The organism is Rhizobacter sp. OV335 (assembly GCF_900142965.1).
Taxonomy (GTDB): Bacteria; Pseudomonadota; Gammaproteobacteria; order Burkholderiales; family Burkholderiaceae_C; genus Rhizobacter.
Genome location: NZ_FRCQ01000041.1, coordinates 1 through 47,941 on the forward strand (window position 1 = coordinate 1; position 47,941 = coordinate 47,941).

Below are 47,941 nucleotides of genomic sequence, written 5' to 3' on the forward strand. Positions count from 1 at the left end.
GGCACCGCGCTTGGCCGCGATCAGCCAGACGATGTCATCGCGGATGCGCCCTTCAGCCTGCGCCTCGACGATCTCTTCTCGCTTGGCCACGCCCGTGTAGCCCGAGTCGCCGTGCACGCGGCGCTCCTGGCCGTGCAGCAGCGCATGCGCGTTGGCCACGTCGCTCTCGTTGGCAGAGGTCACGCGCACGCTGTGCACGAGGCCCGAGTCGGCATCCACGCCGATGTGCGCCTTCATGCCGAAGTAGTACTGCTGGCCCTTCTTGGCTTGGTGCATCTCAGGGTCGCGCTCACCGTCCTGGTTCTTCGTCGAGCTCGGCGCCGCGATGATCGTCGCGTCCACCAGCGTCCCCTCTCGCATCAGCAACCCGCGCTCGCCCAAGTGCACGTTGACCTTGTCGAAGATCGCCTTCGTCAGCGCGTGCTGCTCCAGCAGCCGGCGGAACTTCAGCAGCGTGGTCGCGTCAGGCGCCTGCTCGCGTGCCAAGTCCACGCCCACGAACTCGCGCATCGCCTGGCTGTCGTACAGCGCGTCCTCCAGGCCCTCGTCGCTCAGGCTGTACCACTGCTGCAGGAAGTACATCCTCAGCATCCGCTCCACGCCGATCGGCGGGCGACCGACGCGGCCGCTGCGCGGATAGTGCGGCTCGATCAAGCCGCACAACGCCGACCATGGCACCACGCGCTCCATCTCGCCCAGGAACTTCTCGCGCCTCGTCTGGCGTTTCTTGCCTGCGTACTCCAGGCTCGCAAAGCTCGTCTGCTTCATGCAACCATCCTCGCTGTCCACGGCTCGTTCGGCCATCGAGATCTGCCCGAATAAATCAGCGGTTCCCTAGGGAGCGAATACGTGGTCTATGCCCCCGAGCTAGACGACTCTGAGGGCCGAAGCTGGGGACGCGCTACTTGGACTCTATTTGCCATCGTCAATAGCCAGTTGGAGAACTCCTCGGTGCGGCTTTACGCCATCAACGGCGGAAACGATCTTGGAGGAATGTTTCTCACGGCGAGCCAGGCTGGGCGGGCAAAGGCCTCTCTGAAGAACAAGACGGACTGGCCTTACCTGCCGACCGATCGGCACCCGTGGTATGGACAACATCATTGAAGTCCGGTGACGAAGCGCGACCAGAGACAGAACGTATGGTCGACGAGAGTCTTTCGGCCATTGGCGGACGGCCGTGGAGGACGGCTCTGAGGCACCGAGCTTGCTGCCGTAAGGGGGAATTCGTTGAGCAAGAGAACGATAGAAATCGCGCCATACAACCCGTTGTGGGCGACCATGTTCGAACACGAGCAGCAAGCGCTGGAGAATGTTCTTGGCCCGCATGCCCGAATCCACCACATTGGCAGCACATCAGTACCCGGGCTTGCTGCGAAGGTCGTCATTGACATCCTCGTTGAGGTGCCTCGCGTCGAGCAACTCGACTCGCTGACTACCGGCTTCCGCGGGCTCGGATACGAACCGCGGGGAGAGAATGGAATTCCCGAGCGCCGTTACTTCGTCAAGGGGTCCTCGAAGCGAACGCATCAAGTCCATGCGTTTCGCACTGGATCTCACGATGTTCGTCGCCATCTCGCTCTGCGAGACTTCTTGCGAACGAACAGCGAAGCGCGCGACGCGTACGCTGCGGTCAAGCGCCACGCTGTCGCTGAATGCGGCAACGATGTCTATGCCTACACCACACTAAAGATTGATTTTGCCAGGCTGCTTGAAGCCCGCTCTTTGACCGCTCTCGATAGCGCTCAGGGGAGGCGCCGGACTTGAACCTTGGCCAGATCATCGCGAGCCTGTCTGCCGACGACACACGCACTATCGTCGCAAAACGCCCTTGGATGGAAAATTCCGAGGCGCGATTGATATCGCTTACCGATGGATTCCGAGTGCCGAGCGACGTGTTGAGTGAAGGCTTCGAGTACTTCCTAGAGGTCGACATCGTGGTCAACGATGTGCTCGGCGACCTTGCGAACCGCCTGTCGCCTGCCCAACGGATAGCAGCAGTTGTCTTCTACGCGGAGAACGACGCCTACCCGGATTGGCTCAACGCGATGAGCAGGGGGCTTTCCTGAATGGCAGCTTTGCGGCTTTGAAAGAGCGACGTCGAAGGACGGCAACGGGTCGTACTCGGTCCTTCGATCTGCGCGCGGTTCTTGCGGGATCGCACCCCGCCAGTTCGTTGAAGCGCCTGGGGGAGTTTTGGGGAAGTGGCCATCGAGCGCGCTGCTTCCTGCTCCATCCGCAGCGTGGCGAGACTCTCGACTTCGTGCGCCGTCTAACCGCGAAAAACCGGGATCGAGCCGCTGGCGTTGCGACGATCGCCGGCCGCGACCAGAAGTCGCCGGAGGCGCTCGATGTTCGCCTCTCCCCGCGCCAAGGAGTCAGCCGAGGTATGGACCGAATAGTTTCCCAGGTGCAGATCATGTAGGTGCGGCGCCGCTGAGCCAATGACGAAGATCGCGTCGCTGCTCTGGCTTGCCTGCAGGGTGATTGGCTGCTGTGATTGTTCGAAGATGACCATTTCGCCTTCGTCCGCAGGCGTGTCTCCAACAAGCTGGCCGCTTGCGACGGCGAGCCAGGAGACTGGCTGGGCTTCGGGCGGTGTGAATGTCCAGGCTGTCCCGGCGGCCAGGCGCAGCAGGAGGTAGGTCATGCCATCAGGCGAGCGGGCGGGGCTGCGAGCCCCGTCGTAGCTGCCGAGGATCACGCGGGCCGGACCGGCGGCCGGAACGTGCTGCGCTTCCACGTACTGGCTGTCGACCGTCGAGTGCTCGAGCTCGGGCTGCAGAGCGATCCATAGCTGGAAGCCCTTGGCTTTTGGAGCGACGCCACCCGAGAGCTCCTTCCCGTGCCACACACCGTTTCCAGAACGCATCCATTCAAAGCCGCCGAACCCGATGTGACCCACGCCGTCGGCTGGATCGTCGAAGCGCAAATCCCCCTCGGCAATGACCGTGATCGTCGCAAGTCCGGAATGGGGATGAACGGACATTCCTCCGCGTGGATCGTGGAGGTCCAGGTTGAACAGGTCCAGGAACACGAAGGGCTTGAGCGTATGCCCAAGATCGGACGGGCTCATCAGGCGGGTGATGGGACCGTGAGTGAGGCCGCGTGTCCGAAAGGTCACGCGGCGAGCGCCAGCGTCAGAAGGGACTGGATATTTGCTGATTGAGTTCATGGTTCAGTGCCAGGGGAAACTGATGCGACTTCCCCGCGTCGCTTTGCGAAAGCGAGTGTCGTCAAACAGGGGCGGCAAGGCACTGTCTGAACGTGCTTCCTGCAGTCTGAAAGTGCGAGAAGGGTGCGGCGAGAAGCCGTTCTGGTTCACAACTGATTGAATACGTGGGCGGCCCGCACGGGATCACCGACATCCACAAGGACCGGCTGAACAATGACTTGCTGGCCTTCGTGAAGAAGTAACCCACGAAGCCGGGATGCGCTGCGTCCCGGCTGCCGACAGAGCCGAGCGCTCACGGTTGAGGTTTGCCAAGATCGAAGTCGGGAGACCTGCTGAAGTACTCCGTCAGCATTTCCGTCAACACCCTGATCTTCCGCGTGGGATGCTGGCCCGGCGGGCGCACAACGTATGCGCCTGCCGGCTTGGATGGATGCTGCGGCATGACAGTCACCAGCGCGCCCGAAGCCAGATGGGGGCGTGTGAGTGCAACGGGCAGGTAGCCGATGCCCAGGCCTGCCAACGCCGCCGCGACCAGGGCAATGCCGTTGTCTGCCTTGAAGCGGCCCTGCGGCCGAATGGCAACGACCTCGTTCCCATCCATCAATTGCCAGGTCTCCGTGCCCTGCATCAGCGCTTCGTGGTCAATGAGTTCGTCCAGCGTCTGAGGTGCACCGTGCGTTGCAATGTAGGTGGGACTTGCGACCAAGCTCCCATGCACGGGGCCAACACGTCGAGCGACCAGATTGGAATCCGCAAGGTGGCCCAGGCGAATTGCGCAGTCGTAGCCTCCGGCGATCAGATCGACGAACTGATCGCTGTAGCAAGTCTGGATGTGAAGCTTTGGATGCCGACTCGCCATCTCGGCGAGTACGGGTGCGAAGTGGGTTGGTCCAAAGGACAACGGCGCGGCAACGCGCATGCGGCCGCGAAGCTCTCCCGCGGGCAGCAGCGTCTCTCGGGCAATATCCATCTCATTGCACACTCTGTCGGCATAGTCACGAAACGTCGCGCCAGCCTCGGTGAGATTCGCACCTCGCGTGGTACGGGCGAGCAACTGAACGCCCAACTCCGCCTCAAGCTTGATCAGCCGCCGGCTGACAATGGATTTGGCAACGCCGAGACGAGCGGCTGCCGCGGTGATGCCTCCCGCATCGGCAACCTCGACGAAGGTCCGCAGTTCCTCGATATCCACTTTGTGTTCCTGTTTCTGCGACACAGCTGAGCAAAAGTCGTCCCACCGTACCACGAGGATGGATGTGAAGATGCGTGCAGGAGTAGCCAGGGTGACTCCTCCGCCATTCATCCGCATGTCAAACGCAATAGAACTTTCTGAAAACTTGGGGTCGCTGAACATTTCCAGTCGTTGCTGGAACGGCGTCAATGTGGATCTGAGTGAGTACGCCTGCGCGGGCAGAGTCTTGCTGCCGATCAACAGGCGCGAACAGTTGACTCGATTCAGCGCGCAGCTCGAAGAGGTGGGACGGGAACGCGCCGAGCCCAGGTCGGCGCCCAATACCCCGAACCCACATGCGTACAAGCCTCGGCCCATGTACTTCGCGCCGGCGCAGATGAAGGTGTGGGGATATGCCGCAGATTCCCGCTATCTGAAGTGTGGAACGATCAGCTTCGACGTCGACGTGCTCCAGAAGCGTCTCGGAATCCATGTATCGCCGGAGCAGGCCGGCGTCCCTCGTCTGCGCATGAACGATGACCGGTTGTGGACATTGATGAGGTTGCTGACGGACGCGATTGATGATTTCGACCCCACCGCGCAACTCTACGGTGACTCGCTGACTGCAGCGATCGCGGCAAGGCTCTTCGAGCCACCCAAAGAGACGAAAGGGAGCCAGTGTCGGCTCTCAGCCCTCCAGATGAAGGATGCGATGAGCTATCTCGAGGCGAAGATGCCGGCCAGGGTGGAACTCGCCACGCTCGCGGAACTGGCGGGTCTGTCGCAGTCGCACTACAGCCGCGCCTTCAAGGCGTCGACCGGCATGGCGCCGTATCAGTGGCAGTTGCAGGCGCGTGTCGAACGGGCAAAGGACCTGCTCTTGAACACCAATGGCTGCCTGCAGGACGTTGCCGAAGCCACTGGCTTTGCAGACGCGGTGCACTTCGGGCGGACCTTCCGCAAGCTGACTGGCGCGAGCCCCGTTGCATGGCGGACGGACCGGCTCACTTAGAGCGTCGGGTCGTTCGCAAAGGCGAACAGCAAACGCATTCTGCGGATGGTGCTGAACGCTCGGTCTCATGAGCGAATCGTGCTGCCGCCAGCAACAACGGTCAGTGACTGCGCCAAACCGCGCAGGCAACATCTTTTCCCATTCAGCGCACGCCTCTGCGGGATCCGGCTGGTTGATCGGGTCGTGGCAGCGTCGTGTTCTCTTGACGCAATCGAAAAAGGAATCGAAGTGAAGTTGACAGTACTGATCGCATTGATGGTGGTGAATGGCTTGACCAGCGCCCATGCACAAACCAAGCAAGAAGCGACAGGCGCAGACCTGATCGTGCACAACGCGAAGATCTACACCGGGAATGCCGCACAGCCGGAGGCATCCGCCGTGGCCGTCAAGGGCGGCCGCATCTACTCAGTCGGCACCGATGCCGAAGTGCTGGCTTTGAAGAAGACCAACACCCGCGTCATCGACTCCCGAGGCCGACGTCTCATCCCGGGCATCATCGACGCGCACACCCATGTGCTCAACGAGGGGGGATACAACTACACCCTGCGATGGGACGGCGTTCCCACGCTGCGCCGGGCCCTGGCGATGCTCAGTGAGCAAGCCAGGCGAACCCCGGAAGGCCAGTGGGTCAAGGTGATTGGCGGCTGGTCTCCCTACCAGTTCGAGGAGAACCGCTTCCCCACCATGGACGAACTCCGCAAGGCCGTCCCCAATCGCCCGTTGATCGTGCAGTACGCCTACAACCGCGCCTTCCTGAACCAGCAGGCGATGGACGCCTTTGGCGTTGGCACCGACAAGTTCCCCCAGTTGCCGGGCACCGAGTTGGAGAAGGACGCGCAGGGCAGGTACACCGGTGTGGTCCATGGCTACACGTTCACGTTCATCGCCATGGAGACCATGGTCCCCCAGCTTTCTTTCGATGAGGAGGTGAGCTCGCTGGTTCAGACGATCCATAGTCTCAACCGCGTCGGGATCACGTCCGTCATCGATGCGGGCACGGGCTTCCGCGGCTATCCCAAGGCCGTGCCCACCGTGGATGCCCTCGCCCGCGACAACCGCCTCAACATCCGCATGCCCTTCATGGACATCCAGTTTGGAGAAGGCGCCGACTTCAACGTGGTGGACGCGCAGATCACGGCGATCACGAAGACGGCGCCGATCAGTCCCGGGCACAACCTGCACCCGCACCTGGCCCACGGTCATGCCTACCAGGGCGCCGGCGAGTTGCTGTCGGTGGAGGTGCACGATCACGAGAACTTCGACCGTCCGGCGGTCATCGTCCAGCCGGACAAGATGCGAGAACTGGTGGAGCGGGACATTTCCAAGCTGGTCCTACGGCGCATTCCTTTCCGCGAGCACATCACCTACGACGAGAACATCACGCCTTTCCTCGATGCGCTTGAGAAGCTCAACGAGAAGATGCCGCTCGACGGTCTGCGCTGGAGTCTCGAACACGCCGAGACCATCAGTCCCGCGAACATCGCCAGGGTCAAGGTGCTGGGCGGCGGCATCGCCCTGGACACCAAGATGGCGTTGCACGGCGACAGTTTCATCAAGACCCACGGTCGCGACAAGGCGTTGTTGACTCCCCGCCTGCGCCAACTCGTCGACAGCGGCATCCCGCTGGCCATGACCACTGATGCCTTCCGGGCGTCCTCGTTCAATCCGTGGATTGGTATCAGCTGGATGGTGTCGGGGAAGTCGGTCTCCGGAACCGAAGTGCTGGCCAAGGACAACCGCCTGTCACGCGCCGAAGCGCTGGGACTGTTCACTCGCAAGGCGGCGTGGTTCATGAACACCGAGTCCGAGATGGGCATGATCGCCCCCGGCCATCTCGCCGACTTCGCGGTGCTCGACAGGGACTACTTCTCGATTGCGGAAGCCCAGATCAAATCCATTTCCTCGGTCTTGACAGTCATGGATGGCCGGGTGGTGTATGGCGCGCAGGACTACCAATCGCTTTCGCCGGTACTGCCCGAGATCCTGCCCGCCTGGTCACCAATCAAACACTTCGGCGGCTACTACCAAGCCCGATGAGGTTGGCCGGATCTCGGCACCGGCGGCTGACAGGCCAGGCGAGGGTGCGCACGGCGTGGCTCGGCATGTTTCTTCTGATGGCCGCCGATGCCGCGCTGGCGCAGTTCCGTCCCTTGCGGTTCGACGACGAATTCAGCGTCCAGCGCCAATCCTGCGCCGAGGGCAGCAACCCAGGCGCATGCTGGAAAGACCGACCGATTGCAGATCACATTGCAGATCACATGCGGCTGAGCTTGGGCGGCGATCTTCGCTTGCGTTACGAGCACACCGGCAATCCTCGCTATGGGCTCGACCCCCAGGATCGCCGGGGCGTTGCGATGGTGCGAGGTTCCGTCTTCACCGATCTGCGACTGGACGAACACTGGCGAGGTTTCGCGCAACTGGCCAGCTCGCGCACCAACGGCCGCACTGCAGGCCCGTCCCCGGTGGACGAGGATCGACTCGATCCCACCAATCTGTTCGTCGAATGGCGATCAGCGACGCAGGGCGATGACGGCATTGGAATGCGTGTCGGCATTCAGGAGCTGCAGTTCGGATCCGGGCGTGCCATCGACGCGCGCGAGGGACCGAACGTGCGGCGCAGCTTCGATGCGGTCCGCGCCTATTCGACCAGCGGCCCCTGGCGTGTCGATGCATTCGCCGCGAAACCGCGGCTGAACCGCCTGGGCAGCTTCGACGATGCCCGTTCGCAGACTCAGTCGCTGCGTGGCGTTTACGCGACTCGCAGCGCAGGCGTCACGTCCTTGGACGTCTACGCGCTGCATTTCGAAGACACCGCCGCTCGCTATGTCCAGGGTGTGGCGCACGAGCGCCGCTGGTCGCTCGGCACGCGTGTGTTCGGCAGCCACGATGCCTGGAACTGGAACTGGGAATTCGCAGCGCAGGGAGGGAAATTCGGCGATGCCGACATTCGCGCCTGGTCGCTCGCCACCGATACCGGCTACTCCTTCGGCGACGTGCCTGGCAAGCTGCGAGCGGCGCTGCTCGTCGCGATTGCCAGCGGCGACAAGGATCCCGGAGACGACCGGCTCGAGACACTCAATCCCATCTACCCGCGCGGAAACTACTTCGGCGACGAAGCGACGCTGGGGCCGCGCAACTTCTTCAACATCCATCCGGCGCTGACCCTGCAGCCATCACCTGCGGTCCAGTTGACCGCCGGCGTCGACTTCTTCTGGCGCTACAGCACCCGCGACGGCGTCTACGCGCCCAACGGAATGTTGATCCGGCCCGCTGGCGACAGTCGCGCCCGCCATGTGGCGACCATCGCATCGATAGCAACCACTCGCACCTTGGCTCCGCGCTGGTCTTCAAGCGCGGTCGTCGCGTACGCGCGACCCGGCGCGTTCCTGCGTGAGACCGGTGCCACCGATGCGCTGAGCTTTCTCAGCCTCAGTTTGCAGTACCGGTTCTAGGTAGCCGGGTGAAGAGAGCGGCAAGCCCAGTGAAGTCCGCAGGCGAGACCGCAGGTCCTCGGCGCTGGCGGTGCTCGCCTACAACCTCAAGCGCGTGCTGCGCATCCTGGATTCGGGTAGCTCCCAAGTACATCCAGAGGATCAACGAGAACCGGGCAGCAGCATGTTCGAATCGACACGGCCCGTCCAGCGGGCGAAGGCCTCGGCGACAGCATCTGGTTGCTCCAGTGGCGACATGTGCCCGCATCGATCGATCACAGCAAGCTCGACGCTTCCTGTCAGCAGATTCGCCATCTCTTCACTGAGCGCCGGCGGCGCGACCTGGTCATCACGGCCGCAGAGAACCAATGCGGGACATCGCAGCGTCCTCAGCACATCGCGGCTATCAGATCGATTCATTGCCGCCGTCTGCTGTCGAACGAATCCTTCGCTCCCAACGGTTCGCGCCATGTCGGCGAGCAAGTCGATCAGTTGACTGTCACGGGCGTGCGATTCATGCAAGAGCCTGGGCGCGAAGGTGCTGGCGATCTGCGCGAAGCTCGCGCTGCCCGACGCGAGAGCCGCCACCATGCGTTTGCGGTTCTGCACGGCTTCGACCGAATCGGCACGCGCGCCGGTGTCCAGCAGCGCAAGGCCTGCGATCCGTCCCGATGCCTGCCGGCATACTTCAAGTGCCACATACCCGCCAAGCGAGAAGCCGGCGACGCCAAACATGCCGGGCGGCATGGCCTGAACTGCAGCCGCCGCCGATGCTTCGATCGTGTCCGCCATGTGCGTTGCAGCCACGATGAAGTTTCGCCCTGCAGGCATCGACCGTCGAATCGGCTCCCACACCCGCCCATCATTCATCAGGCCGGGCAGGAGCAGGAGAGGTATCGGCGTTGTCATTTCTCGGTCCTTTCGATGGATAGACTGCGCCTGTGCAGCCGGTCCACCGGTTGTAGGTGTGAAGTCCGGTGCATGGTCAAGCCCAGTGGAGCATTCGATGTGGATCGGAGAGTTTTCGGAAAGGGCCGGCCTCAACGTGGCGACCGTCCGCTTCTACGTTCGGTCGGGTCTGCTGCATCCCAGGCAAGGTTCGGTCGGTGGCGCCAGGCCCTACATGGAGTTCTCGGAAAAAGACCTCCGAAATCTGGGCGCCATTCGTGCTGGACAGGCCATGGGCATGTCGCTCTCAGAGATCAAGTTGCTGGTGAGCGAGCGCCGTGCCGGCGGAAGGGATCGGATGCTTCAGGCCATGCTCGCTCAGCAAGAAAAGCTCAACGAGCGAGCCGAGGAACTTTCAGCCATGCAGAAGTTTGTCGACGCGAAGATCAGTTGGCTGCGCGGCGGCGCGATCGGAGCGCCTCCCGAACTCTCGAACTTCCGGCATCACGCAGGCTTCCAGGTGTCGTGTTCCAGGAGGTTGTTCATGGTCGGGCGCAGGCGAAGCTGGCTTCGCACTTAGCCCTGGGCTGAGCGCTGCACCATCCCGTCCCATCCGCCCATCGCAATCTCGGCAACCGCCTGCAGTTCCTCTCTCGCGGCGCCATCGCGTGCCCGGACGGCCATGCCGCTCTGGACTGTTTGCAGGAACCTCGCGAGCTTGTGGACATCGAGAGTCTTCGGCAACTCGCCTTCAACGACCGCCTTTGCGATGCGCAGCACGAGCACATCGAAGGCGCCGCCTCGCGTGGTCCTCATCAGATCCGCGAGTTCGGTATGGCCGTCGCTTCCAACAGTGCCGAGCGTGACCAGGCAACCATGTGGCAAATCGCAATCGGAGCCTGTCATCGCCGCGGCCGAGTCCCACAGGTAGGCGAACGCGGCGTCGCGGGCCGTAGGCGCCTGGCGGAAGCGCCCCAGAACCAGGTCCTCATACGTCACGGAATACAGGCGCAGCGCCTCAGCGTACAGCGCGTCCTTCGAGCCGAACGCGGCATAGAGGCTGGTCGAACCGATGCCTAAAGCCGTGGTCAGATCGGCAATCGACGTGGCCTCGTAACCCTTGATCCAGAAGAGCCGCATGGCTCGCATCAATGCCGCCTCGCGGTCGAACTCGCGCGGTCGGCCACGAGCAGGAGGTACGCGGGCGGCGGACTTTGAAGGGATGACTTTTTTTTGCATCGATCACTGCATAAATAGCTTGACCAGCCGATGTCGCAATCCTACCATTTGTGCATCGATCACTGCACAAAGGATGATTCTTTGAAAACCCTTGCTGGAAAACGCGCCCTGGTCACAGGGGGATCCCGAGGCATCGGAGCCGCCATTGCGATGGCGTTGGTCGAGAACGGCGCCGACGTTGCGCTGACATTTCAGAACTCGGCCGATAGGGCAAACGCCGTGGTGTCTTCCATCGAGAAGCTGGGCCAGCGTGGCGCGGCGATTCAGGCTGACAGCGCGGATCCGACCGCCATCAAGCGGTCGGTGGAGGAAGCCGTGGCCGCGTTGGGAGGCCTGGACATCCTGGTCAACAACGCCGGAATCGCGCTCTACAACACCATCGCCGACTTCAGCGTAAGCGATATTGATGCGCTGCTTGCGGTCAACGTGCGCGGCCCGGTGCTGACGACCCAGGCTGCCATCCCGCACCTGGGCGCGGGCGGTCGCGTCATCACCATCGGTTCCGCCGGTGCGGAGCGCATCGTCGGAGCCCCGGGAACGATTTACTACATGACCAAGTCGGCGCTGCAATCCTTCACGCGCGGCCTTGCGCAGGAACTTGGGCCGAAGGACATCACCGCCAACCTCGTCCAGCCAGGCTCCACCAACACAGACATGAACCCGTCCAACGGGGAGAGCTCCGACTGGCAGCGCAGCCTGACGCCGCTGGGTCGCTACGCCGAACCGGCGGATATCGCCGCCGCCGTGAGCTTCCTGGCGAGTCCTGCGGCGCGACATCTGACGGGAACCATCATCAACGTCGATGGCGGCTTGCTCGCCTGAGTCGACGGCATCCAAGCCTCTCGATGGGGAAAGCCTGTGCCTGGCGTTGGCCGCCACGAACAAGCCATTCGAGGACCCCTGGGCCTTCGGCATCACGATCCAGGACGGCAAGCTGGCGACGATACGCGAGTACATCGACACACAGGCCCATGGCCGTGGGCCGCGCTGATGGACGCGTCGGGGCCGGTATAGCGAAGCCTCACCGCCCGGGCTTGGCAGGTTGCTTCGCGACACCGTGACTCGGCAGATTCGGCAGGATGGCGCTGGCGACGATGTGGGATAGATGATCGGCCCGCGGCGCGAACGCCGGCAGGTCGACAAGCCAACCGAGCGCCGACATCAGGCCGAACAAGTCGTCCCCGTTCATGTCGGTGCGCGCCTGCCCGCCGGCCTGTGCGCGAAGCAGCAGGCGCGCGCTCGCTGAGTGCACCGCTGCACACGCGGCATAGAGAGCGGACTCCGGGTTCGCGTGGGCGGCCGCCATCATGGCGACAACGCCTCGATAGCTCTGCGCGAACGCCATCCATTCGCGGAACCATGAAACGAGCGCCTCACCGGGCGCATCCGACTTCTCGAGTCCGCCTGCCGTCTGTACCAATGCGTCCAGGTGTGTGCACAACAGCGCTTCGAACAAGGCTTCCCGCGTCGGGAAATGACGAAGCAGCGTGGCCAATCCGACCTCGGCCCGGCGCGCTATGTCGCGCATGGACGCGTTGACACCGTGCTCGGCGACGACGTCTCGCGCGACCGCAAGGAGATGGGTTCGATTCTTCTGGGCGTCGGCTCGCATAGGTTCCTTGACAAATGGATCATCGATCCGTATATTTGGATCACTGGTCCGGATGCTGTGAATTTGAATCTGGATCGGTGATCCAAATGGTACAGCGCCTTTGTACGAATCGGAACAGTGGCGCTGCGTCACACCACAAACGAAAGGTTGAAGATTGTGAAGAAACTAGAAGGCAAGGTTGCAGTCATCACGGGCGGGAGCAGCGGTATTGGCTTGGCTACAGCCAAGCGCTTCGTGGAAGAAGGTGCGCACGTTGTGATCACTGGGCGACGAGAGAAGGAGCTGATGGAGGCTGCCGCCTCCATCAAGAGAAACGTGACGACGGTCGTGGGCGATGTGTCGCGCCTGGAAGATCTGGACCGGCTCTATGCCGTCGTGAAAGAGAAACACGGTCACATCGACGTCCTCTTCGCGAACGCGGGCGCGGGGACAATCGCGCCGCTCGCGGTAGCTACCGAGGCGCATTTCGACCAGACCTTTGACGTGAACGTGAAGGGGCTGTTCTTTACGGTGCAGAAGGCCCTTCCCCTCTTCAAGGACGGCGGTTCGATCATCCTGAACTCGTCGGTCTCCAACGTGCTCGGGCTTCCGGGATTTACTGCTTACGCCGCGAGCAAGGCGGCTGTGCGCAACTTCTCGCGCGGTTGGACTTTGGAATTGAAGGACCGCCACATCCGCGTGAATTGTGTGAGCCCCGGAGCCATCGATACCCCGGCCCTGGCGACGACGACGGGCCTGACCGCTGAGCAGGCCGAGCAGGCGGTCGCACAGTTCACCACGCAGATCCCGATGGGTCGCAGAGGCTTCCCGGAGGAAATCGCGGCTGCAGTTGCGTTCCTCGCCTCTGATGAGAGTTCTTACATCACCGGTGTGGATCTCGCCGTCGATGGAGGCATGGCGCAGGTCTAGTACGAGAGTGCCAACCGCAAAGGAGATTCCGATGTACGACCAAGCCAAGCGATCCGAGTTGATCCAGTTCGCACGAGTCGATGCGGGCTCCACCGTCATCGACGTTTACCCGGGCGATGGCGACTGGACCCGTCTCTTCTCCGACATCGTGGGGCCCGCAGGACGGGTCTTCAGCTTTGTGCCGGCCGAAGTCGCCCACTTCAAGAACGATCCGGTCGGCCGGATGCGAACGCTTGCGACGGAGCCGGGCCGAGAGAACGTGGAAGCCGTCTCGGCGGACCTCGTGGCGATGCCGGAGGTCACGCAACAAGCGGATGTTCTTTGGATGCATCTGTTCTATCACGATCTCCACACCGCGCTGATGCAGGCCAAGGGCGCGACGGCGGCCCACTTCAATCGAGCCGTCTGCGAACGGCTCAAGCCCGGTGGGTACTACGTCATCGTGGACCACGCTGCCACCGCCGGACGGGGCACGAGCGCCGCGCAGTCGCTGCATCGGATCGAGCCTGCGGCCGTTCGCGCGGAGGTGGAGGCGGCCGGCTTCGTACTGGACGCGCAAAGCTCCATGCTCGCCAGAAGTGACGATCCGCACTCGGTCAAGGTGTTCGATCCTTCGATCAAGGGCGAGACGGATCGTTTCGCCTATCGGTTCGTGAAGCGCTGACAGGTCGCCGTTCCCTGCGGGGAAAGTGAACGATGGCGCGCGCTCAGGTGCCGAGCTCGATCAGGTTCTGCAGAACGAGCGGACCGCGGAACCGCAGCAGGGTTCCGCCTTCGGCAATCTTGCCGAGGATGATGGGAGCGAACCCAAGAGACGCGACCAAAGACGCAACCTCCGTGTTCGCCTCGTCATGGTTGCCGGCCACAAACATCACGCGTCGTCCGCCGCCCTCGGCCGGATTGCTCGCGAGGAGAGCTGCCGGGAGCTGATTGAAAGTCTTGACGACTTTCGCGCCGGGAAGACCCTTGGCCACGAAATCACTTGATTGCAACCCGCCAAGCGGCGTGAGGTCCGTTTCGCGGAAATTCGTGACATCGATGACCGTCTTGCCCTTCCAGTCCTTCCTGGCCTTCGCGATCTCCGCATGTGCTGCGAAGTGCACGGCGAGAAGGATGATGTCGGCCTCGAGGGCGTCCTGGAGGCTGGCAGCAGCCGATGATGGCGCAAGTCATGGTGGAACTTCTCGTCGACTCAGGCCGTGATGGCCGCGATGTCCTCCAGCGCGCTCGCGACGGCTGCTTCCTTGGCTTCCGGGCCGAACGCAAGGCCCTCTGCGCGCACGACCATCACGTCCGTCAGGCCGAGGAATGACAGCAAGCCGATGAGGTAGCTCTCCTGATGCTCGTTCGCCGCCGCTGGGGTTCCCACCGGATACACACTGCCTCGCGCCGACGCGATGAAAGCTTTCTTGCCCTTCAGCAGGCCCACGGGGCCGGTCGCGGTGTATCGAAACGTCTTGCCCGCCACGGCGATGCGATCGACCCAGGACTTGAGTGGCGTCGGAATCGAGAAGTTGTACATGGGCGCGCCGATGACCACGATATCTGCTGCGAGGAGATCGTCCAGGTAGGCGTTGCCTTTGACCAGATCAGCGGCGATGGTCGCATCCGCGTTGGATGCGCCGGCACGAATGGCCATGTGGGCGCCCATCAGGTGCAGGGCCGGATCGGCCGCCAGGTCCCGGTAGGTGACGCGAATGTCCGGGTGCAGCGCGCGCTGGCGCGCGACGATTTCGGCTGAGAGCCGGCGGCTCACCGATGCGGCGCCGAGAGCGCTGGAGTCGAGATGGAGAAGTTGCATGATGAAACCTCGATGGATGTGAAGGTGCACAACGCAAATATGCCGATGGGCCCGGCCGCCGCGAAGCCGGTATATTGAGATGCGAACGATCTGTTTTAGAGATGGCCTCTTCCAATGCTTGATGGTGTCTCCCTGGATCAGCTCCGAACTTTCATCGCGGCGGTGGACGAGGGAAGCTTCTCGGCTGCGGCTCGCAAGCTCAACCGCGTTCAGTCGGCAGTAAGCGGTTGGATTGGCAGTCTCGAGGACCAGATCGGGGTTGTGCTCTTTGACCGCTCCGGTCGATTCCCGAAGCTCACGCCAGAGGGGGTGCTTTTGCTTGCGGACGCGCGCAACATCGTGTCCGGGGTGGACACTCTCAAGGCCCGCGCCAGGTTGATGGCATCGGGTCTCGAGAGCGAGCTTTCGGTGGTGGTCGATGTGTTCTTCCCCACCGCTGTTGTCAGCGCTGCCGCCAAGGCCTTCGCGATCCAGTTTCCGCTGACGCCGCTTCGACTTTTCGTTGAAGGCCTGGGGGCGGCCTATCAGCCCGTGCTGGATGGTCGATGCACGATGGGCATCCTGGCTACGTTGCCGTTGACGTTCCCGTCGCTGGTCAGCGAGCGACTGGGCGAAGTGCCCTTGGTTTTCGTTGCCGCAGCCAGCCACCCCCTCGCGAGTCTTGGATCTCGGATAACAAGACGCGCGGCGGCGAAGTATGTGCAGCTCGTGCTCACCGACAGATCCGACCTCATGGCCGGACGCGACTACGGCGTCGTGTCGCCGTCGACCTGGCGTCTGGCCGACCTGTCGACGAAGCACGCATTCATCAAGGACTGCGTGGGGTGGGGCGGGATGCCCTTGCACATGGTCGAGGAGGACATTGCCGCCGGCACCTTGGTCGTCCTGGATTTGCACGACATCCCGCAGACAGGCTTTGCGTTGACGATGTCCGCATACCACCGGCCGTCCGAACCGCCCGGGCCCGCCGGCAGATGGTTCATCGACCACTTGAAGGCCTCTTGGGAGCAGCAGGCAAACTCTCCGCGAAAGCGCGGGCGAGGGCCCTCTTCCTAGCCCTCACTGCCTCAGGCTCCTGGTGTGGGAGCGGAAGCAACTGGCCGTCGAAGTACTGCTGATCGAGGCGCTTCGGTCCACGACCGGGGCGACGGCGTCATCCGGTTTGCTGCGAGGCCTGGCCGATGCGCGATTGGCGCGCTCCATCCGGCAGATGCATGAGAGCCCGTCCAGGCCATGGACGGTGGAGCAGTTGGCGGAGCAGCCGTTGCTCTCTCACCGTCAGCACGGCGTTCAGCCGCCACGTCGGCCAACCACCGGGCAGATTTTGCGCAGACCCCCTGAGCAGCGCGAGACGCGACGCGCCCGGCCTCGTTTTCTCCCTCACACATTCGCATACGGCTCGAGCGGCCGCTGGTTCTCGTTGATGCTCAACCGCCGCCCCAGCGCCGGGAAGGCGCGCTGGGCGCAGCCCTTGCGCTCGCACACCTTGCAGCCGGGGCCGATCGGCGTCACGGCGCCCGGATCGTCGAGCGCCAGCCCACGCGCATACACCAGCCGCGCGGCATGGCGGCGGTCGCAGCCGAGCGCGACGGCGAACTCGCGCGGCGGCGTGCCGAAGCCGCCGCTGTCGTGGCGGATGCAGCGGGCGATCCACAGGTAGGTCCGGCCGTCCGGCATCGAGGCCAGCTGGGTCAGCACCTTGCCCGGTTGCGAGAAGGCTTCGTAGACGTTCCACAGCGGGCAGGTGCCGCCGGTGCGCGAGAAATGAAAGTCGGTCGCCGACTGGCGCTTCGAGATGTTGCCGGCCCGGTCCACGCGCACGAAGAAGAACGGCACGCCGCGCGCGTCCGGACGCTGCAGCGTCGAGAGCCGGTGGCACACCGTCTCGAAGCTCACGCCGAAGCGGCGCGCCAGCAGGTCGATGTCGTAGTGCAGCGCTTCCGCTGCCGCCAGGAACGGCGCGTACGGCAGCACCAGCGCTCCGGCGAAGTAGCTGGCCAGGCCGATGCGCGCAAGGGCACGCGATTCGTCGCTGCGGAACTCGTCGCTGGCGACCAGCGCAGCGAGCACCGCATCGGCTTCCAGGAAGGCCAGCTGGGTCGCCAGTTGAAAGGCGCGCTGGCCCGGTTCGAGGTCGGCATGCAGGCTCAGCAGCCGTGACGTGGGGTCGTACCGGCGCAGCCCGGGCAACGCATCGGCCGGTGCGGTCTGCGTCGTCACGCGGTGCTGCGCCAGCAGGTGGTCCTCGAGCCGCGCCGCGACATCGCGTGCGAGGACCGACGGCGCCTGCAGCGCGCGATGCGCCGCCTCGGCCAGCGCATCCAGCTCGGCGATGTGGTTGTGGCGCGCATAGAAGAAGTCGCGCACTTCCTCGTGCGCCTGGGTCGGGCCGACGCCCGGCCGCAGGTCGCGCTCGCCCAGGCCGGCCGCCATCGCCTCCAACCGTTCCTGCGCGTCGCGCGCCACCTTGTGCAGCTGGATCATGCGGCGCGCCAGCGCCGGCATCTGTTGCGCGAGGGCCTGCACCTCGGCCTGCGGGATCGCGGCACCCGGGCCGGCATCGGCGACCACGTCGTGCAGCTGCGCCATCAGCCGCTCCTCTTCATTCTCGGAAAAGAACTGCAGGTCGACGCCCAACGCCGCTTGCAGCTTCAGCAGCACCGGGACCGAGAGCGGCCGCTGGTTGTTCTCCAGCTGGTTGACGTAGCTGGCCGACAGCGCCAGCGCTTCGGCCAGGGCCGCCTGCGTCAGGCCGCGTTGCTCACGCAGCGTGCGCAGGCGTACACCGAGGAAGGTCTTGCGCATGGGTTTTCCCGGCAGATGTGATTTGCAAACATTGCAGAATTGCAAAATCAAGTTCGCAGATGTCCGCAACATCAGTGTTGCCCTCAGCTTAGCGCATTGCGAAGATTGCAATCCCGCCGGAGCACCGAGAGAATCCCATGAGCGACACCCCGTCTGCCACCTTCAAGCCGAAGAAGTCGGTCGCGCTGTCCGGCGTCACCGCCGGCAACACCGCGCTGTGCTCCGTCGGCCGCAACGGCCGCGACCTGCACTACCGCGGCTACGACATCCTCGACCTCGCCGAGGTCTGCGAGTTCGAGGAGGTCGCGCATCTGCTCGTGCACGGCAAGCTGCCCGGTGCCGCCGAGCTGCGCGCCTACAAGGCCCGGCTGAAGGCGATGCGCGGGCTGCCGGCCGCCGTGAAGGCCGCGCTTGAGACCGTGCCGGCGGCAGCCCACCCGATGGACGTGATGCGCACCGGCGTCTCGGCACTCGGCTGCGCCTTGCCCGAGAAGGACGACCACGGCCTGCCCGGCGCGCGCGACATCGCCGACCGCCTGCTGGCCTCGCTCGGCTCGATGCTGCTGTATTGGTACCACTGGTCGACGCAGGGCAAGCGCATCGACGTGGAGACCGACGACGACTCCATCGGCGGCCACTTCCTGCACCTGCTGCATGGCGAGCGCCCGTCGGCCGCGTGGGTGCGTGCGATGCACACCTCGCTGAACCTCTACGCCGAGCACGAGTTCAACGCGTCGACCTTCACCGCGCGCGTGATCGCCGGCACCGGCAGCGACCTGTATTCGGCGGTGGCCGGCGCGATCGGCGCGCTGCGCGGCCCGAAGCACGGCGGCGCCAACGAGGTCGCGTTCGAGATCCAGAAGCGCTACGACACGCCCGACGAGGCCGAGGCCGACATCCGCCGGCGCGTCGAGGCCCGCGAGGTGGTCATCGGCTTCGGACACCCGGTCTACACTGTCAGCGACCCGCGCAACGTGGTCATCAAGCGCGTGGCCCGGCAGCTCTCGCAAGAGGCCGGCACCACGAAGATGTTCGACATCGCCGACCGGCTGGAACAGGTGATGTGGGACGCGAAGAAGATGTTCCCCAACCTCGACTGGTTCAGTGCCGTGAGTTATCACCTGATGGGCGTGCCGACGGCGATGTTCACCCCGCTGTTCGTCATCTCGCGCACCAGCGGCTGGGCGGCGCACGTGATCGAGCAGCGCATCGACAACAAGATCATCCGCCCGAGCGCAAACTACACCGGGCCGGAAGACCAGGCGTTCGTGCCGATCGCCGAGCGCGGCTGAAGCGAGGCTCCCGCGCATGACCTCTTCCTTCCGCAAGCGCCTGCCCGGCACCGCGCTCGACTACATCGATGCCCGTGCCGCCGTCGACGGCCTGCGCCCCGGCGCCTGGGACGGGCTGCCGTACACCGCGCGCGTGCATGCCGAGAACCTGGTGCGCCGCTGCGATCCGGCGCTGCTGGAAGACAGCCTGCTGCAGGTCATCGAGCGCCGCCGCGACCGCGACTTCCCGTGGTACCCGGTGCGTGTGGTCTGCCACGACATCCTGGGCCAGACTGCACTGGTCGACCTGGCCGGACTGCGCGATGCCATCGCCGCGCAGGGCGGCGACCCCGCCGCGGTGAGCCCGGTCGTGCCGGTGCAGCTGATCGTGGACCACTCGCTCGCGGTGGAGTGCGGCGGCGACGACCCGCAGGCCTTCGCGAAGAACCGGGCCATCGAGGACCACCGCAACGAAGACCGCTTCCATTTCATCGACTGGACGAAACGGGCCTTCCGCAACGTCGACGTGATCCCGCCGGGGAACGGGATCATGCATCAGATCAACCTGGAGAAGATGTCGCCGGTGGTCTGGGTGCAGGACGGCCTGGCCTACCCCGACACCTGCGTCGGCACCGACAGCCACACGCCGCACGTCGATGCGCTGGGCGTGATCGCGGTCGGCGTCGGCGGGCTGGAGGCCGAGAACGTGATGCTCGGTCGCGCGTCGTGGATGCGCCTGCCCGACATCGTCGGCGTCGAGCTGAGCGGCCGCCGGCAGCCCGGCATCACCGCCACCGACATCGTGCTGGCGCTCACCGAGTTCCTGCGCCAGCAGAAGGTGGTCGGCGCCTACCTGGAATTCTTCGGCGACGGCACGAAGGGCTTGACGATCGGCGACCGCGCGACGATCTCGAACATGTGCCCCGAGTACGGCGCCACCGCGGCGCTGTTCTACATCGACGGCCAGACGCTCGACTACCTGCGGCTCACCGGCCGCGAGAGCGAGCAGGTGAAGCTGGTCGAGACCTACGCGAAGACAGCGGGCTTCTGGGCCGGCACGCTGGCCGGCGCACGCTACGAGCGCGTGCTGCGCTTCGATCTGTCGAGCGTCGTGCGCAGCATGGCCGGGCCGTCGAATCCGCACCGTCGCTTGCCGACCAGCGCACTCGCCGAGCGCGGCATCGCGGCCCACCTCGACCAGGCCCGCGCGCAGGAAGCGCAAGGCCTGATGCCCGACGGCGCGGTCGTCATCGCCGCGATCACCAGCTGCACGAACACCAGCAACCCACGCAACGTGATCGCGGCCGGACTGCTGGCGCGCAACGCGAACCGGCTGGGCCTGGTGCGCAAGCCGTGGGTCAAGACCTCGCTCGCGCCGGGTTCGAAGACGGTGGAGCTGTACCTGAAGCAGGCCGGCCTGCTGCCCGAGCTGGAGGCGCTGGGCTTCGGCATCGTCGGGTTCGCCTGCACCACCTGCAACGGCATGAGCGGCGCGCTCGATCCTGCCATCCAGCACGAGATCGTCGAGCGCGACCTGTACACCACGGCCGTGCTGTCGGGCAACCGCAACTTCGACGGCCGCATCCACCCGCAGGCGAAGCAGGCCTTCCTCGCGTCGCCGCCACTGGTGGTGGCCTATGCGATCGCCGGCACGATCCGCTTCGACATCGAGCGCGACGTGCTCGCGGTCGTGAACGGCCGCGAGATCCGGCTGCAGGACCTGTGGCCCGACGATGCGGAGATCGATGCGCTGGTGCAGTCGTCGGTGCAGCCGGCGATGTTCCGGCAGGTCTACGAGCCGATGTTCGCCATCGCGGCCGCAAGCGCTGAGCGCGTGAATCCGCAGTACGACTGGCGGCCGCAGTCCACCTACATCCGCCGACCGCCGTACTGGGATCGCGAAGGCATGGGCGCTTTGGCCGCGAGCCCGCGCACGCTCACGGCGATGCGGCCGCTCGCGATCCTGCCCGACAACATCACGACCGACCACCTGTCGCCGTCGAACGCGATTCTGGCCGACTCGGCGGCTGGCGAATACCTCGCGCGGATGGGCCTGCCGGAGGAAGACTTCAACTCGTATGCCACGCACCGTGGCGACCACCTGACCGCGATGCGCGCGACCTTCGCGAACCCGACCTTGAAGAACGAGATGGTGCGGAACGACGACGGCACGGTGCGCGCCGGCTCGCTGGCACGCATCGAGCCCGAGGGCCGCGTGGTGCGCATGTGGGAGGCCATCGAGACCTACCTCGCGCGCCAGCAGCCGCTGATCATCGTCGCCGGCGCCGACTACGGCCAGGGCAGCTCGCGCGACTGGGCCGCCAAGGGCGTGCGCCTGGCGGGCGTCGAGGTGGTGGTGGCCGAAGGCTTCGAGCGCATCCACCGCACCAACCTGATCGGCATGGGCGTGTTGCCGCTGGAGTTTCAAGCAGGCACCAGCCGGCTGACGCTCGGGCTCGATGGCACCGAGACCTACGACGTGCTGGGGGAGCGCACGCCTCGCGCCGAGCTGCGGCTGCGCGTGCGAAGGCGTGACGGCACGACGCTGGAGGCGCCGGTCACTTGTCGGCTCGATACCGCCGAGGAGGTGTCGGTCTACGAGGCGGGCGGTGTGTTGCAACGGTTTGCGCAGGACTTTCTCGCGGGCCTCCATTGATCCCGGATTGGCATCCGGGCTACGACCTCATGGCATTCGTTCCACAGATCCGCATTCCCGCCGTCTACCTGCGTGGCGGCACCAGCAAGGGTGTCTTCTTCCGCCTGCAGGACCTGCCTGCGCGCTGCCAGGTGCCGGGGGAGGCTCGCGACCGGCTGCTGCGGCGCGTGGTCGGCAGCCCCGATCCCTACGGCAAGCAGATCGACGGCATGGGCGGCGCGACCTCGTCGACCTCGAAGGTGGTGATCCTGTCGGCATCCACGCGGCCCGGCCATGACGTCGACTACCTGTTCGGGCAGGTGTCGATCGACCAGGCCTTCATCGACTGGTCGGGCAACTGCGGCAACCTGTCGGCGGCCGTCGGCCCGTTCGCGATCGCACAAGGCCTGCTGCCGGCCGGGCGCGTGCCGCAGAGCGGCCTGTGCAGCGTGCGCATCTGGCAGGCGAACATCGGCAAGACCATCGTCGCGCACGTGCCCGTCGCGGGCGGGCAGGTGCAGGAGACCGGCGACTTCGAGCTCGATGGCGTCACCTTTCCCGCGGCCGAGGTGCAGCTCGAGTTCCTCGACCCGGCCGCCGAAGGACAGGACGAGGGCGGCGGTGGCGCGATGTTCCCGACCGGGCGGCTCGTCGACGAGCTCGAGGTGCCCGGCGTCGGCACGCTGAAGGCGACGCTGATCAACGCCGGCATCCCGACCATCTTCGTCAACGCGAGCGACATCGGCTGCACCGGCACCGAGCTGCAGGAGGCCATCAATGGCGATGCGCAGGCGCTGGTGCGCTTCGAGACCCTTCGTGCCTGGGGGGCCGTGAAGATGGGATTGATCCGCGACGTGGCCGAGGCGTCGACGCGCCAGCACACGCCCAAGATCGCCTTCGTCGCGCCGCCGGCCGACTACGTGGCGTCGAGCGGCAAGGCGGTGCGTGCCGCCGAGATCGACCTGCTGGTGCGGGCGCTGTCGATGGGCAAGCTGCACCACGCGATGATGGGCACGGCGGCCGTCGCGATCGGCACCGCGGCGGCGATTCCCGGCACGCTGGTCAACCTCGCCGCGGGCGGCGGCACGCGCGCTGCGGTGCGCTTCGGCCATCCGTCGGGCACGCTGCGCGTCGGCGCCGAGGCCCGCCAGGCCGACGACGGCCAGTGGTCCGTCACGAAGGCCCTGATGAGCCGCAGCGCACGCGTGCTGATGGAAGGCTGGGTGCGCGTGCCCGGCGACAGTTTCTGAATCTGAACGAGAGAAGCGCATGTCCACCCGTCAACAACTCAAGGCCCTTGCCGCCGCCCGCCGCGGCGTGATCGTTCCCGGCGCGTTCAACGCGTTGTCGGCCCGGGTCATCGCCGACGCGGGCTTCGAGGCGATCTACATCACCGGCGCCGGCGTCACCAACATGTGGTTCGGCATGCCGGACCAGGGCTTCATGGGCCTGGCCGAGATCGCCGACCACACGGCGCGCATCCGCGATGCGGTCGAGCTGCCGCTGATCGTCGACGCCGACACCGGCTTCGGCAACGCGTTGAACGTCTATCACACGGTGCGCACGCTGGAGCGTGCCGGTGCCGACTGCATCCAGCTCGAAGACCAGGTGGCGCCGAAGCGCTGCGGCCACTTCGCCGGCAAGGACGTGATCGCGCTCGACGAAGCGGTGGGCAAGATCAAGGCCGCGGTCGACGCGCGGCGTGACCCCGACCTGTTGATCATGGCGCGCACCGATGCCGCGGCGACGCAGGGCTTCGACGCGGCGGTCGAGCGCGCGCAGCGCTTCGCCGAGGCCGGTGCCGACATCCTGTTCGTCGAGGCGGTGACGACGGCCGACGAGGTGCGTGCGCTGCCGCGGCGGCTGGCGGCGCCGCAACTGGTCAACATGGTGATCGGCGGCAAGACGCCCATCGTCGGCGCCGAAGAATTGAAGGACCTGGGCTACGGCTTCGTGCTGTATGCCAACGCCGCGCTGCAAGGCGCCGTGGCCGGCATGCAGCGCGTGCTGGGCGCGCTGCAGCAGGCCGGCCGCGTCGACGAAGACCCGACGCTTGTCGTGCCGTTCGCGGAACGGCAGCGGCTGGTCGACAAGCCGCGGTGGGATGAGCTGGAGGGGCGGTACGCGCGCTAGGGTCGGCCGCGCGGGGTGTGGGCACGCGAACGCAAGCACGGATTCATGACGGCGTTGTGACCATTCCACCTATCGATGAAAAGAGGCGAGGGAGTGCCCTCGGTCACGATGGGTCCTCATCGCCGCCGATTCCACGCCGTCCGACCGGCTTGGTCATGACTCCGTCAGTTTTTGTCCGACCTCCAGCCCTCCCATTCGTCATCTGACGAGATTGGTCAGCGGCCGATCGAATTAGCGTGAAGCTGGTAACGGTTCCAGGCGGTTCGAAACGGGCACGTAACCTGCGCTGCAATGCAGGTGTGGTGGCAGGCGTGCCGCCACCAGATCACGCACCCCCTGAAAAGCCGATCGGACCTATGAGGATTGCCGCACTGTGGACCCTGCGCGCGGAGAGCCTTCGCGCGACGACTGCCTTTGCTTCCCGCGCCATCGACGTCGAACAGTTCAGTGAACCCGAGTCCTTGCTGGAGGCCTGGAAGGAGACGGATTTCGACGCGATCCTCGTGCAAGGGGACACCGCGCTGAGCCGCGACTGGCTCGATGTGCTGCGCACGCGCGGCGCATCGCGCGCGCCGATCGTCGCGGTCGGGGCCGGCGACACCTACTCGATCGCCCAGGCGCTGATGCGCGGCGCCGATGACTACGCCACCGAGGCCGAGGGCGCGACCGGCCTGGTCCAGCGCGTGCTGGCCCGCGTGCGTGCCGGTGCTTCGCCCTCGCAGGGGCCGACGCTGCGGGTCGGCCTTTATTCGCTCGACACCGCGCAGGCCCTGCTCGCGTCGCCCAACCACCGCGTGCGCCTGACGGCCCGCGAATGCAGCCTCGCGCAGGTCCTGTTCGAACACCCTGGCCGGCTCGCGACGGTGGAGATGTTGTCGGCCGCGCTGTTCGGCAACACCGAGGTCGCCAACAAGCGGTCCATCGAGCAGCACCTCTACAAGCTGCGGCAGAAATGCGTGCTCGTCTCGAAGCAGCAAGGCACGCCCTTGCACATCGAGTCGGTCTACGCGTCGGGCTACCGGCTGCGCGCCTGATCCGCGCGCGCGGGCCATCGGAAAGCGGTGCAGCGGGCCCTCGCTGCGGCCGATGCCAATCCGCTGCGCAAGGTCTCCAAAGTGCTCCGATCCACAGGGCATCGCGCGACCCGTGACGGGATGTGTCGACGCATCCGGTCCGTCGCGGCGCAGGAGTGTCGACCTCGAAACGGAGCGAAAACCTGCTGGGCGCAGATGGCGATTCTGTGGACCATCCGCGCTTTCGAGGAGAACCCATGACAAAGCAAGCATCGATGCCCGCCGACCTCCTGCACCGCAGGCGCCTGCTGACGGTGGCGCTGTCGTCGGTCGCGGCCGCGAGCCTCGCGGCCTGCGGCGGCAGCAGCGACAGCAGCCCGCCGGCACCAGCGGCCGCGACACCGCCTTCGCCTGCACCCGCACCCGCACCCGCGCCCGCGCCCGCGCCTGCTCCGGCACCGGCACCGGCACCGGCTCCGGCTCCGCCCGCGCCGACGGCCTGCACCGAGACGATCGCCGGCAACCATGGCCACGTGCTGAACGTCCCGGCGGCCGACCTCGATTCCACGGTCGACAGGGTCTACGACATCCAGGGTTCGTCCGGGCACACGCACACGGTGCTGCTGACGGTCGCGAACCTGCGCCAGCTGAAGGACGGGGTGGCCGTCACGATCGAGTCGTCGATCGGGTCATCGCACAGCCACACGGTGACCACGCGCTGCGCGTAGTCATTCGAGGCCTCGGGGCGGGTTGTTGATCGGGGGCTGCGACCGGTGTCGCAGAATGTCGGCTTTTCTCCATTTCCCGATCAGGAACCCTGCCCATGACCGAGGTCCACGCCACGCCCGCCCCCGTTCCTGCCGACCGGCCCGCCTTGCCCGACCGCTTGTCGGTCGACCCGCGCAGCCCGTTCCATGTCGCCGCGATCTTCGAGCACGAGATCGGCATCCGCTTCAACGGCAAGGAGCGCGGCGACGTCGAGGAATACTGCATCAGCGAAGGCTGGATCAAGGTGCCCGCCGGCCGCTCGGTCGACCGCAAGGGCCAGCCGCTGATGCTCAAGCTGAAGGGGCAGGTCGAGTCGTTCTACCGCTGATCAGCTCGACGGGTCCTTGGTGCGGGTGCGCGACACCGCCATCATGACGCCGATGCCCAGCACGATCAGGCAGGTGATGCCGACGTAGACCGGTGCGAGCCCGGCCGTCACCAGGCCCCAGGCGACACCGCCGACGAGCAGCACGAGGCCGACGAGATAGAGCGCGAACGACATGGTGTTGCTCCTTGCGGGCAACCGCTGCCCGTGTCGAGCGACTCTAGTCACCCGCGCGCCTGCTGCCGATCAGCGGACCACGCCGTTGCGCGTAGTCCCGTTCCTACCGGATCAGGCGGGTCGCTTCGGAATCCCCAGCCCGCGCTGCACCGCCGGCCGCGCCTTGAAGGCCGCCAGCACCCGCGTCACGTTCGGGAAGTCGGCCATGCCGACCAGCTCGCCCGCTTCGTAGAAGCCGAACAGGTTGTTGATCCACGGAAAAATCGCGATGTCGGCGATCGAGTAGGCGTTGCCCAGGATCCAGTCGCGGCCCTTCAGCCGCTCGTCGACCACCTTCAGCAGCCGCTTCGATTCGGCCACGTAGCGGTCGCGCGGGCGCTTGTCCTCGTACTCGCGGCCGGCGAACTTGTGGAAGAAGCCGAGCTGGCCGAACATCGGACCGATCCCGCCCATCTGGAACATCACCCACTGCAGCGTCTCGAAGCGGCCGGCGGTGTCGGTGGGCATCAGCTGCCCGGTCTTGCTCGCCAGGTAGACGAGGATCGCGCCCGATTCGAACAGCGCGAGCGGCTTGCCGTCGGGGCCGTTCGGGTCGAGGATCGCCGGGATCTTGTTGTTCGGGTTCAGCGACAGGAACTCGGGCGACAACTGGTCGTTGGCGTCGAAGCGCACCAGGTGCGGCTCGTACGGCAGCCCGGTCTCCTCCAGCATGATCGACACCTTCACGCCGTTGGGCGTCGGCAGCGAATAGAGCTGCAGCAGCTCGGGGTGCTGCGCGGGCCACTTGGTGGTGATCGGGAAGGCAGACAGGTCGGACATGGCGGGGTGCGAAGAGTGCGTAGTGGGAAGCAGCCGGCGATTCTGCCCCTGTCCGACTTTCCGTGCGCCGGTGGGTGAACTATCTTGGTCACAGTGCTGTCACCCGCCCCGCCGAACATCGGCGGCTCATCAGTCCCGATGAACTTCAGACAAGCCATGCCCAACACCGCAGTTCGACCCACCCGTGCCCGCCTCCTCGCCTTGACGCTGCTCGCCGGCGCCGCGCTGTCCGCCTGTGGCGGCAGCGACGACGATCCCGCCCCGGCTCCGGCGGCCAAGCCGTTCGCGACGCTCGACGGGAAGGCGCCGCTGGTGATCGGCCACCGCGGCCTGCCGGGCCTGCACCCCGAGGAAACGCAGGCCGCCTACGAGGCCGCGGCCGACGTCGGTGCCGATTCGCTCGAGGAAGACCTGCACCTCAGCAAGGACTGCGTGCTGGTCGCGCGCCACAACCCCTGGCTGAGCGACAACACCAACGTGGCCACGGTGCCCGAGGTCGCTGCCCGCAAGCGCACGGTGCCGGGCCGGCTGGTCAACGTGGCGTACACCGTGTCGCCGCCGACCAACGCGAACGAGCCGAAGCAGTACCTGAGCGACCTGACCGATCCGGCCGACCCGAAGTCGGTGCTGAAGTCGCTGATCGTCGACGGCGAGGACCACACCAACGACTGGTCGATCACCGATTTCACGGTGGCCGAGCTGAAGCAGTGGATCAAGGGCACGACGTATGACGCGCGCGCCGATCGCCCGACCGCCGAGAACGGCACGCAGCCGGTGCTGACCATGCAGGAGGTGCTGGCCATCGCGAAGGCGAAGAGCGCGTCAACCGGCCGCACGCTGACGGTGTACCCCGAGGTCAAGAACCCGTACTGGAACAACCAGCAGGCGATCGCCAACGGCTGCGACACCGCGAAGACCGGCCACCCGTTCGAGGACGCGGTGCTGAAGTTCGTCGTCGACAACAACCTCAACACGCTGGCCTCGCCGATCTTCGTGCAGAGCTTCGACCCGGCCAGCCTGAAGTACCTGCGCAGCATCGGCCTGAAGGCGCGCGTGGTGCAGCTGATCGACGGCAACGACACGCACCTCGACACCGGCGTCGTCACCTACTCGACCTCCGACGTCTACACCTTCGTCGACGGCCGCCCGTACAGCTGGACGATCAACGGCGACGGCCGCTACTTCGACGCGATGCTGACGCCCGCCGGCCTGGCCGAGATCAAGACGTATGCCGACGCCATCGGCCCGTGGAAGCCGCAGGTGATGGCCTGGAAGCAGGTGCCCTACGCCGGCGGCACGAAGATGGCCGACATCAACAGCGTGACGCCGACCTCGCTGATCGCCGATGCGCACAAGGCCGGCCTGGCCGTGCACAGCTACACCTTCCGCAATGAAAAGCAGTACCTGCCGGGCCTCTACAACGGCGACCCGGTCGCGGAGTACCTGCCGTATTTCCGTGCCGGCATCGACGGCGTGTTCACCGACTTCGCCAATACCGGCGTTGCGGCGCGTGCGGCGTACCTGAAGGAACTGGGGCGCTGATCGTTCAGTTGCGCAGCGGTCGGGGCTGCAAGGCCTTCAGCCGCTTGCGCAGCAGCGCCTCGGGAACGCATTGCATGCCCAGGGCGCTCATGCAGCGTTCCAGCCACCGCTCGCGCGTGAGCGCGGCGGTCAGTGATTTCGCCAGCGCTTCCTGCACGCTGTCGCCGTAGGCGGTTGCCGCCTTCGCCAGCGCACGGTTCAACAGCGCACGCGGCGCGACCATCATCGCGAGGTCGATCAGGTCGCGGCTGTGCGTGTTGGTGTCGGCCCAGCGGTCTGCATTGGCGAGCAGCTTGCCCGCCGCCATGTCCAGCGGCGTGAGCGTTGAAATGCCCGCGATGCGGTCCGACGGGCCGGGGGGGGCGAACTGGATGCGGCCCTCGAGCACGATCTCGAACTTGATGGCCACGCCGTCGACGCGCAGCTGGGTGCGCAGGCCGTACTGGTCGGCGCGCAGCGGGCGCACCGGGTCGAGCAGATGGCCCGGTGCCGCCAGTGCGCCGACGCCGTCGGCGCCACCGGTCAGCTGGCGCAGCGCGCGATAGCCGTCGATGCCCGAAACGAGGAAGTCGACGTCGATCGATTCGCGGTACTCGCCATAGCGCAGCGCCATGGCCGTGCCGCCGCCGAAATAGCAGCCCTTGTCGTGCAGCAGCGGCGCATTGAGCGAGCGCAGCAACTGCTCGATGCGGCGGTGGTGCTCTCGTTCAAACAAGCAGGCGCCCTCCGCCGAGCGTGTGCGTCAAGCGCTCGATCAGCTCGCGCTCGTCCGGCCCGAGCGCACTCTGGTCGACGTGGCGCCAGTTGCGCTCGTACAGGTCGAGCGCTTCCTGCGGCGTGAGCCGGTCGATGTCGTGCAGCTGCCAGGCCAGCGCGGCCAGTTGCGGAAAGTCGGACAGGCGCAGGGTCTCGGGCAGTACGCTCGCAGGCTTGTCGACGCTATGCGGATCGACCATGTCGAGCCGCAGTCCCAGCGCCGTCACGGCATTCATCCACGCGCCGATCGATACCGACGCCTCGCCTTGCTCGATGCGGTGCAGCGTGACGCGCGACATGCCCGCGGCCTCGGCGGCGGTCGTGGCGCTGATGCGCAATTGCTTGCGCTGCGCGCGGATGCGCTGGCCGAGCTCGGCCAGCGCGATGCCGCTGGCATCCCGGAGTGGCGGTGAAGTGGCAGGCATGATGTTTCTCATTCTAGTCATTCATCAGCTAATGTCCAGGATGAGAAACATTTTTTTCTGACATCGAGCGTCACGCTCGCGTCACCATCCGACATCACCATCGGCAGCTTCGCAACCGACGAGCTGTCCCCCATGACGCATTCCCTGCGCCGCACCCTGATCCCCTCCGCGTTCGCGACCATCGCCATCCTCGCCGCCGTCACGGCCTGCGGCGGTGGCGACAGCGGCGGTAGCCCCGCCCCGGCACCGGCGCCGGCAGCGTTCTCGCCGTCGGTCGCGCTGATGACCGACGTGCACTTCGAAGACGTGTACGGCGACTTCAAGAGCAGCAGCTTCAGCGGCATCCCGACCACCAGCGGCAAGAACGCGACCATCCGCACGATGTACGCGCAGCTCACGTCGACGCGCCTGTTCAACGAGAACTACTTCGCCTTCCGCGCCGCACTCGACGATGCCTTCGCGAAGGGCATCAAGTACGTCGCGCTGCCGGGTGACTACACCGACGACGCGCAGCCGGTCAACGTCGACGGCATCGCCGCGATCCTGCAGGAGTACCGTGCCAAGGGCATGCGCTTCTTCATCGCGCCGGGCAACCACGATCCGAACGAGCCGTTCGACGACAACGAGGCCGGCAAGAACGACTTCCTGACGCAGGCCGGCAGGGAGCAGAAGGTGTTCGCCACCGGCAACGCCGCCTGCAAGGCCGCCGACCCGACCGTGGTCTGCACCGACCAGCTGAAGGAACTGGGCTACGAGAACATCATCGCCCGCCTCGGCGACTTCGGCTTCATGCCGACCTCGACCGACGTGCTGTGGGAGACGCCGTTCAGCCAGTACACCAGCTACAACTACACCGATGCGAAGACGCAGTCGGCGCTGTCGAACCGCCAGTTCGAGATCTGCCTGGAAGGCGAAGGCGGTGCCTACAAGGCGGCCGGCGAAGCGGCACTCGGCAAGGCCTACACGAGGTGCGGCAGCCTGGTCGACGCGAGCTACCTGGTCGAGCCGACCAAGGGCCTGTGGCTGCTGTCGATCGACGCCAACGTCTACATCCCGAACGCGAACTTCGACCCCGCCAACCCGAAGGTCTTCAAGGGCTATGACGGTGCCGGCAACGCGGGCTGGAACAAGGTGCTGACGCACAAGAAGCACCTGGTCGAGTGGATCAAGAACGTGAGCGCGCGCGCCAAGGCCGAAGGCAAGCAGCTGATCGCGTTCTCGCACTACCCGACGATGGACTTCTACGCGAACCAGACCGACGCGATGAAGGCGGTGTTCAAGTCGGGTGCCTTCCAGACTGCGCGCGTGCCCGAGCTGGCGACCACCCAGGCGCTCGTCGCCACCGGGCTGCAGCTGCACGTCGGCGGCCACATGCACTTCAACGGCAGCAACGAGTACACCGACAGCACCGGCCGCTACCTGGCCAACGTGCAGTCGCCGTCGCTCGCGGTGTATGGCGCGGCGTACAAGATCGTCACGTACAAGAGCGCCGACGTGGCCGATGTGCAGACGGTCGCGCTGAACGACGTGCCGCGCTTCAAGGAGCTGTTCCCGCACTACCAGGCGGAGTACGACTACCTGCAGGCGAGCACCGTGCCGGCCGACATCGCCAAGCGCTGGAACCACGGCGTGCTCGACACCAAGAGCTACGGCGAGTTCACCCGCTACTACTTCGGCGAGCTGTCGCGCCTGCGCTTCATGGACGAGTACTGGCCCTGCGAGATGAAGGAAGCCGCCACCGGCCTGACGCTGCAGCAGATGCTGGTGCTGTCGCAGCTGAACACGGCCGTCACGCTGGCGCAGCTGAAGGATGCGCCGGGCATCGTGCCGCTGAGCGCCACCTGCGCTGCGGCCGGCACGCCGCCGGCCAGCCCGGTGGCCGCACCGGCCACGCAACTGGCGGCCGACTGGGTCGCCGCGACCACCAAGGCCCGCGCGCTGGCCACGGCCGCGGGGCTGGACTTCGACGCGCTCGCCGCCGTCACGCCGTACGAGTTCTACGGCGACTTCCACCGCACGGTGTACGCCGGCGAACTGGCGCTGCGCGACATGGGCGAGCTGCGCGTGAAGCAGTACAAGCTGCTGATGTCGGCGTTCCCGGCCGCGCCTGCGGCGATCGTGAAGGTGGGCGACAAGCCGTCGGACCAGAACGCGGTGCAGGTGGCCTTCCAGAGCCAGTTCAAGCAGGTGTTCGCGATCTTCAAGGGGCTGGGTTCGGGCAAGCCGAGCGGCCACTTCACGATCGACTTCAAGAACAAGAAGCTGGTGAACGCGGACACCGCCGGGGTCAGTTTCAACTGATTTGATGGCAAGCTCCGGGGTCCTTCCCCAGACTCCGGAGACTGACATGCCCAAGGGCTACTGGATCGTGCGCGCCGACATCACCGATCCCGAGGTCTACAAGACCTACCAGGCGGCCAATGCCGCGCCGTTCAAGCGCTTCGGCGCGCGCTTCCTGGTGCGCGCCGGCGGCTTCGAGGTGGTCGAGGGCAGCAGCCGGGCGCGCCACGTCGTGCTGGAATTCCCGTCCTACGAGGCGGCACTCGCCTGCTGGAAGTCGGACGACTACCAGGCCGCGATCCGGCTGCGCGAGAAGGTGTCGACGCTTGACATCGTCGTGATCGAAGGCTACGACGGCCCGCAGCCCTGAGCCTGCAGCGGCCGCCGAACCGCGACTTTGCACACGGCATGCGGCGTCGGCCGCGGGTCCGGCCGTCTCAAGCCGGTTGCCGGCAGGGCCGATAAAACCGTGTGCTCTCCTTCGCCTGCTTCAACAAAGCCCCCTGGCAACGCCGTGTCGCTGCCGGGTGCCTGTTGCTGCTGGTGGGCGGCGCGCTGGCGCTGGCCCGCCCGGCGCAGGCTGGCGAGATCGGCGCATCCGTCTTCGCGATCGAAGCCCGCCATGGCAATGAACCCGCCTCGGTCATCACCGAATTGCGCCCGATCGAGGCGCTGGCGCGGGCAAGCGGTGGCGACGACCTGCGCATCTTCCTGGCCGCCTGGGGCTATGCCCATGCCGCCATCGACAAGCCGGCCGTGGCCGAGGCGGCGATCGAGGAACTCACCGAGATCGGCCGGCGCACCGAAGACGCCGCGGCACTCGCCTCGGCCTACACGCTGAAGGCCTGCGTGCTGCAGTTCTCCGGCCAGGTGCGCGCGGCCTTCGGCTGGATCGAGAGCGCGGTGCCGCTGGCCGAGAAGGTGAACAGCCCCGACCTCAGTTACTGGGTCGACATGACCGCCGGCGACCTGGCCACCTTGAACGGGCAGATCGACGAAGGCATCCGCCTGCTCGAAGCCGCGGCGCAGGCCGCGCGCACAGGCCGCAATCCGCGCCGTGAGGCCCAGGCCTACCAGGCGCTGGCGCCGCTGCGCATCGTCAAGGGCGACACCGCCTCGGCGCTGGTGGAATCGCGCAGGGTGCGCGAGCTGGCCAGCCGCGCCGGCGACGTGGCGCTGATCACCTCGGGCTGGATCATGGAGGCGCTGGCCTCCGAAGCGTCGCACCAGCCCGACCGCGCCGACCACGCGCGCCAGCAGGCCGCGCTCACGGGCAGCGTGGTGCGGCCGGCGTCCGGCGTCAATTCGCAGATGGGCGGTACCAGTTGGCTCAGCACCGAGCTCGACACCCTGCTGACGATGTCGACGCTGTACCTCGGCCACCGCGACTACCCGGCGGCGCGCGAGTTCGCGCTGCGCGCGCAGCGCCTGGCCGACCTGCGCCAGGACCGCGGCACCGCCGCGCGCGCCCTCGTCAACCAGGGCCTGGCCGAACTGGGCGCCGGCCATGTGCTGACCGGCCGGCAGCTCGCCGACCAGGGCCTCTCGACGCTCGGCAATGCCGGTCGCAATGCCGAATACCTGATCCAGCTGAACCGCTATGCCACCGCGCTGGAGCGCGCCGGGCAGGCTGCGCAGGCCCTCGACCGGCTGCGCGAGGCCCTGCTGCTCGAGACCGACCTCGAACGCCGCGACCGCCACAGCACCGTCGTCGCACTGCAGCGCGAGTCGAGCTTCCAGCAGCGCCAGCGCCAGCTGGAGCAGCTGCAGCACGACAACGAGCTGCAGGCGGTCGAGATCTCGCGCCGCAAGAACGAGCGCGCGCTCGGCTTCCTGCTGGTGGTGGCGATGGCGATCGGCATCGTCGCGGCCTGGCGGCTCTACCTGCGCTCGCTCGATGCGAACCGCCGGCTCGCCCTCAACAACGACGCGCTGGAGTTCGCGAGCACGCACGACAAGGTCACCGGCCTGCTGAACCGCCGTGCGATGGAAGCCGACATCGCCTCGCTGGGCGGGCAGCCGTACTGCGCGGTGACGCTGTCGGTCAAGCAGTTCGGCCTGATCGTCGGCAGCGTCGGCCACCAGCTGGGCGACACGCTGCTGTGCCAGATCGCGACCCGGCTGGACGACGCGGCGACCCGCCACGACGGCCGCCTGTACCGCATCGACGGCGTGACCTTCGCCGCGATCTACCGTTTCGGCGCCGACGTGCCGCGGCTGCACCGTGGACTCGAAGCGCTGACCGAGGCGATGGAGATGCCGTTCGAGATCGGCCACCAGGACCTGATGGTCTCGATCGGCATCGGCGCCTCCGAGTACCCGAAGGACGCGAGCAGCCACGACGAGGTGGCACGCCTGGCCGAGCTGGCCAAGCTGCAGGCGCAGGCCGAGCCTGGCAACAGCCACGTGGTCTACGACGCGCGCATCGGCGAAGGCCAGCGCGACAAGCTGCGCATGGAATCGCGCATGAACAAGGCGCTGGAATCCGGCGACTTCGAGGTCTTCTACCAGGGCCAGCGCGCACGTGGCGGCGGCATCAAGGGCTTCGAGGCGCTGCTGCGCTGGCACGACGACGGCAAGATGGTGTCGCCGGCGCATTTCATTCCGCTGGCCGAGGAGACCGGGCTGATCGTGCGCATCGGCGCCTGGGTGCTGCGCCAGTCGTGCCTGCAGGCGCGTGCGTGGGCCGATGCGGGCCTGGGCGCGCCGGTGGTCGCGGTCAACATCTCGCCGCGCCAGTTCAACCACCCGGAGTTCATGACCACGGTGCGCGAGACGCTGGCCGAGACCGGGGTCGACCCGGCGCAGATCGAGCTCGAGATCACCGAAGGCAGCGTGATGGACGACGCCGAGGCCAGCGTCGCGCGGCTGCATGCGCTGCGCGCGCTCGGGCTGCAGCTCGCGATCGACGACTTCGGCACCGGCTACGCCAGCCTGTCCTACCTGCGCCGCTTCCCGCTGAACCGGCTGAAGATCGACCGCTCGTTCATCAGCCAGCTCGGCGCGAGCGAGCAGGACGACACCATCGTGCGCACCGTCATCGAGCTGGCGCACAGCCTCGGGCTGTCGGTCACGGCCGAAGGCGTCGAGACGCCGGCCCAGCAGAACCTGCTCGACGGCTGGGGCTGCGACATCGTGCAGGGCTTCCTGCACTCGCGGCCGGCACCGGCCGCCACCGCGACCATGCTGCTGGTCGGCGACCGGCAGCCTGCGCTCGCCGCGGCCTGAAGGTTTCCGCCGGCGCGAGTTCGACGCACCCCGATTTCAGGGGGATGCGGTGCTTCCCTGGTTCAGAGTCGGCACGCACAATCGCTGCGTGATGAACCGATTTTTTCTGGCCATGGTTGGGATGCTCTTGATCGGCAGCGCGGGAGCGCAGCCGGCCGCCGCCGAGCTGCGCCCCGAGCAGATCGCCACCTACCGGCAGAAGCTCGAGGCCGGCTGCGTCACCGACGCGAAGGCGGGCGGGCTGACCCCGTCGAATGCCCAGGCGATGTGCGGCTGCTGGAGCAAGAGCCTCGCGCAGAGCGTCACCGAAGCCGAATGGCAGGCGGCCGCGTCGCATGCGCTGAAGCGTGACGAGGCGGCCGAGACCCAAGTGCTCGCGCCGCATGTGCGGCAGGCCGCTCGGCTGTGCGCCGCGGTCGGGCGTTAGCCGTTCTTCAGGCGCTCAAACGCCGATAGAAATAGGTCGTCGCGCACAGCCCGCCTTCGGGCAGCAGCGCGTAGTCGGGCACCACGCCGACGCGCTGCCAGCCCTCTCGTTCGTACAGCCGTTCGGCATCGGGGTTTGCGGTGTCGAGCACCAGCAGCGTCCTGGCGTACTCCCTTGCAAGCGTTTCGGCCGCGCGCATCAGCGCGGCACCGGTGCCTTGGCGGCGCGAGCGGCGGTGCACCAGCATCTTGCAGAGGTCGGCGCGGTGCGGCTGGTTGTCCGGCTGGTCGAGCACCAGCTGCACGGTGCCGACGATGCCGAGCGCGTCTTCGGCCACCAGCAGCGCGCGCTCGCCGCTGGCGACGCCTTCGGAGATGCGGCGCCAGAAGGCCTGTGCGCGCTCCGGCGCGAACGGCTGCATGAAGCCGACCGAGGCGCCGCCGTCGACGCAGTCGATCAATACCGCGGACAGCGCATCGATGTCGGCCGGGGTCAGCGCGGTGAGCCGCCGAACGGTCAGGTCAGGGGAGGGCATCTCATCTCCAGGGGGCGGTTTCGGTGGTGATCACGACGGCATAGCGGGCCGGCTTGCGCGTCGGGTTGTGGTAGCTCATCGGGCGGTCGAGCACCATCGCCAGGCAGTCGCCGGCGTTCAGCCGGTGCCGCTCGTCGCCGAGCGCGATGGCGATGCTGCCTTCGAGCACCCAGACCTGCTGGTGCACGCGCGGCGTGCGCGCGGCGGTCTCGTAGCTGACGCGCGCGCCGGCCGGAAACGCGACCTCGACGATCTGGATCGGCGACGCGAAGCTGGGCGGCGAGACGTTGCGCCGCACATAGCCCGAGGCCGGGTCGCGCCACAGCAGCTGGTCGGCCAGACGCGACACCGGCGCAGCTTCGGCACCGGGCGCCTCGAACAGCGACGCCAGCGCGACGCCGAGCCCGGTCGCCAGCTTCTCCAGCACCACGGCGGTCGGGCTGCTTTCGCCGCGCTCGATCAGCGAGATCATCGAGCGGCTGACACCGCACTGAGTGGCCAGTTCGTCGAGCGACAGTCCGCGCGCGGCGCGCAGCTCGCGCAGGTTCTGCGCGATGCGATCGGAGAGCGAAACGGCCAATGTGTCATCCATTGGAATAATCATCCAGTATGTTGGATGATGGTGTCAAGCTACATTCGAGACACAGGCCGGCGGGGCGTTGTCGCCTACCATCTGCAGCATGTCTCGCCGCAACCTCCATGGCATCAACTCGATCCTGATCGGTGTGCTCGCGCTGTGGCTGGTCGCCGGCATCAAGCGCCTGCAGATCTATCGCGACACGCATGCCGGCTATCTGCTGGAAGTGCTGGAACGCGTGGGGTGGATCGCCGATCCGTCACGTGGCGATGCGCAGCTGAAGGCCTGGGACCCGTTCTCGCTGAACGACGGCACGGCAATCGTGGCGGCGTCCGGTTTCGGCATCTACCTGGCGCTGGCAGGGATCGGCTCCGCGCTGTGGGCCCAGTGGCGCGACGAGGACAACCTCTACCTCAGCGCCGGCTTCATGTGCGGGTCCTGTGCACTTGTGTACGCGAACTATGCGTGGGGCATGGCCGCGATGCTCGCCGGTGCAGTGGCGATGTTGCTGTTGCGCTCCCGCAAGCGGAAACTCAGCCCGCGATGAGCCTGAACACCAGCGGCATCAACAAGGCCGCCAGCACCACCTGCAGCCCGAGCGCGATGCCGGCGTAGGCCCCGGCCTCGTCGTTGACCTGCAGCGCGCGGGCTGCGCCGATGCCGTGCGAGGTGGTGCCGAGCGCGAAGCCGCGCACCGCCCAGTCGGTGAACCCGAGTGCGTTGAAGAGCCAGCGCGCCGACAGCGCACCGGCCATGCCGGTCAGCACCGCGAACACCGCGGCCAGTGCGGGCACACCGCCGATCTGCTCGGCGATGCCCATCGCCACCGGCGCGGTGACCGACTTCGGCGCCAGCGAGCGCACCACGTCGGCCGGCATGCCGAACGCGAGGCCCATCGCGACCGCGCTGGCCGCCGCCGCGCTGCCGCCGGCCAGCGCGGCGATGACCAGCGCGACGCCGCGGCGCCGCATCTCGTGCCGCCGCAGCCACAGCGGCCAGCCGAGCGCGACCACCGCCGGCCCCAGCAGCACGTGCACGAACTGCGCACCGGCGAAGTAGGTCGGGTAGGGCGTCTTCGTCGCGAGCAGCACGCAGCCGATGACGACCACCGACCACAGCACCGGGTTGGCCCACGCGGCCCGGCCGACGCGCTCGTGGCCGGCCTGCACCAGCAAATAGGTCACGAGCGTGGCTGTCAGGCCGAACAGCGGCGTCGTCGACAGGTAGACCCAGAGCTGCACGAAGTCAGCCATCGTGGCCCTCCCGAGGTTCCGGGCGCAACAGCACGCGCAGCACGAGCCCGGTGACCGCCATGCCCGTCCAGGTCGACGCGCAGACGACGACCAGCAGTTGCCAGCCCCAGCTCGACACCAGGTCGAGGTGTGTGATCACGCCGACACCGACCGGCACGAACAGCAGCGACAGGTGCGTCAGCAGCAGCTCGGCCGCGGCCTGCACCGGTGCGCGCACGACCGGCCAGCGCAGCAGCGCCAGCAGCAGCGCGAGGCCGATCACCGGGCCGGGGATCGGCAGCTTCGTCGCATGGGCGATGGCCTCGCCGGCCGCCTGCAACAGCAGCAGCCAGGCGAGGCCGCGCAGCGCATTCATGCAGGCTTTCCGCGGCCGATCATCCAGGCCGCACTCAGGCCGCTGAGCAGCGCGAGCGCCGCACACACGCCCATCACCTGCCGGAACCCGGCCACGAAGGCGCCGCCGATGGCGTGTTGCAGGGCCGGCCTGAGCGTGGCATCGAGCCCCTCGGGCAGCGCGATGCCGGCGAGCCGGTCCTGCTGCTGCCGCACTGCATCGGCCACGCCGGCCGGCAGCGACAGCGCCTGCAGCGACTCGGCAAGCTGGTGGTTGAAGCCATGCGCCATCAGCACGCCGAAGCCGGCGATGGCCAGCAGGCCGGCCGCGCGCGACACCGCGTTGTTGACGCCCGAGGCCACGCCGGCCGCTTCGGCGCCGACCGCGTTCATCACCGTGGTCGTCAGCGGCGCGACCGTGATGGCCATGCCGAGGCCGAGCACGATGGTGGCCGGGAAGAAGCCCGTCCAGTAGCCGCTGCCGACGCCGGGCAGCATGAACAGCGCGAAGCCGGCGGCGGCCACCAGCGGGCCGACGATCAGCGGCAGGCGCGGCCCGGTGCGGTCGACGAGGTGCCCCGCGGCCCGCGACAGCGCGAACATGATCGCGATGAACGGCAGCATTGCGGCACCGGCCGCCGCCGCACCGTAGCCCTGCACCTGGATCAGGTTGAGCGGCAGGAAGTACAGGCCGCCGCCGAGCGCGGCGTACAGCAGCAGCGTCAGCAGGTTGGCGCCCGCGAAGTCGCCGATGCGGAACAGGCGCAGCGGCACCATCGGCGCGGCGCTGCGGGCCTCGACGCGCAGGAAGAACGCGAGGCCCGCGATGCCGATCGCGAGTGCCGCCAGCACGTCGGCCGAGCCCCAGCCGTGCAACGGCGCCTGCACCAGCGCGAACACGATGCCGGCGAGGCCGATCGTCACGAGCACCGCGCCGGGGACGTCGATCGCCGAGGTGTCGGCGCTGTTGCGGCTCTCGGGCACGCGGGTGGCGCAGATCAGCAGCAGCGCGGCGCCGAGCGGCAGGTTCACGAGGAAGGCCCAGGTCCAGCGGTAGTGCTCGACCAGCCAGCCGCCGAGCACCGGGCCGACCGCGGCTGCCACGCCGCTCAGCGCCGACCAGGTGCCGATCGCGCGGCCGCGGTCGGCCTGCGTGAAGTTCGCGCCGATCAGCGACAGGCTGCCCGGCACCAGCAGCGCCGCGCCGATGCCTTGCAGCGCGCGCGCCGCGATCAGCAGGTCGGCCGACGGCGACAGCGCGCAGGCCGCCGACGCGACGGTGAACAGTGCGACGCCGATCATGAAGACGCGACGCCGCCCGAGCCGGTCGCCGAGCGCGCCGCCGGCCAGCAGCAGCGACGCGAGGAACAGCGCGTAGGCTTCGACGATCCACTGCAGCTGCGCGGCGCTGGCGTTCAGCTCGCGCTGGATCGCGGGCAATGCGACGTTGACGATGCTGCCGTCGATGAAGGCCATCCCCGAGCCGAGGATCGCGGCCGCGAGCGTCCAGCGCTGGCCACCGGCCGACGCGCCGGCGCAGGGCGCGCCATGCAGGATGGCGACCTTGTCGCAGGGGGTCTGGCCGGTGGGGGTCATGGTCGGGCGGAGATCGTCGTTGATGCTGTTGGACCCGCCATCACGCGTCGGCTCTCATCTGGTCAAGATTGCCTTCCCAGACGAGCTTGCCCTTGAACTGCCTCGCCTGCGCCTGCGCATCCAGTCTCAGCAGCGTCCTGAGGGCCAGCTCCACGACTTCACGCGTCGTGGCTGCGCCGGTGGCGCGCAGCGCCTCCTGGAGGAGATCGTCGTCGATCAGGATGCGAGTGCGCATGATGGGTACCTCTTGGTCCGTGCGCACGCATCCTATCCGCCCGCTGCGTCCGATGCGCAGCAACCGACCCGCTGCCCGCTCAAGGCGCCGTGCGCAGCTGCAATCGCATGCTCTGCCCGACAATCGCCCGCATGACGCCGATCCGCAGTCTGCTCGCCCTCACGTCCCTGCTCATCGCGACCGCGAGCGTCGCGCAGCCGGCCCGCTCCACCGCGGCGCCGAACCTCGTGCTGGTGCTGCAGGCGCCCGACCGCGCGTTCCCGCTGGCCATCGTGCGCGGTGGGGCGTTCGCGCCGTTCGAGCTGACCGTCGACTCGCTGCAACCAGGCCAGCGCGTGCAGCTTCACCGGGCCGGTGCTCGTGTCGGCGAGGCGCGCGTCGATCACCTGCAGATCGAGGAGCGGCAAGGCTGTTCGGAAGGCAGCCATGCGGTGCTGGCGCCGCCGTTGACGGGGGCAGGCGACGCGACGGCGCTCGTGACGACGCGCCCGTTGAAGGACCTGGGCGTCGAACGCCCAAGCGCTGCCACCGAGGCTGACCAGGCCGCCGCCCGCGACGCCGCGCGCACCATCCTGGCGCGCCACCGGGCACCGGCCGCTGCGGTGGCCGACGCGCTCGCGGCGTTGAAGGTGTCGGTCGTGCGCATCGAGCGCGCAGGCCTGCCGGTCCTCGTCGCGTCGTCGCACATCGAGAACCAGGACAACGTGCAGACGCTGTTCTTCGTCGCCGAGCGCAATGCACAAGGCAGTTATGCGGCCACCCACGAAGAGTTCTTCCGCGGCGGCGCCGGCGAGTCCGCGCTGATGGAGATGGACTTCGTCGATGACGCCGACCTCGACGACGACGGCGTCGCCGAACTCGTCTATGCCTATGCCGGCTACGAATGGTCCGGCTACGGCGTGCTGAAGCGCCGTGCCGGCGGCTGGACCGCGGTGCACGCGCAGGCCGCGGGCGGTTGTTGAACTCGACGCCGGCGGTTACTGTTCGGGCTCCAACAAACCCCAGGAGGAACCCATGTTCGGTTTGACATCCCTAGGCGTCATCCACACGGTCATCTCGCTCGTCGCGGTCGCGGCCGGCCTGGTGGCGTTCTTCAGAGACAAGCGCATCGTCGCGACCAACACCACCGGCCGCGTCTACATCTGGGCCACGGTGCTGACCTGCGTGACCGGCTTCGGCATCTTCCAGCACGGCGGCTTCGGCAAGCCGCACATGCTGGGCATCATCACGCTGGTCGTGCTGGCGGTCGCGGCGCTGGCCGGCCGGCGCAAGCTGTTCGGCGGCGCGTCGCCGTATGTCGAGACCGTCAGCTACTCGCTCACGTTCTTCTTCCACATGATCCCCGGCGTCACCGAGACGACCACGCGGCTGCCGCTGGGCAAGCCGCTGCTGCCGAATGCCGACGCGCCCGAGCTGCAGGCCGCGGCCGGCGTGCTGTTCCTGCTGTTCGTGATCGGCGCGGCCTGGCAGTGCCTGCAGCTGCGCGCGCGCAGCCGCCCGGGCCTCGCCTCGGCATCGCCCGCAGCCTGACCCGCCGATGACCCTGCAGCGCGCCACGGCTTCGCACCTCAGCATCACCGTCAACGACGTGGCGCGCGTCGCGGGCGTCTCGGCGATGACGGTGTCGCGCGTGCTGAACCGGCCGGACAGCGTGCCGGCCGGCACCGTCGAGAAGGTGCGGGCCGCGGTGGCGCAGACCGGCTACGTGCCCAACCGCGCGGCCGGCGCGCTGCGCTCGAGCCGCAGCCGGCTCGTCGCGGCGGTGGTGCCGACGCTGTCGGGCCCGATGTTCCTCGAGACGCTCGAGGCGCTGACCGCCGGCCTCGCCGAGCGCGGCTATCAGCTGATGGTCGGGCAGAGCGGCTACAGCGAGGCGCGCGAGGACGAGCTGCTGGCCGACATCATCGGCCGACGGCCCGACGGCATCGTGCTGACCGGCGTGTTGCACACCGCGCAGGGCCGGCAGCGGCTGCTCGCCTCGGGCATCCCGATCGTCGAGACCTGGGACCTGATCCCCGATCCGATCGACGTGCTGGTCGGCTTCTCGCACGAGGCCGTGGGGCGTGCGGTGGCCGGGTTCTTCGCCGACCGGGGCCGGCAACGGCTCGCGGTGATCGGTGGTGACGACCCGCGCGCACGGCGCCGCGCCGAGGCCTTCGCCGCCGAGGCGCAGGCGCGCGGGCTCGCCGCGCCGGTGCTGCAGTACGTGCCCGCGCCGACCCGCCTGGGCCATGGCCGCACGGCGCTGCGCGAGCTGCTGCGCCTGCAGCCGCAGGCCGATGCGGTGTTCTGCAGCTCCGACCTGCTGGCGCTCGGCGTGCTGACCGAGGCGCGGGCAGCGGGCATCGAGGTGCCGGCGCAACTGGCCGTCGTCGGTTTCGGCGACCTCAACTTCGCAGCCGACCTCGAGCCCGCGCTGACCAGCGTGCGCGTCGACCCGCGGCAGATCGGCGACCTCGCCGCGCAGTGCATCGTCACGCGCGCCTGTGGCGAGGCGCTGGCCTCGCGCGTGATCGACGTCGGCTTCTCGATCGTCGAGCGCGCCAGCAGTTGAAGGCCTGACGCATCCCTGGTGAACTTCCCGCGGCGGGAGGCAGAGCTCGGCTTCCGTCGACGGACCGTTTGTCGGATAAATTGTTTCGATCACCGATGTCCGCGCCATCTGCGTCAGATACCTAATGCGCCAAATAATCTTTCAATCGCTGACCACTCCGATCTGCAAATCGCTCGAACATTTCACGTTCGATGGGGCATCTACAGCTTGATGCCCGCGGGGCAATTGTTCAGCATTGATCCATGTCAATTGAGCGGATTGATGTAGGAAGAGGGACAGTCACTCAGAGACTCAATTGAGAGTGAATATTCGGTCTTTTCGGACTCTATAAATCTCTCATCCTGTCGATAGTAGTGACATAGCTTTGGCATCTATCCAAAGGGAGTAAGAAATGAAATTCCTGTCCAATGTGAAGATCGGTACGCGCCTGAGCGCCGGCTTCGCTGTCTTGCTGGCCATGCTGGCTGTCCTGGCTTTCACTGCCAAGGTGCAGGCTGATCGCCTGCAGGCGCACACCGAGTACTACGACAGCCACATCATGGCGTCCTACAAGCTGGTCACCGAGTTCATGCGCAGCGCCGATGACGCGCGACGCCGCTCGTTCCTCCACATTCTCGGCAAACAAGAACAGAAGAAGGAGGCCGAATTGATGACCGCCAAGTCGGTCGATTCCGCACGCAATGTGCTGGAAGATTATTCTTCGCGCGCCCTGTTCCAGGACGATGAGGATCGCGCCAATTGGCAGGAAGTGAAGACCAGGTTCGAGACCTTCGTGCGTTCCAATGAGAAGGTCATGGCGGCGTCGCGCACCATCCCCGACGATCCGGCACAGCGAGACGTGGCCGTCGGCGTCATGCTGGGGGAGGCTCGCGTGGACAACATGAACCTCATCAAGGCGAAGGACGCCTGGCTGGCGCACAGCGATGCGAATGCCCAGCGCATGATCGAGCAAGGCCGGGCAACTTACCAAGCCGTGCTGTGGACGCTGGGAGGCCTGGCTGCAGCGGCCATGCTGGTGGGCGTGGTTGCGGCGCTGGCGATCACACGGTCGATCACGCGACCACTGAGCGAAGCGGTGACCATCACTCGAGCGGTGGCCGAGGGCGACCTCACACGCCAGGCGCGGATCGGGTCGCGTGACGAGATCGGTGAACTGTTGGGGTCGCTCAATCTGATGACGACCAATTTGTCCAGCATGGTCAGCACGGTGCGCGTCGGCGTGGACACCGTGGTGACCGCCGCGACGCAGATTGCCCATGGCAACCTTGACCTGTCCTCGCGCACGGAGTCGCAAGCTTCGAGCCTGGAGCAGACCGCCGCGTCGATGCAGCAGATGGCCGACAGCGTCAAGATGAATTCTGACAATGCGCGTGAAGCCAACCTCCTCTCGGGCAGGGCGTCCGAGGTGGCCGGGCAAGGGGGCGGCGCGGTCGAGCGTGTGGTCGAGACCATGGAGGGCATCCAGGATTCGAGCCGCAAGATATCCGACATCATCACGGTGATCGACGGCATCGCCTTCCAGACCAACATCCTGGCACTCAACGCCGCTGTGGAGGCGGCGCGCGCCGGCGAGCAAGGGCGAGGTTTTGCCGTGGTCGCGGCAGAGGTGCGCAACCTGGCCCGGCGCTCGGCGGACGCGGCGAAGGAGATCAAGAGCCTGATCACCACCAGTGTGGAAAAGGTGGACGCCGGCACAGTGCAGGTCAATGCGGCGCGCAAGACCATCGACGAGGCCGTGCAACAGGTTCGCAAGGTGAGCGAGTTGATCGCCGACATCACGCAATCCAGCTCGGAGCAGAACTCCAGTGTCGGCCAGATCAATCAGGCGGTGGCGCAGCTGGATAACACCACGCAGCAAAACTCGGCCCTGGTCGAGGAGACCTCGGCAGCGGCCGAGAGCCTGCGTCAACAGGCCGAGAAGCTGTCTGTGGCGATCTCTGTGTTTCGTGTCGCCGGGCATGATGCCGCGCCACAGCACAGCTTCGCCTAGACAAGAGGCATCCGACGCTGCCTGAGCGTCGGGCTGGATCGCAAGCCACCGTGCCGGCCCTGGCCGGCACCTCAAGATCGGGATGTCATGGACTGGCTGGCAGTGGCGAGTGGATTCGTGATTGGTGCCATTGTCGGCTTGACCGGCGTGGGTGGAGGATCGCTCATGACGCCGCTTCTGATGGGCGTCTTCAATCTCAGCGCACCGCTGGCCATCGGCACCGATTTGTGGTTCGCCGCAATCACCAAGACCAACGGAACGATCGCCCACCACCGCCAAGGCCACGTCGACTACGGAATCGTCGCCTGGATGCTGCTGGGCAGCATCCCGGCGACGGTCATCACGATCATGCTGATGCGATACACCGGCATGACGAAGGGGGTCAGCCACCTGATGATGCAGGTGCTGGGCGTGGCACTGCTCATGACGGCGGCCGCGGTGGCCTGTCGTCCCTTTTGTCACGCGCTCGGACTGAAGCTTGACGCCTTGCTCACGACATCGCGCAAGCGGGCCTTGACCGTTCTGGCGGGACTGCTGCTGGGTGTCCTGGTATCGCTCAGTTCGATTGGCGCTGGAGCGATTGGCGCGACCCTGACCCTCGTCCTCTATCCGCGACTTCCCATTCAACGCCTGATTGGAACGGACATCGCCCATGCGGCGGTGCTCACGCTGGTCGCGGGCCTGGGGCATGCGGCGCTTGGGAACGTCGACTGGTCCCTGCTCGCCAGCCTGCTGGTCGGATCTCTGCCGGGCATCTGGCTGGGCGCGCGATTGATCAGATCCCTGCCAGACAAAGTGACGCGCGGGTTGTTGTGCGTGTCTCTGTTGACCGCCGGGCTCCGCGTCATCCATTGAGCGCGGGCGCCCAGCGACGAAGGACCCTATGAAGCTGCATGATGACCCCTCCCTTCGCGAACGCGTGACGCCCGAGCGCGTGACAGCCGGTCTCGATCAATCCCACCTCGACTGGCTCGAGGAAGAAGCCATCTTCATCCTGCGCGAGACCGTCGCCGCGTTCGAGCGCCCGGCGCTGCTGTTCTCGGGCGGCAAGGATTCGTGCGTGGTGCTGCGCCTGGCCGAAAAAGCCTTCAAAACCAAAGGCGCCGACGGCGAGTACAAGGGCCGCCTGCCGTTCCCGCTGCTGCACGTCGACACCGGCCACAACTTTCCGGAAGTGATCGAGTTCCGCGACCGCCGCGTCGCCGAGATGGGCGAGCGCCTGGTCGTCGGCCACCTCGAAGACTCGATCAAGCGCGGCACGGTGCGCCTGTCGCACCCGCTGGAGTCGCGCAACGGCCACCAGACGGTCGCGCTGCTCGAAGCCATCGAGGAACACCGCTTCGACGTGCTGATGGGCGGGGCGCGCCGCGATGAAGAGAAGGCCCGCGCGAAGGAGCGCATCTTCTCGCACCGCGACAGCTTCGGCCAATGGCAGCCGAAGGAGCAGCGCCCCGAGCTGTGGACGCTGTTCAACACCCGCATCAAGCCGGGCGAGCACATGCGCGCATTCCCGATCAGCAACTGGACCGAGCTCGACGTGTGGCTGTACATCGCCCGCGAGAAGATCCCGCTGCCCAACCTGTACTACGCGCACGACCGCCAGGTGATCCGCCGCAAGGGCCTGCTGGTGCCGCTGACCGAGGTGACGCCGCCCGAGGCCGGCGAGGTGGTCGAGACCGCCGAGGTGCGCTTTCGCACGGTGGGCGACATGACCTGCACCTGCCCGGTCGAGAGCCCGGCCGCGAACGCGACCGAGATCGTCGCCGAGACGCTGAAGGTGACCGTCAGCGAACGCGGCGCGACCCGCATGGACGACCGCACGTCGGACGCGTCGATGGAACGCCGCAAGAAGGAAGGCTATTTCTGATGAGCACGCCGCAAGTGAAAGACCACCGCGCCCTGAGATTCCTGACCGCCGGCAGCGTCGACGACGGCAAGAGCACGCTGATCGGCCGGCTGCTGTTCGACAGCCGCGCGATCCTGGCCGATCAGCTCGACACGCTCGAGAAGCGCGCCGCCGGGGCGCCGATCGACCTGTCGCTGCTGACCGACGGCCTGGAGGCCGAGCGCGAGCAAGGCATCACGATCGACGTGGCCTACCGCTACTTCGCGACCAAGCAGCGCAAGTTCATCATCGCCGACGCGCCCGGCCATGAGCAGTACACCCGCAACATGGTGACGGCCGCGGCCGGCAGCGATGCGGCCGTCGTGCTGGTCGACATCACCAAGCTCGACACCCACGCCAGCCCGATGCCGCTGCTCGCGCAGACCCGCCGCCATGCACTGCTGGCGCACCTGCTGCGCGTGCCGAGCATTGTTTTCGCGGTCAACAAGCTCGATGCGGTGAGCGACCCGGCGCAGGCCTTCACGGCGACCAAGACCGCGCTGCTGGCGTTCGCGCAGCAGGCCGGCATCGCGGTGGCCGGCGTGATCCCGGTGTCGGCGCTGCGCGGCGACAACGTCACGCAACCGCTCGCCGCCGACTGGTACGACGGCCCGTCGCTGCTGCAGTTGCTGGAAGCGCTGCCGGCGCTGCAGGAGCGCAAGGACGGCGACCTGCTGATCCCCGTGCAGTACGTGTCGCGCGAAGGCGAAGGCACCGGCAACCAGCCGCGCACGCTGTACGGCCGCGTCGCCCACGGCCGCGTGAAGGCCGGCGACACGGTACAGGTCTTCCCGAGCAACCAGACCGCGATGGTCGCCGAGGTGCGCCTGGCCGGCGACGTCGTCGACGTGGTCGAGGCCGGCCAGTCGGCGGGCGTCGTGCTCGACCGGCAGCTCGACGTCTCGCGCGGCGACTGGATCTCGACGCCGTCGACCATCCACGAGACGCAGCGCTTCAGCGCGACGCTCGCGTGGCTCGACACCGAACCCGCCGTCGTCGGCCGCAAGTACTGGGTGCGCCACGGCAACCGCTGGGTGCAGGCGCGCATCACCGCGATCGAGAGCCGGCTCGACATCCACACGCTGGAGGCGATCGACGCGAACCAGCTCGCCGTCAACGAGATCGGCCATGTGATCGTCGAGAC

48 protein-coding genes and 1 pseudogene are annotated in these 47,941 nt (G+C 66.8%); 30 read left to right on the plus strand and 19 right to left on the minus strand.

Annotated features, from left to right (window positions below):
- On the minus strand, positions 1-768 hold a 768-nt coding region (locus BUE42_RS28655; RefSeq protein ID WP_073468697.1), incomplete at its 3' end, for an IS5 family transposase.
- Positions 769-1,227: 459 nt separating this feature from the next.
- Here BUE42_RS28655 and BUE42_RS28660 point away from each other — a divergent pair.
- Both BUE42_RS28660 and BUE42_RS28665 read left to right on the plus strand, forming a co-directional pair.
- Complete coding sequence (locus tag BUE42_RS28660) at positions 1,228-1,764, plus strand: GrpB family protein (RefSeq protein WP_073468698.1); 537 nt, start codon at positions 1,228-1,230, stop codon at positions 1,762-1,764.
- On the plus strand, positions 1,761-2,066 hold the full coding sequence (locus tag BUE42_RS28665; RefSeq protein WP_073468699.1) for a hypothetical protein: 306 nt from the start codon (positions 1,761-1,763) through the stop codon (positions 2,064-2,066). The genes BUE42_RS28660 and BUE42_RS28665 overlap by 4 nt, the downstream gene beginning before the upstream one ends.
- A gap of 203 nt (positions 2,067-2,269) precedes the next feature.
- Here the strand turns inward: BUE42_RS28665 and BUE42_RS28670 are convergent, their stop codons facing one another.
- Positions 2,270-3,073: a pirin family protein gene (locus BUE42_RS28670; RefSeq protein WP_235002681.1), complete on the minus strand. Its 804-nt coding sequence runs from the start codon at positions 3,071-3,073 to the stop codon at positions 2,270-2,272.
- A gap of 391 nt (positions 3,074-3,464) precedes the next feature.
- Positions 3,465-4,553 carry a LysR family transcriptional regulator gene (locus BUE42_RS28675; RefSeq protein ID WP_235002683.1) on the minus strand — a complete coding sequence of 363 codons (1,089 nt, stop codon included), beginning with the start codon at positions 4,551-4,553 and terminating at the stop codon, positions 3,465-3,467.
- A gap of 37 nt (positions 4,554-4,590) precedes the next feature.
- Here BUE42_RS28675 and BUE42_RS28680 point away from each other — a divergent pair, with 37 nt between their 5' ends.
- From BUE42_RS28680 to BUE42_RS28690, 3 genes are all read left to right on the plus strand, one after another.
- On the plus strand, positions 4,591-5,355 hold the full coding sequence (locus BUE42_RS28680) for a helix-turn-helix domain-containing protein (RefSeq protein ID WP_200799054.1): 765 nt from the start codon (positions 4,591-4,593) through the stop codon (positions 5,353-5,355).
- 78 nt (positions 5,356-5,433) lie between these two features.
- Positions 5,434-7,392, plus strand: coding sequence for an amidohydrolase (locus BUE42_RS28685; RefSeq protein WP_235002685.1), 1,959 nt, complete (start codon positions 5,434-5,436; stop codon positions 7,390-7,392).
- 65 nt (positions 7,393-7,457) lie between these two features.
- Positions 7,458-8,807, plus strand: coding sequence for an alginate export family protein (locus BUE42_RS28690; protein ID WP_159445515.1), 1,350 nt, complete (start codon positions 7,458-7,460; stop codon positions 8,805-8,807).
- Between the two features lie 141 nt (positions 8,808-8,948).
- On the opposite strand, the gene BUE42_RS28695 is transcribed toward BUE42_RS28690, so the two are convergent.
- Positions 8,949-9,695 carry an alpha/beta fold hydrolase gene (locus BUE42_RS28695; RefSeq protein WP_073468703.1) on the minus strand — a complete coding sequence of 249 codons (747 nt, stop codon included), beginning with the start codon at positions 9,693-9,695 and terminating at the stop codon, positions 8,949-8,951.
- A 97-nt stretch (positions 9,696-9,792) separates the two neighbouring features.
- Between BUE42_RS28695 and BUE42_RS28700 the strand changes: the two genes are divergently transcribed.
- Complete coding sequence (locus tag BUE42_RS28700) at positions 9,793-10,254, plus strand: helix-turn-helix domain-containing protein (protein WP_073468704.1); 462 nt, start codon at positions 9,793-9,795, stop codon at positions 10,252-10,254.
- Here BUE42_RS28700 and BUE42_RS28705 read toward each other — a convergent pair.
- Complete coding sequence (locus BUE42_RS28705; protein ID WP_073468705.1) at positions 10,251-10,913, minus strand: TetR/AcrR family transcriptional regulator; 663 nt, start codon at positions 10,911-10,913, stop codon at positions 10,251-10,253. The two genes, BUE42_RS28700 and BUE42_RS28705, sit on opposite strands and share 4 nt — an antisense overlap.
- An 81-nt stretch (positions 10,914-10,994) precedes the next feature.
- On the opposite strand from BUE42_RS28705, the gene BUE42_RS28710 reads away from it, so the two are divergent.
- Complete coding sequence (locus BUE42_RS28710) at positions 10,995-11,735, plus strand: SDR family NAD(P)-dependent oxidoreductase (RefSeq protein WP_073468741.1); 741 nt, start codon at positions 10,995-10,997, stop codon at positions 11,733-11,735.
- 199 nt (positions 11,736-11,934) lie between these two features.
- Here BUE42_RS28710 and BUE42_RS28715 read toward each other — a convergent pair whose 3' ends face one another.
- Positions 11,935-12,525, minus strand: coding sequence for a TetR/AcrR family transcriptional regulator (locus BUE42_RS28715; RefSeq protein WP_073468706.1), 591 nt, complete (start codon positions 12,523-12,525; stop codon positions 11,935-11,937).
- A gap of 156 nt (positions 12,526-12,681) precedes the next feature.
- Between BUE42_RS28715 and BUE42_RS28720 the strand changes: the two genes are divergently transcribed.
- A complete protein-coding gene (locus BUE42_RS28720; protein ID WP_073468707.1) occupies positions 12,682-13,434 on the plus strand; it encodes an SDR family NAD(P)-dependent oxidoreductase in 753 nt (250 codons plus the stop codon).
- A 31-nt stretch (positions 13,435-13,465) separates the two neighbouring features.
- Positions 13,466-14,098: a class I SAM-dependent methyltransferase gene (locus BUE42_RS28725; RefSeq protein WP_073468742.1), complete on the plus strand. Its 633-nt coding sequence runs from the start codon at positions 13,466-13,468 to the stop codon at positions 14,096-14,098.
- A gap of 43 nt (positions 14,099-14,141) precedes the next feature.
- On the opposite strand, the pseudogene BUE42_RS28730 reads toward BUE42_RS28725, so the two are convergent.
- Positions 14,142-14,570: pseudogene (locus BUE42_RS28730) on the minus strand (NADPH-dependent F420 reductase); the annotation flags it as partial.
- Positions 14,571-14,626: 56 nt separating this feature from the next.
- Positions 14,627-15,235 (minus strand): FMN-dependent NADH-azoreductase, encoded by a 609-nt coding sequence (locus BUE42_RS28735; RefSeq protein ID WP_073468709.1) that lies wholly within the window; start codon positions 15,233-15,235, stop codon positions 14,627-14,629.
- 114 nt (positions 15,236-15,349) lie between these two features.
- Here BUE42_RS28735 and BUE42_RS28740 point away from each other — a divergent pair, with 114 nt between their 5' ends.
- Complete coding sequence (locus BUE42_RS28740; protein ID WP_073468710.1) at positions 15,350-16,291, plus strand: LysR family transcriptional regulator; 942 nt, start codon at positions 15,350-15,352, stop codon at positions 16,289-16,291.
- 324 nt (positions 16,292-16,615) lie between these two features.
- On the opposite strand, the gene BUE42_RS28750 is transcribed toward BUE42_RS28740, so the two are convergent.
- Positions 16,616-18,040, minus strand: a complete 1,425-nt coding sequence (locus BUE42_RS28750) for a short-chain fatty acyl-CoA regulator family protein (protein WP_073468711.1) — start codon at positions 18,038-18,040, stop codon at positions 16,616-16,618.
- A 137-nt stretch (positions 18,041-18,177) separates the two neighbouring features.
- On the opposite strand from BUE42_RS28750, the gene prpC reads away from it, so the two are divergent.
- From prpC to BUE42_RS28785, 7 genes are all read left to right on the plus strand, one after another.
- Positions 18,178-19,332 carry a bifunctional 2-methylcitrate synthase/citrate synthase gene (gene prpC, locus BUE42_RS28755; protein ID WP_073468712.1) on the plus strand — a complete coding sequence of 385 codons (1,155 nt, stop codon included), beginning with the start codon at positions 18,178-18,180 and terminating at the stop codon, positions 19,330-19,332.
- Between the two features lie 16 nt (positions 19,333-19,348).
- Entirely contained in the window at positions 19,349-21,967 is a 2,619-nt protein-coding gene (acnD, locus tag BUE42_RS28760; protein ID WP_073468713.1) for a Fe/S-dependent 2-methylisocitrate dehydratase AcnD, read from the plus strand.
- Positions 21,968-21,996: 29 nt separating this feature from the next.
- Positions 21,997-23,196, plus strand: coding sequence for a 2-methylaconitate cis-trans isomerase PrpF (gene prpF, locus BUE42_RS28765; protein ID WP_073468714.1), 1,200 nt, complete (start codon positions 21,997-21,999; stop codon positions 23,194-23,196).
- A 19-nt stretch (positions 23,197-23,215) separates the two neighbouring features.
- Complete coding sequence (locus BUE42_RS28770) at positions 23,216-24,079, plus strand: isocitrate lyase/PEP mutase family protein (protein WP_073468715.1); 864 nt, start codon at positions 23,216-23,218, stop codon at positions 24,077-24,079.
- A 236-nt stretch (positions 24,080-24,315) separates the two neighbouring features.
- Complete coding sequence (locus BUE42_RS28775) at positions 24,316-25,113, plus strand: response regulator transcription factor (RefSeq protein ID WP_143171828.1); 798 nt, start codon at positions 24,316-24,318, stop codon at positions 25,111-25,113.
- Between the two features lie 236 nt (positions 25,114-25,349).
- Positions 25,350-25,820 carry a hypothetical protein gene (locus BUE42_RS28780; protein WP_143171829.1) on the plus strand — a complete coding sequence of 157 codons (471 nt, stop codon included), beginning with the start codon at positions 25,350-25,352 and terminating at the stop codon, positions 25,818-25,820.
- Positions 25,821-25,915: 95 nt separating this feature from the next.
- Positions 25,916-26,188, plus strand: coding sequence for a DUF3297 family protein (locus BUE42_RS28785; RefSeq protein WP_073468718.1), 273 nt, complete (start codon positions 25,916-25,918; stop codon positions 26,186-26,188).
- Here the strand turns inward: BUE42_RS28785 and BUE42_RS33545 are convergent, their stop codons facing one another.
- Both BUE42_RS33545 and BUE42_RS28790 read right to left on the minus strand, forming a co-directional pair.
- The gene (locus BUE42_RS33545; protein ID WP_200799055.1) at positions 26,189-26,362 is read right to left on the minus strand and encodes a hypothetical protein; all 174 of its coding nucleotides are present in this window, start codon (positions 26,360-26,362) and stop codon (positions 26,189-26,191) included.
- A 111-nt stretch (positions 26,363-26,473) separates the two neighbouring features.
- A complete protein-coding gene (locus BUE42_RS28790) occupies positions 26,474-27,181 on the minus strand; it encodes a glutathione binding-like protein (protein WP_073468719.1) in 708 nt (235 codons plus the stop codon).
- 156 nt (positions 27,182-27,337) lie between these two features.
- On the opposite strand from BUE42_RS28790, the gene BUE42_RS28795 reads away from it, so the two are divergent.
- On the plus strand, positions 27,338-28,723 hold the full coding sequence (locus BUE42_RS28795) for a glycerophosphodiester phosphodiesterase family protein (protein ID WP_073468720.1): 1,386 nt from the start codon (positions 27,338-27,340) through the stop codon (positions 28,721-28,723).
- Positions 28,724-28,727: 4 nt separating this feature from the next.
- Here BUE42_RS28795 and BUE42_RS28800 read toward each other — a convergent pair whose 3' ends face one another.
- Positions 28,728-29,438, minus strand: coding sequence for a nucleotidyl transferase AbiEii/AbiGii toxin family protein (locus BUE42_RS28800; protein WP_073468721.1), 711 nt, complete (start codon positions 29,436-29,438; stop codon positions 28,728-28,730).
- Positions 29,431-29,904: a helix-turn-helix domain-containing protein gene (locus BUE42_RS28805; protein ID WP_073468722.1), complete on the minus strand. Its 474-nt coding sequence runs from the start codon at positions 29,902-29,904 to the stop codon at positions 29,431-29,433. The genes BUE42_RS28800 and BUE42_RS28805 overlap by 8 nt, the downstream gene beginning before the upstream one ends.
- Positions 29,905-30,036: 132 nt before the next feature.
- Between BUE42_RS28805 and BUE42_RS28810 the strand changes: the two genes are divergently transcribed.
- The 4 genes from BUE42_RS28810 (at position 30,037) to BUE42_RS28825 (ending at position 35,839) form a co-directional block, all read left to right on the plus strand.
- Positions 30,037-32,205, plus strand: a complete 2,169-nt coding sequence (locus tag BUE42_RS28810; RefSeq protein ID WP_200799056.1) for a metallophosphoesterase family protein — start codon at positions 30,037-30,039, stop codon at positions 32,203-32,205.
- Positions 32,206-32,251: 46 nt separating this feature from the next.
- A complete protein-coding gene (locus BUE42_RS28815; RefSeq protein ID WP_073468723.1) occupies positions 32,252-32,554 on the plus strand; it encodes a DUF1330 domain-containing protein in 303 nt (100 codons plus the stop codon).
- Positions 32,555-32,655: 101 nt separating this feature from the next.
- Entirely contained in the window at positions 32,656-35,412 is a 2,757-nt protein-coding gene (locus BUE42_RS28820; protein ID WP_073468724.1) for a putative bifunctional diguanylate cyclase/phosphodiesterase, read from the plus strand.
- A 112-nt stretch (positions 35,413-35,524) separates the two neighbouring features.
- Positions 35,525-35,839: a hypothetical protein gene (locus BUE42_RS28825; protein ID WP_143171830.1), complete on the plus strand. Its 315-nt coding sequence runs from the start codon at positions 35,525-35,527 to the stop codon at positions 35,837-35,839.
- Positions 35,840-35,846: 7 nt separating this feature from the next.
- On the opposite strand, the gene BUE42_RS28830 is transcribed toward BUE42_RS28825, so the two are convergent.
- Together BUE42_RS28830 and BUE42_RS28835 are read right to left on the minus strand one after the other, a co-directional pair.
- Positions 35,847-36,374 carry a GNAT family N-acetyltransferase gene (locus BUE42_RS28830; protein WP_073468726.1) on the minus strand — a complete coding sequence of 176 codons (528 nt, stop codon included), beginning with the start codon at positions 36,372-36,374 and terminating at the stop codon, positions 35,847-35,849.
- 1 nt (position 36,375) lies between these two features.
- Positions 36,376-36,966, minus strand: a complete 591-nt coding sequence (locus tag BUE42_RS28835; protein ID WP_073468727.1) for a helix-turn-helix domain-containing protein — start codon at positions 36,964-36,966, stop codon at positions 36,376-36,378.
- 88 nt (positions 36,967-37,054) lie between these two features.
- Between BUE42_RS28835 and BUE42_RS28840 the strand changes: the two genes are divergently transcribed.
- Complete coding sequence (locus BUE42_RS28840) at positions 37,055-37,498, plus strand: hypothetical protein (protein ID WP_073468728.1); 444 nt, start codon at positions 37,055-37,057, stop codon at positions 37,496-37,498.
- On the opposite strand, the gene BUE42_RS28845 is transcribed toward BUE42_RS28840, so the two are convergent.
- Genes BUE42_RS28845 through BUE42_RS28860 form a run of 4 tightly spaced genes read right to left on the minus strand, consistent with a single transcriptional unit; the run spans position 37,485 to position 40,368 of the window.
- A complete protein-coding gene (locus tag BUE42_RS28845; protein ID WP_073468729.1) occupies positions 37,485-38,204 on the minus strand; it encodes an LrgB family protein in 720 nt (239 codons plus the stop codon). The genes BUE42_RS28840 and BUE42_RS28845 overlap by 14 nt on opposite strands.
- The gene (locus BUE42_RS28850; protein ID WP_073468730.1) at positions 38,197-38,559 is read right to left on the minus strand and encodes a CidA/LrgA family protein; all 363 of its coding nucleotides are present in this window, start codon (positions 38,557-38,559) and stop codon (positions 38,197-38,199) included. The genes BUE42_RS28845 and BUE42_RS28850 overlap by 8 nt, the downstream gene beginning before the upstream one ends.
- The gene (locus BUE42_RS28855; protein WP_073468731.1) at positions 38,556-40,133 is read right to left on the minus strand and encodes a DHA2 family efflux MFS transporter permease subunit; all 1,578 of its coding nucleotides are present in this window, start codon (positions 40,131-40,133) and stop codon (positions 38,556-38,558) included. Before BUE42_RS28855 ends, BUE42_RS28850 begins: the two co-directional genes overlap by 4 nt.
- Before the next feature lie 40 nt (positions 40,134-40,173).
- Positions 40,174-40,368, minus strand: coding sequence for a type II toxin-antitoxin system VapB family antitoxin (locus BUE42_RS28860; RefSeq protein ID WP_073468744.1), 195 nt, complete (start codon positions 40,366-40,368; stop codon positions 40,174-40,176).
- A gap of 131 nt (positions 40,369-40,499) precedes the next feature.
- Between BUE42_RS28860 and BUE42_RS28865 the strand changes: the two genes are divergently transcribed.
- The 7 genes from BUE42_RS28865 to BUE42_RS28895 all read left to right on the plus strand — a co-directional run.
- Complete coding sequence (locus BUE42_RS28865) at positions 40,500-41,330, plus strand: hypothetical protein (RefSeq protein WP_073468732.1); 831 nt, start codon at positions 40,500-40,502, stop codon at positions 41,328-41,330.
- Positions 41,331-41,382: 52 nt separating this feature from the next.
- Positions 41,383-41,898, plus strand: a complete 516-nt coding sequence (locus BUE42_RS28870; protein ID WP_073468733.1) for a DUF2306 domain-containing protein — start codon at positions 41,383-41,385, stop codon at positions 41,896-41,898.
- A gap of 7 nt (positions 41,899-41,905) precedes the next feature.
- Complete coding sequence (locus tag BUE42_RS28875; RefSeq protein ID WP_073468734.1) at positions 41,906-42,922, plus strand: LacI family DNA-binding transcriptional regulator; 1,017 nt, start codon at positions 41,906-41,908, stop codon at positions 42,920-42,922.
- 391 nt (positions 42,923-43,313) lie between these two features.
- The gene (locus BUE42_RS28880; RefSeq protein WP_073468735.1) at positions 43,314-44,912 is read left to right on the plus strand and encodes a methyl-accepting chemotaxis protein; all 1,599 of its coding nucleotides are present in this window, start codon (positions 43,314-43,316) and stop codon (positions 44,910-44,912) included.
- 87 nt (positions 44,913-44,999) lie between these two features.
- Positions 45,000-45,767 carry a sulfite exporter TauE/SafE family protein gene (locus BUE42_RS28885; RefSeq protein WP_073468736.1) on the plus strand — a complete coding sequence of 256 codons (768 nt, stop codon included), beginning with the start codon at positions 45,000-45,002 and terminating at the stop codon, positions 45,765-45,767.
- A 28-nt stretch (positions 45,768-45,795) separates the two neighbouring features.
- The gene (gene cysD / locus BUE42_RS28890) at positions 45,796-46,779 is read left to right on the plus strand and encodes a sulfate adenylyltransferase subunit CysD (RefSeq protein WP_073468737.1); all 984 of its coding nucleotides are present in this window, start codon (positions 45,796-45,798) and stop codon (positions 46,777-46,779) included.
- A partial coding sequence (locus tag BUE42_RS28895) for a sulfate adenylyltransferase subunit 1 (RefSeq protein ID WP_073468738.1) occupies positions 46,779-47,941 on the plus strand: 1,163 nt, incomplete at its 3' end. The genes cysD and BUE42_RS28895, both read left to right, overlap by 1 nt.

What these genes read in the sequence shown, in the direction of transcription:
- BUE42_RS28740 (WP_073468710.1), top strand. Translation starts at nt 15,350, where the DNA reads ATGCTTGATGGTGTCTCCCTGGATCAGCTCCGAACTTTCATCGCGGCG.
- BUE42_RS28815 (WP_073468723.1), top strand. Translation starts at nt 32,252, where the DNA reads ATGCCCAAGGGCTACTGGATCGTGCGCGCCGACATCACCGATCCCGAG.
- BUE42_RS28780 (WP_143171829.1), top strand. Translation starts at nt 25,350, where the DNA reads ATGACAAAGCAAGCATCGATGCCCGCCGACCTCCTGCACCGCAGGCGC.
- BUE42_RS28705 (WP_073468705.1), bottom strand. Translation starts at nt 10,913, where the DNA reads ATGCAAAAAAAAGTCATCCCTTCAAAGTCCGCCGCCCGCGTACCTCCT.
- acnD (WP_073468713.1), top strand. Translation starts at nt 19,349, where the DNA reads ATGACCTCTTCCTTCCGCAAGCGCCTGCCCGGCACCGCGCTCGACTAC.
- BUE42_RS28670 (WP_235002681.1), bottom strand. Translation starts at nt 3,073, where the DNA reads ATGAGCCCGTCCGATCTTGGGCATACGCTCAAGCCCTTCGTGTTCCTG.
- BUE42_RS28805 (WP_073468722.1), bottom strand. Translation starts at nt 29,904, where the DNA reads ATGCCTGCCACTTCACCGCCACTCCGGGATGCCAGCGGCATCGCGCTG.
- BUE42_RS28690 (WP_159445515.1), top strand. Translation starts at nt 7,458, where the DNA reads ATGTTTCTTCTGATGGCCGCCGATGCCGCGCTGGCGCAGTTCCGTCCC.
- BUE42_RS33545 (WP_200799055.1), bottom strand. Translation starts at nt 26,362, where the DNA reads ATGTCGTTCGCGCTCTATCTCGTCGGCCTCGTGCTGCTCGTCGGCGGT.
- BUE42_RS28795 (WP_073468720.1), top strand. Translation starts at nt 27,338, where the DNA reads ATGCCCAACACCGCAGTTCGACCCACCCGTGCCCGCCTCCTCGCCTTG.
- BUE42_RS28855 (WP_073468731.1), bottom strand. Translation starts at nt 40,133, where the DNA reads ATGACCCCCACCGGCCAGACCCCCTGCGACAAGGTCGCCATCCTGCAT.
- BUE42_RS28725 (WP_073468742.1), top strand. Translation starts at nt 13,466, where the DNA reads ATGTACGACCAAGCCAAGCGATCCGAGTTGATCCAGTTCGCACGAGTC.
- BUE42_RS28715 (WP_073468706.1), bottom strand. Translation starts at nt 12,525, where the DNA reads ATGCGAGCCGACGCCCAGAAGAATCGAACCCATCTCCTTGCGGTCGCG.
- BUE42_RS28790 (WP_073468719.1), bottom strand. Translation starts at nt 27,181, where the DNA reads ATGTCCGACCTGTCTGCCTTCCCGATCACCACCAAGTGGCCCGCGCAG.
- BUE42_RS28865 (WP_073468732.1), top strand. Translation starts at nt 40,500, where the DNA reads ATGACGCCGATCCGCAGTCTGCTCGCCCTCACGTCCCTGCTCATCGCG.
- BUE42_RS28885 (WP_073468736.1), top strand. Translation starts at nt 45,000, where the DNA reads ATGGACTGGCTGGCAGTGGCGAGTGGATTCGTGATTGGTGCCATTGTC.
- BUE42_RS28810 (WP_200799056.1), top strand. Translation starts at nt 30,037, where the DNA reads ATGACGCATTCCCTGCGCCGCACCCTGATCCCCTCCGCGTTCGCGACC.
- BUE42_RS28700 (WP_073468704.1), top strand. Translation starts at nt 9,793, where the DNA reads ATGTGGATCGGAGAGTTTTCGGAAAGGGCCGGCCTCAACGTGGCGACC.
- BUE42_RS28825 (WP_143171830.1), top strand. Translation starts at nt 35,525, where the DNA reads ATGGTTGGGATGCTCTTGATCGGCAGCGCGGGAGCGCAGCCGGCCGCC.
- BUE42_RS28860 (WP_073468744.1), bottom strand. Translation starts at nt 40,368, where the DNA reads ATGCGCACTCGCATCCTGATCGACGACGATCTCCTCCAGGAGGCGCTG.
- BUE42_RS28850 (WP_073468730.1), bottom strand. Translation starts at nt 38,559, where the DNA reads ATGAATGCGCTGCGCGGCCTCGCCTGGCTGCTGCTGTTGCAGGCGGCC.
- BUE42_RS28735 (WP_073468709.1), bottom strand. Translation starts at nt 15,235, where the DNA reads ATGCAACTTCTCCATCTCGACTCCAGCGCTCTCGGCGCCGCATCGGTG.
- BUE42_RS28880 (WP_073468735.1), top strand. Translation starts at nt 43,314, where the DNA reads ATGAAATTCCTGTCCAATGTGAAGATCGGTACGCGCCTGAGCGCCGGC.
- BUE42_RS28870 (WP_073468733.1), top strand. Translation starts at nt 41,383, where the DNA reads ATGTTCGGTTTGACATCCCTAGGCGTCATCCACACGGTCATCTCGCTC.
- prpF (WP_073468714.1), top strand. Translation starts at nt 21,997, where the DNA reads ATGGCATTCGTTCCACAGATCCGCATTCCCGCCGTCTACCTGCGTGGC.
- BUE42_RS28830 (WP_073468726.1), bottom strand. Translation starts at nt 36,374, where the DNA reads ATGCCCTCCCCTGACCTGACCGTTCGGCGGCTCACCGCGCTGACCCCG.
- BUE42_RS28750 (WP_073468711.1), bottom strand. Translation starts at nt 18,040, where the DNA reads ATGCGCAAGACCTTCCTCGGTGTACGCCTGCGCACGCTGCGTGAGCAA.
- cysD (WP_073468737.1), top strand. Translation starts at nt 45,796, where the DNA reads ATGAAGCTGCATGATGACCCCTCCCTTCGCGAACGCGTGACGCCCGAG.
- BUE42_RS28875 (WP_073468734.1), top strand. Translation starts at nt 41,906, where the DNA reads ATGACCCTGCAGCGCGCCACGGCTTCGCACCTCAGCATCACCGTCAAC.
- prpC (WP_073468712.1), top strand. Translation starts at nt 18,178, where the DNA reads ATGAGCGACACCCCGTCTGCCACCTTCAAGCCGAAGAAGTCGGTCGCG.
- BUE42_RS28785 (WP_073468718.1), top strand. Translation starts at nt 25,916, where the DNA reads ATGACCGAGGTCCACGCCACGCCCGCCCCCGTTCCTGCCGACCGGCCC.
- BUE42_RS28835 (WP_073468727.1), bottom strand. Translation starts at nt 36,966, where the DNA reads ATGGATGACACATTGGCCGTTTCGCTCTCCGATCGCATCGCGCAGAAC.
- BUE42_RS28840 (WP_073468728.1), top strand. Translation starts at nt 37,055, where the DNA reads ATGTCTCGCCGCAACCTCCATGGCATCAACTCGATCCTGATCGGTGTG.
- BUE42_RS28770 (WP_073468715.1), top strand. Translation starts at nt 23,216, where the DNA reads ATGTCCACCCGTCAACAACTCAAGGCCCTTGCCGCCGCCCGCCGCGGC.
- BUE42_RS28695 (WP_073468703.1), bottom strand. Translation starts at nt 9,695, where the DNA reads ATGACAACGCCGATACCTCTCCTGCTCCTGCCCGGCCTGATGAATGAT.
- BUE42_RS28845 (WP_073468729.1), bottom strand. Translation starts at nt 38,204, where the DNA reads ATGGCTGACTTCGTGCAGCTCTGGGTCTACCTGTCGACGACGCCGCTG.